Origin of the sequence: Halomonas sp. CSM-2 (assembly GCF_002119345.1) — a bacterium.
GTDB lineage: Bacteria > Pseudomonadota > Gammaproteobacteria > Pseudomonadales > Halomonadaceae > Vreelandella > Vreelandella janggokensis.
The window spans coordinates 1-55,990 of the sequence record NZ_NBYR01000018.1 but is presented as its reverse complement, the minus strand read 5'-3'; the positions used below and the strand labels follow the sequence as shown (position 1 = coordinate 55,990).

The 55,990-nt window shown below is 56.9% G+C and carries 53 protein-coding genes, 3 tRNA genes and 2 pseudogenes; 36 read left to right on the top strand and 22 right to left on the bottom strand.

Features of this window, described 5'->3' with window-relative positions; translation table 11 throughout:
- Positions 1-20 precede the first annotated feature (20 nt).
- Positions 21-449: a secondary thiamine-phosphate synthase enzyme YjbQ gene (locus B7L15_RS15475; RefSeq protein WP_085919831.1), complete on the top strand. Its 429-nt coding sequence runs from the start codon at positions 21-23 to the stop codon at positions 447-449.
- A gap of 173 nt (positions 450-622) precedes the next feature.
- On the opposite strand, the gene B7L15_RS15470 is transcribed toward B7L15_RS15475, so the two are convergent.
- Positions 623-1,561: an ABC transporter substrate-binding protein gene (locus tag B7L15_RS15470; protein WP_085919830.1), complete on the bottom strand. Its 939-nt coding sequence runs from the start codon at positions 1,559-1,561 to the stop codon at positions 623-625.
- 97 nt (positions 1,562-1,658) lie between these two features.
- Positions 1,659-2,831, bottom strand: a complete 1,173-nt coding sequence (locus B7L15_RS15465; RefSeq protein WP_254902959.1) for a TauD/TfdA family dioxygenase — start codon at positions 2,829-2,831, stop codon at positions 1,659-1,661.
- A gap of 115 nt (positions 2,832-2,946) precedes the next feature.
- On the opposite strand from B7L15_RS15465, the gene B7L15_RS15460 reads away from it, so the two are divergent.
- On the top strand, positions 2,947-3,810 hold the full coding sequence (locus tag B7L15_RS15460; RefSeq protein WP_085919829.1) for a LysR substrate-binding domain-containing protein: 864 nt from the start codon (positions 2,947-2,949) through the stop codon (positions 3,808-3,810).
- 15 nt (positions 3,811-3,825) lie between these two features.
- Positions 3,826-4,125 carry an MGMT family protein gene (locus B7L15_RS15455; protein ID WP_085919828.1) on the top strand — a complete coding sequence of 100 codons (300 nt, stop codon included), beginning with the start codon at positions 3,826-3,828 and terminating at the stop codon, positions 4,123-4,125.
- A gap of 148 nt (positions 4,126-4,273) precedes the next feature.
- Here the strand turns inward: B7L15_RS15455 and B7L15_RS15450 are convergent, their stop codons facing one another.
- The 3 genes from B7L15_RS15450 to B7L15_RS15440 all read right to left on the bottom strand — a co-directional run bounded on the left by B7L15_RS15450 (position 4,274) and on the right by B7L15_RS15440 (position 7,337).
- A complete protein-coding gene (locus B7L15_RS15450; RefSeq protein ID WP_085919827.1) occupies positions 4,274-5,842 on the bottom strand; it encodes a bifunctional GNAT family N-acetyltransferase/carbon-nitrogen hydrolase family protein in 1,569 nt (522 codons plus the stop codon).
- A 145-nt stretch (positions 5,843-5,987) separates the two neighbouring features.
- Positions 5,988-6,308 (bottom strand): hypothetical protein, encoded by a 321-nt coding sequence (locus tag B7L15_RS15445; protein WP_085919826.1) that lies wholly within the window; start codon positions 6,306-6,308, stop codon positions 5,988-5,990.
- A gap of 108 nt (positions 6,309-6,416) precedes the next feature.
- Positions 6,417-7,337 carry a DMT family transporter gene (locus B7L15_RS15440; RefSeq protein WP_085919825.1) on the bottom strand — a complete coding sequence of 307 codons (921 nt, stop codon included), beginning with the start codon at positions 7,335-7,337 and terminating at the stop codon, positions 6,417-6,419.
- A gap of 278 nt (positions 7,338-7,615) precedes the next feature.
- Between B7L15_RS15440 and B7L15_RS15435 the strand changes: the two genes are divergently transcribed.
- The 5 genes from B7L15_RS15435 to B7L15_RS15415 all read left to right on the top strand — a co-directional run bounded on the left by B7L15_RS15435 (position 7,616) and on the right by B7L15_RS15415 (position 15,882).
- On the top strand, positions 7,616-9,637 hold the full coding sequence (locus B7L15_RS15435; protein WP_085919824.1) for an NADPH-dependent 2,4-dienoyl-CoA reductase: 2,022 nt from the start codon (positions 7,616-7,618) through the stop codon (positions 9,635-9,637).
- Between the two features lie 140 nt (positions 9,638-9,777).
- Positions 9,778-10,821, top strand: coding sequence for a threonine aldolase family protein (locus B7L15_RS15430; protein ID WP_085919823.1), 1,044 nt, complete (start codon positions 9,778-9,780; stop codon positions 10,819-10,821).
- Positions 10,822-11,057: 236 nt separating this feature from the next.
- Complete coding sequence (locus tag B7L15_RS15425) at positions 11,058-12,980, top strand: PrkA family serine protein kinase (RefSeq protein WP_085919822.1); 1,923 nt, start codon at positions 11,058-11,060, stop codon at positions 12,978-12,980.
- 25 nt (positions 12,981-13,005) lie between these two features.
- Entirely contained in the window at positions 13,006-14,295 is a 1,290-nt protein-coding gene (locus B7L15_RS15420; protein WP_085919821.1) for a YeaH/YhbH family protein, read from the top strand.
- A gap of 21 nt (positions 14,296-14,316) precedes the next feature.
- Positions 14,317-15,882, top strand: coding sequence for a SpoVR family protein (locus B7L15_RS15415; protein ID WP_085919820.1), 1,566 nt, complete (start codon positions 14,317-14,319; stop codon positions 15,880-15,882).
- Positions 15,883-15,939: 57 nt separating this feature from the next.
- On the opposite strand, the gene B7L15_RS15410 is transcribed toward B7L15_RS15415, so the two are convergent.
- Positions 15,940-16,254, bottom strand: a complete 315-nt coding sequence (locus tag B7L15_RS15410) for a high-potential iron-sulfur protein (RefSeq protein ID WP_085919819.1) — start codon at positions 16,252-16,254, stop codon at positions 15,940-15,942.
- Between the two features lie 263 nt (positions 16,255-16,517).
- Between B7L15_RS15410 and B7L15_RS15405 the strand changes: the two genes are divergently transcribed.
- Together B7L15_RS15405 and B7L15_RS15400 are read left to right on the top strand one after the other, a co-directional pair.
- Positions 16,518-16,793, top strand: coding sequence for an Lrp/AsnC family transcriptional regulator (locus B7L15_RS15405; protein WP_027338179.1), 276 nt, complete (start codon positions 16,518-16,520; stop codon positions 16,791-16,793).
- Positions 16,794-16,860: 67 nt separating this feature from the next.
- Complete coding sequence (locus B7L15_RS15400; protein WP_085919857.1) at positions 16,861-17,706, top strand: DNA/RNA non-specific endonuclease; 846 nt, start codon at positions 16,861-16,863, stop codon at positions 17,704-17,706.
- A 40-nt stretch (positions 17,707-17,746) separates the two neighbouring features.
- Here the strand turns inward: B7L15_RS15400 and B7L15_RS15395 are convergent.
- From B7L15_RS15395 to B7L15_RS15385, 3 genes are all read right to left on the bottom strand, one after another.
- Positions 17,747-17,833 (bottom strand) — tRNA-Leu (locus B7L15_RS15395).
- Positions 17,834-17,866: 33 nt separating this feature from the next.
- Positions 17,867-17,953 (bottom strand) — tRNA-Leu (locus B7L15_RS15390).
- 57 nt (positions 17,954-18,010) lie between these two features.
- A tRNA-Leu gene (locus B7L15_RS15385) sits at positions 18,011-18,097 on the bottom strand.
- A 245-nt stretch (positions 18,098-18,342) separates the two neighbouring features.
- Between B7L15_RS15385 and rnr the strand changes: the two genes are divergently transcribed.
- The 9 genes from rnr (at position 18,343) to B7L15_RS15340 (ending at position 27,347) form a co-directional block, all read left to right on the top strand.
- Complete coding sequence (gene rnr, locus B7L15_RS15380; protein WP_085919818.1) at positions 18,343-20,760, top strand: ribonuclease R; 2,418 nt, start codon at positions 18,343-18,345, stop codon at positions 20,758-20,760.
- A gap of 2 nt (positions 20,761-20,762) precedes the next feature.
- Positions 20,763-21,548, top strand: coding sequence for a 23S rRNA (guanosine(2251)-2'-O)-methyltransferase RlmB (gene rlmB / locus B7L15_RS15375; protein WP_085919817.1), 786 nt, complete (start codon positions 20,763-20,765; stop codon positions 21,546-21,548).
- Between the two features lie 214 nt (positions 21,549-21,762).
- Entirely contained in the window at positions 21,763-22,152 is a 390-nt protein-coding gene (gene rpsF, locus B7L15_RS15370; protein WP_066321716.1) for a 30S ribosomal protein S6, read from the top strand.
- Between the two features lie 36 nt (positions 22,153-22,188).
- Entirely contained in the window at positions 22,189-22,416 is a 228-nt protein-coding gene (gene rpsR / locus B7L15_RS15365) for a 30S ribosomal protein S18 (RefSeq protein ID WP_085919816.1), read from the top strand.
- Between the two features lie 12 nt (positions 22,417-22,428).
- Entirely contained in the window at positions 22,429-23,280 is an 852-nt protein-coding gene (locus B7L15_RS15360; protein ID WP_085919815.1) for a hypothetical protein, read from the top strand.
- 15 nt (positions 23,281-23,295) lie between these two features.
- The gene (rplI, locus tag B7L15_RS15355) at positions 23,296-23,742 is read left to right on the top strand and encodes a 50S ribosomal protein L9 (RefSeq protein WP_085919814.1); all 447 of its coding nucleotides are present in this window, start codon (positions 23,296-23,298) and stop codon (positions 23,740-23,742) included.
- Between the two features lie 177 nt (positions 23,743-23,919).
- Positions 23,920-26,559: a replicative DNA helicase gene (locus B7L15_RS15350; protein ID WP_085919813.1), complete on the top strand. Its 2,640-nt coding sequence runs from the start codon at positions 23,920-23,922 to the stop codon at positions 26,557-26,559.
- Between the two features lie 64 nt (positions 26,560-26,623).
- The gene (locus B7L15_RS15345) at positions 26,624-26,917 is read left to right on the top strand and encodes a hypothetical protein (RefSeq protein WP_066321721.1); all 294 of its coding nucleotides are present in this window, start codon (positions 26,624-26,626) and stop codon (positions 26,915-26,917) included.
- Between the two features lie 127 nt (positions 26,918-27,044).
- Entirely contained in the window at positions 27,045-27,347 is a 303-nt protein-coding gene (locus B7L15_RS15340; protein WP_085919812.1) for a DUF6482 family protein, read from the top strand.
- Between the two features lie 16 nt (positions 27,348-27,363).
- Here the strand turns inward: B7L15_RS15340 and B7L15_RS15335 are convergent, their stop codons facing one another.
- Positions 27,364-27,765: a thiol-disulfide oxidoreductase DCC family protein gene (locus tag B7L15_RS15335; protein WP_085919811.1), complete on the bottom strand. Its 402-nt coding sequence runs from the start codon at positions 27,763-27,765 to the stop codon at positions 27,364-27,366.
- Positions 27,762-29,342: a cryptochrome/photolyase family protein gene (locus tag B7L15_RS15330; RefSeq protein WP_085919810.1), complete on the bottom strand. Its 1,581-nt coding sequence runs from the start codon at positions 29,340-29,342 to the stop codon at positions 27,762-27,764. The genes B7L15_RS15335 and B7L15_RS15330 overlap by 4 nt, the downstream gene beginning before the upstream one ends.
- Before the next feature lie 111 nt (positions 29,343-29,453).
- On the opposite strand from B7L15_RS15330, the gene hemH reads away from it, so the two are divergent.
- Positions 29,454-30,533, top strand: coding sequence for a ferrochelatase (gene hemH, locus B7L15_RS15325; RefSeq protein WP_085919809.1), 1,080 nt, complete (start codon positions 29,454-29,456; stop codon positions 30,531-30,533).
- A gap of 135 nt (positions 30,534-30,668) precedes the next feature.
- On the opposite strand, the gene nhaC is transcribed toward hemH, so the two are convergent.
- From nhaC to B7L15_RS15295, 6 genes are all read right to left on the bottom strand, one after another.
- Positions 30,669-32,111, bottom strand: coding sequence for a Na+/H+ antiporter NhaC (nhaC, locus tag B7L15_RS15320; RefSeq protein WP_085919808.1), 1,443 nt, complete (start codon positions 32,109-32,111; stop codon positions 30,669-30,671).
- 41 nt (positions 32,112-32,152) lie between these two features.
- The gene (locus tag B7L15_RS15315) at positions 32,153-33,451 is read right to left on the bottom strand and encodes an NAD(P)/FAD-dependent oxidoreductase (protein ID WP_085919807.1); all 1,299 of its coding nucleotides are present in this window, start codon (positions 33,449-33,451) and stop codon (positions 32,153-32,155) included.
- Positions 33,452-33,831: 380 nt separating this feature from the next.
- Positions 33,832-34,503 carry a GntR family transcriptional regulator gene (locus tag B7L15_RS15310; RefSeq protein ID WP_085919806.1) on the bottom strand — a complete coding sequence of 224 codons (672 nt, stop codon included), beginning with the start codon at positions 34,501-34,503 and terminating at the stop codon, positions 33,832-33,834.
- Between the two features lie 205 nt (positions 34,504-34,708).
- On the bottom strand, positions 34,709-36,286 hold the full coding sequence (locus B7L15_RS15305; protein ID WP_085919805.1) for an aldehyde dehydrogenase (NADP(+)): 1,578 nt from the start codon (positions 36,284-36,286) through the stop codon (positions 34,709-34,711).
- A gap of 43 nt (positions 36,287-36,329) precedes the next feature.
- Positions 36,330-37,277: a dihydrodipicolinate synthase family protein gene (locus B7L15_RS15300; protein ID WP_085919804.1), complete on the bottom strand. Its 948-nt coding sequence runs from the start codon at positions 37,275-37,277 to the stop codon at positions 36,330-36,332.
- 144 nt (positions 37,278-37,421) lie between these two features.
- Positions 37,422-38,354, bottom strand: a complete 933-nt coding sequence (locus B7L15_RS15295; RefSeq protein ID WP_085919803.1) for a 4-hydroxyproline epimerase — start codon at positions 38,352-38,354, stop codon at positions 37,422-37,424.
- Positions 38,355-38,511: 157 nt separating this feature from the next.
- On the opposite strand from B7L15_RS15295, the pseudogene B7L15_RS15290 reads away from it, so the two are divergent.
- The 6 genes and pseudogenes from B7L15_RS15290 to rloA3 all read left to right on the top strand — a co-directional run.
- Positions 38,512-38,724: pseudogene (locus B7L15_RS15290) on the top strand (ferrochelatase); the annotation flags it as partial.
- 180 nt (positions 38,725-38,904) lie between these two features.
- Positions 38,905-39,063, top strand: a complete 159-nt coding sequence (locus tag B7L15_RS20025) for a DUF2256 domain-containing protein (RefSeq protein WP_085919801.1) — start codon at positions 38,905-38,907, stop codon at positions 39,061-39,063.
- A 2-nt stretch (positions 39,064-39,065) separates the two neighbouring features.
- Positions 39,066-40,484 carry a DASH family cryptochrome gene (locus tag B7L15_RS15280; RefSeq protein WP_085919800.1) on the top strand — a complete coding sequence of 473 codons (1,419 nt, stop codon included), beginning with the start codon at positions 39,066-39,068 and terminating at the stop codon, positions 40,482-40,484.
- A gap of 30 nt (positions 40,485-40,514) precedes the next feature.
- On the top strand, positions 40,515-40,946 hold the full coding sequence (locus B7L15_RS15275; RefSeq protein WP_085919799.1) for a DUF3429 domain-containing protein: 432 nt from the start codon (positions 40,515-40,517) through the stop codon (positions 40,944-40,946).
- Between the two features lie 72 nt (positions 40,947-41,018).
- Positions 41,019-42,287: a lytic murein transglycosylase gene (locus tag B7L15_RS15270; protein ID WP_085919798.1), complete on the top strand. Its 1,269-nt coding sequence runs from the start codon at positions 41,019-41,021 to the stop codon at positions 42,285-42,287.
- 36 nt (positions 42,288-42,323) lie between these two features.
- Entirely contained in the window at positions 42,324-42,890 is a 567-nt protein-coding gene (gene rloA3, locus B7L15_RS15265; protein WP_085919797.1) for a retropepsin-like aspartic peptidase RloA3, read from the top strand.
- A gap of 3 nt (positions 42,891-42,893) precedes the next feature.
- Here the strand turns inward: rloA3 and B7L15_RS15260 are convergent, their stop codons facing one another.
- On the bottom strand, positions 42,894-43,607 hold the full coding sequence (locus B7L15_RS15260; RefSeq protein WP_085919796.1) for a 16S rRNA (uracil(1498)-N(3))-methyltransferase: 714 nt from the start codon (positions 43,605-43,607) through the stop codon (positions 42,894-42,896).
- A 169-nt stretch (positions 43,608-43,776) separates the two neighbouring features.
- On the opposite strand from B7L15_RS15260, the gene phaR reads away from it, so the two are divergent.
- From phaR to coq7, 6 genes are all read left to right on the top strand, one after another.
- Positions 43,777-44,301: a polyhydroxyalkanoate synthesis repressor PhaR gene (gene phaR, locus B7L15_RS15255; RefSeq protein WP_085919795.1), complete on the top strand. Its 525-nt coding sequence runs from the start codon at positions 43,777-43,779 to the stop codon at positions 44,299-44,301.
- A gap of 72 nt (positions 44,302-44,373) precedes the next feature.
- Positions 44,374-45,660: a phosphoribosylamine--glycine ligase gene (purD, locus tag B7L15_RS15250; protein WP_085919794.1), complete on the top strand. Its 1,287-nt coding sequence runs from the start codon at positions 44,374-44,376 to the stop codon at positions 45,658-45,660.
- A gap of 78 nt (positions 45,661-45,738) precedes the next feature.
- Positions 45,739-46,179, top strand: coding sequence for an acyl-CoA thioesterase (locus B7L15_RS15245; protein ID WP_085919793.1), 441 nt, complete (start codon positions 45,739-45,741; stop codon positions 46,177-46,179).
- Between the two features lie 3 nt (positions 46,180-46,182).
- Positions 46,183-47,055: a phosphoribulokinase gene (locus tag B7L15_RS15240; protein WP_085919792.1), complete on the top strand. Its 873-nt coding sequence runs from the start codon at positions 46,183-46,185 to the stop codon at positions 47,053-47,055.
- Between the two features lie 56 nt (positions 47,056-47,111).
- The gene (locus B7L15_RS15235) at positions 47,112-47,453 is read left to right on the top strand and encodes a histidine triad nucleotide-binding protein (protein ID WP_085919791.1); all 342 of its coding nucleotides are present in this window, start codon (positions 47,112-47,114) and stop codon (positions 47,451-47,453) included.
- A gap of 39 nt (positions 47,454-47,492) precedes the next feature.
- Positions 47,493-48,131: a 2-polyprenyl-3-methyl-6-methoxy-1,4-benzoquinone monooxygenase gene (gene coq7 / locus B7L15_RS15230; RefSeq protein ID WP_085919790.1), complete on the top strand. Its 639-nt coding sequence runs from the start codon at positions 47,493-47,495 to the stop codon at positions 48,129-48,131.
- Positions 48,132-48,329: 198 nt separating this feature from the next.
- On the opposite strand, the gene ettA is transcribed toward coq7, so the two are convergent.
- The 4 genes from ettA to B7L15_RS15210 all read right to left on the bottom strand — a co-directional run bounded on the left by ettA (position 48,330) and on the right by B7L15_RS15210 (position 52,420).
- Positions 48,330-49,991 carry an energy-dependent translational throttle protein EttA gene (ettA, locus tag B7L15_RS15225; RefSeq protein WP_085919789.1) on the bottom strand — a complete coding sequence of 554 codons (1,662 nt, stop codon included), beginning with the start codon at positions 49,989-49,991 and terminating at the stop codon, positions 48,330-48,332.
- Positions 49,992-50,169: 178 nt separating this feature from the next.
- Entirely contained in the window at positions 50,170-50,385 is a 216-nt protein-coding gene (locus tag B7L15_RS15220) for a PA3496 family putative envelope integrity protein (RefSeq protein WP_085919788.1), read from the bottom strand.
- A gap of 140 nt (positions 50,386-50,525) precedes the next feature.
- A complete protein-coding gene (locus B7L15_RS15215) occupies positions 50,526-50,972 on the bottom strand; it encodes a PAS domain S-box protein (protein WP_085919787.1) in 447 nt (148 codons plus the stop codon).
- A gap of 134 nt (positions 50,973-51,106) precedes the next feature.
- On the bottom strand, positions 51,107-52,420 hold the full coding sequence (locus B7L15_RS15210; RefSeq protein ID WP_085919786.1) for an MFS transporter: 1,314 nt from the start codon (positions 52,418-52,420) through the stop codon (positions 51,107-51,109).
- A 221-nt stretch (positions 52,421-52,641) separates the two neighbouring features.
- Here B7L15_RS15210 and B7L15_RS15205 point away from each other — a divergent pair, with 221 nt between their 5' ends.
- From B7L15_RS15205 to B7L15_RS15190, 4 genes and pseudogenes are all read left to right on the top strand, one after another.
- Positions 52,642-52,911: a SelT/SelW/SelH family protein gene (locus B7L15_RS15205; protein ID WP_085919785.1), complete on the top strand. Its 270-nt coding sequence runs from the start codon at positions 52,642-52,644 to the stop codon at positions 52,909-52,911.
- Positions 52,908-53,777, top strand: a complete 870-nt coding sequence (locus B7L15_RS15200; protein WP_085919784.1) for a DMT family transporter — start codon at positions 52,908-52,910, stop codon at positions 53,775-53,777. Before B7L15_RS15205 ends, B7L15_RS15200 begins: the two co-directional genes overlap by 4 nt.
- Positions 53,778-54,100: 323 nt before the next feature.
- The gene (locus tag B7L15_RS15195) at positions 54,101-55,420 is read left to right on the top strand and encodes an IS1380 family transposase (RefSeq protein ID WP_031218338.1); all 1,320 of its coding nucleotides are present in this window, start codon (positions 54,101-54,103) and stop codon (positions 55,418-55,420) included.
- Between the two features lie 225 nt (positions 55,421-55,645).
- A pseudogene (locus B7L15_RS15190) lies at positions 55,646-55,990 on the top strand (IS1380 family transposase); the annotation flags it as partial.

Here is a 55,990-nt window from a genome sequence, read left to right as displayed (position 1 = left end):
ATTATGTTAAGGCGATGGTTATGTGGCATCAGGATGAAATTCACCTAACCGAGCGGCCACGGGGCTTTCATCTTATCACCCACGAGCTGGTCGAGGCGCTACCCTGGCTGGCGGAATGTGAGATGGGCGTTTTGCACCTGCAGCTACTGCATACCTCGGCCTCGCTGACGCTCAATGAAAATAGCGACCCGGATGTTCGCCATGATATGGACGCCTTCATGCGTCGATTGGTGCCGGAGGGGTTGGATTATTTCCGTCATACGCTGGAAGGCCCGGATGACATGCCTGCCCATGTCATGGCAAGCCTGTTGGGAACTCAATTGACACTGGCGGTGCGTGATAGCCGCTTGGTGCTGGGCACATGGCAGGGGGTTTGGCTCGGCGAACATCGCGAGCAGGGTGGCCAGCGACGCGTCATGGCGACACTTACCGGGAAAGCTGACCCCTGATCAGTCGCCTTCTACAAAGACTCAATAAACGGGGTGCTGGGGCAGGTTGAAGCGAGGGGCTTTTTCCAGGGCCGGGAAATACTCCCGGCGATTCCGGCATCCCCGCCCTCCATGGCGGTCATATGGAAAACCAGATGGAAAAGTAGCTCCCTCGACAACGTTAACGGCGCTTGTTACTCGTTAAGCTGGCTCTCGATAACTGGCCAGGCGGGGTCGCCGTCGGTGGTGGTCACGTCGGCGAGCATGGCTTCCACCCGTTCGGCGTTTTCGTTGATCCACTGCTCGGCGACACCGTCCAGTTCACGCTCTTCCTGGCCGAACTGCTGGATCATCCAGCTCTGTTCTTCGGCGCTGAAGGTGAACTGTTCAAAGAACGTCACGACATTGGGGTTGGCGTCGGCGTAGCCGGAACGCATCAGCGTGAGCACTTCGCTTTCACCATTGTTCTCGCCGAACAGGTCTTTCTCGTCGTCGAGATAGCGCATCGGTAACTCAAGGTTCATCCAGTGCGGTGTCCAGCCAACCCATACGATGGGCTCTTCACGAGAGATCGAATCGCGGGCGGCGGAGAGCATCGCGACTTCGCTGGTGTCGACCAATTGCCAGTCGCCGAGTCCCCAGGTGTCGTTATCAATGGCGTTGTTGAGGATTTCGCTGGCCGCTGAACCGGCACCAAAGCCATGAATCTCGCCATTCAACTGGTCACGGTAATCATCCAGATCGGCAAAGCTTTGCAGGCCGTCTTCATAAAGGTATTCCGGCACGGCCAGGGTCATTTGCGCGCCATCGACGTTGTTGGCCACATCGACCAGTACGCCGGACTCCTTGCGCGGGTTGAACATCTCACGCTGAGCCGGCAGCCAGGCACCCAGAAAAGCATCGATATCGCCGCTTTCAATACCCTGGTAAATCACCTGCAGGCCGATTTCCTGGGTCGTGGTCTCGTAGCCTAGCGGGTTGAGCAGCTGCTCGGCGATGGCGGTCTTGACGGTAATGCCTGGCCAGGCAGGCACGCCAAAGTCGAGGGTCTGGTCATCGGCGTGGGCTGCTGAAGCAAACAGCGCTGCACTGGCAAAGGCAATGCCCGAGGCGAGAGGTTTCAGATGTGTCATACGATCTCCTTGCTTGGTTTATTGTCAATGCATGCTCGTCATGTGCTTCTCATGCATCTTTTCATGCGCTTTCTCACGCGCTATTTCATGAACTGTTTCATGCAGTACGCGCCAGAACACGAAGCTTGGAAGCGAGCATGTCACGGTCTAGATAGGTGCCCTGCAAGTGACGTGCGCCGCTGTTGGGGTCGAATTCGCGCCGTCCATGGAGGACACGGCGGTTATCGAACGCCACCATCTGGCCGGGTAGTAGGGTGAACTCGATCTGGTGCGCCTCGCTGTGAAACAACTGCCATAGAACGCGGTAGGCGCGGTACCAGGCGGCCATCTTGGGCGCCGGCAGGTGCAGCGTGTCGCGAATCCAGTTGTTGAGGCGCATTTCGATGAGGTTGCCGTCAGCGTCGAGCTTGATGACCGGCTCACGCACTGAAATGTCGTGCGTGTCGTCCTGAAAGCGAAAATCGATCGCGGTTTCGCTCAGAATCTTCAGGGCTTCCGGATCCTGTTGGCGTAATGCGTTGACCACCCGTGCGCCATCGGCAAACAGCGATTGACCGCCACTCGCCTCGTTCTGCAGGCAGTAGAGCAGTTGAATATCCGGCGGCTGACGCCAGTTGGGCAGGTCGATGTGCAGCGGCAGGCCGACGGCGGTGTAGGCGGCATTGTTGGGGTTGGGCTTTGAGCGGACATCAAAGCGCGAGCCAAAGTTGGTGGCACGCTGGGGGCCGATACGCTCCGCCAGGCGGCTGACTTCTTCCTCAACCAGCGGGCCTTCAGTGATCAGCGCCAGACCATCGCGCAACATGGCCGTCAGCCAGGCTTTTTCGCCGTCGGGCGTCAGGAAATCGGCATGGGGGATGCGCTCAGGGGTGAACTGATCCCGCCAGGGGGTCAGCGATGGAACGGCCGTGGGGATCTCGGCTTCCGGGCGGCGCTGGTAAAGCCATCCGCTGTGGAAGGCACTTTCGTGGCCATCCTGCCAGGTCAGGTAGAGATGTCCGCCCGCTAGTTCGATTGCTGGCGTTTCACTGATATCCTCAAGCGGCAGGTACAAGCGCTCGCGGGTTTGCGGGTGCCGACAGGCAGGGCAGGCGCAATGGTCGCGCAGCCACAGCAGCGGTAGCATGGTGTGCTGGCCATCCTGCCATGTAAGGCGGATGCCTTCATCGGTGGGCACTGCCTCAGTTAGTGATGGACCGTCCTGGTAGGGGGCTAATTCGCCCATTTGCGGCGCTTGGTATTGCTCTTCAGCGAAAACGGCACTGTTCATCACTTCCTCCCGGCATTGACTAAATAACGCCCATCTAGGATGCGCAGTCGCATTGGCAGTGACAAACGATTAATCTGACCCCTGAGACCCCGTTCAGCTTATAGGTTGCTTTCCCATGAGTGCATTGCCGCCGTTACTATGGCTACAGGCCTTTGAATCCGCCGCCCGAACGCTCAGCTTTACCGCTGCCGGTAACGAGCTGGGGGTGACCCAGGCGGCGATCAGTCAGCGCATTCGACTGCTGGAGGATCGTCTGGGGCAGAAGCTGTTCGTTAGGCATGCCCGAAGCCTGACCCTTACGCCCGCCGGGCAGGCCTGGCTGCCGAGTATTCACGATGCCTTCGCGCGGATCAGCGAGGGCACCTCGGAAGTGTTCGGCATGACCCTCGAGCAGCCGGTCACCCTGCGCGCCACACCGGTCATTCAGCAGGTGTGGCTGGCGCCGAGGCTGATTCAGCTGCATCACCGGCATCCCAAGCTATCGCTGCGTCTGGTCAGCGCCATCTGGCCCGATGATTTTGGCCCGGAGGGCGCCGATATCGAAATTCGCTATGGGCGAGGGGACTGGAGCGGCGTCGAGATGTACCCGCTCGGCGACGAGCAGCTATTGCCCGTCTGTACCCCCGCTATCGCTGCAACGCTCGGCGCGCCGAGCGACCTGGCCGGGCACACCCTGCTCCACGCAGTGGGCTTTGGGGTTGGCTGGCCTGGCTGGTTGCAGACGGCGGGGGTGTCACATGTGGAGGCACAGTGCCACGCGCTGACCTGCGATAATCAGGTCATGACGCTGGCGCTGGCAAGCCAGGGAGGCGGTGTTGCGCTGACGCATCGTCGCCTGCTTGAGCAGCGCGATGATCTCGTGGCACCGTTTTCGGTCAGCGTGCCAAGTGAGGAGCGTTTCTGGCTCGTAAGGCCCAGCCGTCGTATCGTGAGCGAAGACGCTGAAACGGTATGGCAGTGGTTGATAAAAGCGATTTAGCAGGAGAGTCAAACGATGCCCCGGCCCGAACTACTCGAACAGATCTATACCATTGTCGATCAGATACCGGCGGGGCGGGTCACGACCTACGGGCGGATTGCGGCAATGACCGAAGGGGCGACCCCACGCATGGTGGGGTCTGCCATGCGCCACTTGCCGGACGGTCACCAGTTGCCCTGGCACCGGGTCATTGCCGCATCGTTGAAACTGGCCGACCACGGCGGCGCGGCCCGCCAGCATCAAAAACTACGCGATGAAGGCGTCGCGTTTGATGCCAAGGGGCGCGTCCCTGCGCACCTTGTCTGGCCTGATTGATCAGGCAGTCGCCCGGATCGGAACAGCCCTCCGCGGGGGCGCTGTGAACCCATCCCTGGGCGCTACATTCGCCATCCGTGGGCGAATAACCCCCGCTTCGAGCTGATTCCGATCCTACGGAGTGCTTGAAGCTTAAGCTGACTTCAAATCAGTCATCGAGATTGGCGCCTGACTTCCAGGACCAGTCGCGCCAGCGCAGGTCGAAGAGATCCTTGCGGCGGTCTTTCAGGTTGGTCACCGAGCCTTCGGCGCGCACCACGGTCAGGCGAGTCAGGTCCAGGTCCGAGAAGAAGATCATCTCGGTATTGGGCGTGGTTTCCGCCAGCACCGCGTCGTGGGGGAAGGCAAAGTCGGACGGCGAGAACACCGCCGACTGTGCGTACTGGATGTCCAGGTTCTCGATCGACGGCAGGTTGCCGACGCTGCCGCACAGCACCACGTAGCACTCGTTTTCGATGGCGCGCGCCTGGGCGCAATGGCGCACCCGCAGGTAGCCGTTCTTGGTGTCGGTCCAGAAAGGCACAAACAGGATGTCCATATCCTGGTCGGCAAGCAGGCGGCCCAGTTCAGGGAACTCCACGTCGTAGCAGATCAGAATGCCTACACGGCCTGCGTCGGTATCGAACACCTGCAGATCGTCACCGCCTTCGATGACCCAGTCGCGTCGCTCCTGGGGCGTGATATGCAGTTTCGACTGCTTCTCGATGCTGCCATCGCGGTGAAGCAGGTAGGTGATGTTATACAGCCGGTCATCCTCGCCGGCCTCGATCATCGAGCCGCCGATAATATTGATGTTATAGGACACCGCCATCCGCGACAGCTCGGCGACAAAACGCTCGGTAAAGCCCGCCAGAAAGCGAATCGCGCCCATCTGGTCCTGCTGGGCTTCACGGTCCTGCAGCCCCATCAGCGGCGCGTTGAACAGCTCGGGGAAGACAGCAAAGTCACTTTGGTAATCCGACAGCGCGTCCACAAAGTACTCGATCTGCTGTAATGCGGCTTCCACGGAAGAGAACTCGCGCATCTGCCATTGCACTGCCCCCACACGCACTTGTGTCGGGCGGGTGTCCAGCACGCTTTCCGCGGGCTCGAAGAGAATATTGTTCCACTCAAGCAGCGTGGCGTAGCCCCGGGACTGCTCGTCTTCCGGCAGGTACTTGCGTAGCAGGCGCTTGACCTGGAAGTCGTTAGCCAACTGGAACGACAGAATCGGGTCGTAAATCTCTTTACGCGATACTTTGTCGATGTACTGGGCCGGGGACAACTCATCGGAATGCTGGTGGTATTCGGGAATTCGCCCACCCGCCAGAATGGCACGCAGGTTATGCGAACGGCACAGTTCCTTGCGCGCCTCGTAAAGGCGGCGGCCCAGGCGGTAGCCGCGATAGTCGGGATGAATCAGCACATCCAGGCCGTACATGGCATCGCCATCCTGATCATTGCGGATGATTTCACGATGGCCGATCAGGTCGTCGTACTTGTGCGGGTTGGAAAACTCGTCGTAATCCACCTGAACGGTCAGCGCCACGCCAACCAGGATTCCGTCGTCCTCGATAGCGATCTGGCCATCAGGAAACTCCTGGATCAGTTTATCGATCGTAAGCTTCGGCCAGGCACCCCCGATATCGTGATACACCGCATCCATCAATGACTTCAGCTGTTCATAGTCATCGCTCGTCAGGTTGCGGAGATTAAGGTGCAGTTCTTCTAGGGACATGCATTACCCTTTGTGTGAAAACCATCGTGTCATCATAACACTCTCGATCGATGAGCTGTGACAATGGCTCTACCTTTGTCGCTCGGCGCCAACAAAAAACCCCGGCTAGACGCCGGGGCTTTTACAAGGTGACAAGAGTGGCTGATCAATCTTCGGGGTCGTTTGCCGAGTCTACACCGTTGTCTTCAGCGACTTCACCGTCTTCCAACTGTCCCTCGGGCTCTGTCGTACCGTCATCCGGGTCGTTGGCACTCTCCGTGGTGTTCTCGTCTTCTACTACGGCGTCATCAGACATCATTGCATCTGGTTCGGACTGACCGTCAGAAGGATCATTGGCGGAATCGACGCTTGCTTCCGCTTCGTTCATTTCATGATCTTTCATGTCTTCATGATGTTCGGCGAATGCCATTCCTGACATCAAGCCAAATGTACCTACCAGCGCGACTGTCCTAATTACGTTTTTCATGGCAAATCCTTATGATCTGGTTGAGTGCTTTATCATCCAAAGATGTTGTTTCAATGAATGTACGTACAAGTTTAGTAGAGATATTTTTTTTTACAAGTATGAATTTCATTAGCTGCGTTTACGTATGGCAGCACCTTCTCTCTTAAAGCCTTGGGCCAAGGGCTGGGTCAACGTTTGCGCCATGATGACGCCCGCCAGTATCAGCAGGCCACCGATAAAGTGGAAGCCCGCCACCTGCTCGCCCAGAAACGCCATGGCGATGAGGGCGCTGAAAAGTGGCATCAGGTTGATGAAAATACTCGCCTGGCTGGCGCCTATTTGGCGGACGGCACGCATCCATAAAAAGGTGGTGATGATCGATGCGGGGATACCCGCGTAGAGGATGAGTCCAATGTTTTGGCTATCCACCGGCGTCATTGGCCCCATCAAGTAAGGTGGCAGCAGTAACAGCACGGCAAAGCACACCTGGGCGTAAAGCATGACCCAGGGTGGCAACTTCATCGACCAGCGCTTGAGCATGACGCCGTAAAGCGCATAGCAGGTGGCGGCTACCACCATCAGTGCGTCACCATAGACAACCTCCAGCTGTAGCAGCGAAAGCGGGTTGCCGCGACCCAGCAGGACAGTCACGCCGATAAACGCCAGGATCCCGCCTGCCACACCTCCACGGGTCGGCGGCTCGCGTAGAATCAATGCGCTCAACAGCACGGTCAGCAGTGGCACCATTGCCGCCAGTATGCCCATGTTGGTGGCGCTGGTGGTTTCCGCGGCGACATAGGCCAAGCCTTGCCATAGGCCCATGCCCAGGAGCCCCAACAAAGCCAGTTTTGGCCAGTGGCGGCGGATTTCCTCACGGTGGCGTATGGCAGCGGGCAGCACAAAAGGCGTCATCACCACCAGTGCCAGCAGCCAGCGCAAAAACGCGATGCTGCTCGGCGCAATGGCGCCCACGGTGAGCTGGTTGATGGTCATGTTGCCCGACCAGATCAGCACAGTGGTCAGCGGCGCTAAAAAATACATCAATGGCATAGCACATTCCCTTAAAACAGTCCCTTATCGTTAGCCGGGTAATGTGACGCCCTTTTGCTGAGTGGGCAAGGCCCTTTCACCTGAGCCTATCACCAGAACCTATCACCAGAACCTATCACCAGAACCTATCACCAGAACCTGTCATCAGAGTCTACCATCAGGCCTTGCCAGCAAGACTTGTTATCAGGGCTTGTTATCAGGACCGGGGGCTGTACGTGACGGGCAGGATGTCATACGCTTGTTTGAATAATCATCAAATAACCCTCTGGAGAACCGTGATGACTCGTGCGCCTGCCTATCCGCATCTTTTCCGTCCGATCAGACTGGGGCATTTAGCGCTGCCAAATCGGGTTTTGATGGGCTCCATGCACACCAACCTGGAAGAAGCGCCCAATGGCTTTGAGCGCTTGGCCGCGTTTTACGCCGAGCGTGCGCGTGCCGGGGTTGGCCTGATCGTGACCGGGGGCATTGCCCCCAATGCCGAGGGCGCGGTATTTCAGGGGGCGAATGCGCTGACCGAAACTTCGCAGTTGGCGGAGCACCGTCATGTCGTCGACGCCGTTCATGCGGAGGGAGGGCATCTCTGCATGCAGATTCTGCATGCCGGCCGCTATGCGTACTCCCCTGAACTGGTCGCGCCATCGGCGATCCAGGCCCCGATCAATCCCTTTACACCGCGCGCGCTGACCAGCGATGAGGTCGAGCAGCAAATTGCCGACTACGTGCGCTGTGCCAATCTCGCCCAGCAGGCGGGCTACGATGGCGTTGAGGTGATGGGCTCCGAGGGCTATCTGATCAACCAGTTTATCTGCCAGCGCACCAATCAGCGCGACGACGAATGGGGCGGTGACTTTGAGCGGCGGATCCGCTTTCCCATCGAAATCGTCAAACGCATCCGCGCCGCCGTGGGTGAGCGGTGCCTGGTGATTTTCCGCCTGTCGATGATTGACCTGGTGGAGGAGGGCAGCTCCTGGGAAGAAGTCGTTGCCCTGGGAAAAGCCATTGAAGCTGCCGGTGCCGACGTGATCAATACCGGCATTGGCTGGCACGAGGCCCGGGTGCCGACCATTGTCACCAGCGTTCCCCGGGCGGCGTTCAGCGAAGTGACCAGGCGAATGAAGGGGGCGCTTTCGATTCCGCTGATCACCACCAATCGCATCAACATGCCGGAGGTGGCAGAGCGGGTGCTCGCCGAAGGGCATGCGGACATGGTGTCGATGGCGCGGCCGTTTCTTGCCGACCCGGAATGGGTACGCAAGGCCGAAGCGGGGCTGGCCGACGAGATCAACACCTGTATCGCCTGCAATCAGGCCTGCCTGGATCACACATTTGCGGGCAAGCTGACCTCCTGCCTGGTGAATCCTCGCGCCTGCCATGAAACCGAACTGACGCTTGAGCCTGCCCGCACGGCGAAGCGGGTCGCGGTGGTCGGCGGCGGCCCGGCGGGCCTGGCGACAGCCGTGGAGGCGGCTCGCCGCGGCCATGCCGTCGTGCTGTTTGAACGTCGTGGCGAGCTCGGCGGGCAGTTCAATTACGCCCGCAAGATCCCCGGCAAAGAGGAGTTCAACGAAACGCTGCGTTACTACCGCGTGATGCTGGAAAAGCATGCCGTGGAGGTTCGCTTGAACACCAGCGCCACGGTCGACGCGTTAGCGGACTTCGATGACGTGGTGATTGCCACCGGCGTCATGCCCCGTGAACTGACGCTGCCCGGTGCCGACCATCCCAAGGTGCTGAGCTATGCTGAAGCGATTGAACGCCCTGAACGCGTTGGCTCAACCGTCGCGGTGATTGGGGCGGGCGGTATCGGCTTTGATGTGTCCGAGCTGTTGGCGCATCAGGCGCATCCGACGCTCGATCTGGCTGCATGGTGTGACGAATGGGGGGTGGATCTGGCGATGGACGCAAGGGGGGGCTTGAAAGCACCCGCGCCGCCCGCGTCGCCAAGAGAGATCGTCATGCTCCAGCGTAAAACTTCCAAGCCGGGCAAATACCTGGGCAAGACCACCGGTTGGGTGCATCGCGCGTCGCTTAAACAGCGCGGCGTCAAAACCCTCACCGGCTGTGAGTACCTCAAGATCGATGACGACGGTCTACACATCCGCCAAGAAGGGCAGAATCAGGTGCTCGACGTGGCTTCCATCGTGGTCTGTGCTGGTCAGGAATCGGTGCGCGATTTGATCGTGCCGCTGGAGCAGTCGGGGCACCGCGTGCACGTGATCGGCGGCGCCGATGAAGCCGCTGAGCTTGATGCCAAACGCGCTATTGATCAGGGCACCCGCCTGGCGGCTTCCTTATAACGTTGAAATGGCGATAGACTGTTTACCCCACCCGTTAGCCAACCTGGCGGGTGACGACGATGCAGGTGGCACCCAGCCTGCGTCGTTTGACTGTCAGATAAAAGGTCTATCCACAAGGACTCGCCACAAGGACTATCGCCATGACCTCGGAGTGTACCCCACGATTTTTGGCCAGTGATAATACCTCCGGTATTTGCCCGGAAGCCATGGAGTATCTGCTGGAAGCCAATCAAGCCGATGATCTAGCCTACGGCAACGACCGCTGGACAGCCCGCGCCGCCGATCGTTTTCGCGACATGTTCGACTTCGACTGTGACGTCTTTTTTGTCTTCAACGGTACCGCTGCCAATTCACTGGCCCTCTCCGCGATGGGGCGTAGCTACCACAGTGTGATCTGCCACGAGCTGGCCCACATTGAAACCGACGAATGCGGTGGCCCCGAGTTCTTTTCCAACGGTGCCAAGCTGCTGACGTCGCCGGGTGCCAACGGCAAGTTGACCCCGGAAGGCATTGAAGCGCTGGTCACCAAGCGCAGCGATATTCACTACCCAAAACCCAAGGTCATTTCGCTGACCCAGGCCACTGAAGTCGGCACGGTCTATTCCCGGGAGGAGCTTCTGGCCATTCGCGCCATGGCAGATAAGTACGACCTGCGCCTGCATATGGACGGCGCCCGCTTTGCCAACGCCTGCGCCAGTCTGGACGCCACCCCGGCCGAGCTGACCTGGCAGGTGGGTGTCGATGCGCTGTGTTTCTCGGGTACCAAAAACGGCTTAGCGTTCGGTGAGGCTATTTTGTTCTTCAACCGGGAGCTGGCCGAAGATTTTTCCTACCGCTGCAAACAGGCAGGCCAACTGGCGTCCAAAATGCGTTTTGTCTCCGCGCCCTGGCTGGGATTGCTGGAAAGCGGTGCCTGGTTGACCAATGCCCAGCACGCCAATGCCATGGCGCGCTACCTGTCTGACGGCCTGCAGGCGTTGCCCGGCGTGTCGCTGATGTTTCCGACGCAGGCCAACAGCGTCTTCGTTGAATTGCCGCCCCGTGCCATCGAAGCGTTGAAAGCCAGAGACTGGACCTTCTATACCTTCATTGGCGCCGGCGGGGCACGGTTTGTCTGCGCCTGGAACACCACCGTTGAATTACTCGACCAGTTGCTGAACGATATCCAGGAAGTGCTTGAATAGATCCATACCCGTTAACGGATTCCCTGGCGCCGCCTTTCTGGCGGCGCTGTGCGTTGGGCCTGTCAACGCAACTAATCTTCCCCTCTTATGCTCATAATATTAACGCCGCAGCGTTGAAGTTTGAGTCATCACATTTTGCTAATGCTGACTATGCTGATAAGCGACACCTCGTTCGGCATATCGCACCGATGTTGATTGGCTGGCGACTGCCTGGGGATGGGCTACAGGAGAGTTCCATGAGCATCTTTGATCACGTTCAAGACCGTTTTGCCCGCGTTCAGCAAGAAGACATGAGCCTTGAGGAGTACCTGGCGCTTTGTCGCCGCGACTCCAAGGCCTACGCCAGCGCGGCCGAGCGCCTGCTGGAAGCCATTGGTGAGCCTGAGGTCATCGACACCGCCAAGGACTCGCGTCTCTCGCGCATTTTTTCCAATAAAGTCATTCGGCGCTATCCCGCGTTCGCCGAGTTCCACGGTATGGAAGAAGCCATCGAACAGATCGTGGCTTACTTTCGACATGCGGCCCAGGGACTTGAAGAGCGTAAACAGATTCTCTACCTGCTGGGGCCGGTGGGCGGGGGTAAATCGTCGCTGGCGGAGCGCCTCAAACTGTTGATGGAACGGATTCCTTTTTATGCCATTAAAGGCTCGCCGGTGTACGAATCACCGCTTGGCCTGTTTTCGCCGGAAGAAGACGGCGAGCTGCTCGAAAAAGAGTACGGCATTCCTCAACGCTACCTTAAAAGCGTGATGTCGCCCTGGGCGGCCAAGCGTTTGAAAGAATATGGTGGCGATATTTCCCAGTTCCGGGTCGTGCGATTATACCCGTCACGGCTTAACCAGATCGCCATCTCCAAAACCGAACCCGGTGATGAGAACAACCAGGATATTTCGTCCCTGGTCGGCAAGGTCGACATTCGCCAGCTGGAGCTTTATTCCCAGGATGATCCGGATGCCTACAGCTTTTCCGGTGGCCTGTGCCGTGCCAACCAGGGGTTGATGGAATTCGTCGAGATGTTCAAGGCACCCATCAAGGTGCTGCACCCGCTGCTGACCGCCACCCAGGAAGGCAACTACAACCCCACCGAGGGCATGGGCGCGATCCCCTTCGACGGTGTGATCCTGGCCCACTCCAACGAATCCGAGTGGCAGGCATTCCGCAATAACCGCAACAACGAGGCGTTTCTTGACCGGGTGTATATCGTCAAGGTGCCTTACTGCCTGCGGGTAACCGAAGAAATCAAGATTTACCAGAAACTGCTCGAAGACTCGTCGCTTAACGCCGCGCCCTGCGCGCCTGATACGCTACGCATGCTGGCGCAATTCTCGGTGCTTTCGCGGTTGAAAGTGCCCGAAAACTCAAGCATCTACTCGAAGATGCGCGTCTACGATGGCGAAAATCTCAAGGATACCGACCCGCGAGCCAAGTCGATTCAGGAATATCGCGACGCCGCCGGGGTGGATGAAGGTATGCAGGGTCTATCAACCCGCTTTGCCTTCAAGATTCTCTCCAAGGTGTTCAACTTTGATGGCACGGAAACGGCGGCCAACCCCGTGCATTTGCTTTACGTGCTGGAACAGGCTCTCGAGCGCGAACAGCTGCCGTCGGAAGTATTCGAACGCTACATCGGCTTTATCAAGGAGTTTCTGGCCCCGCGCTACGTCGAGTTTATCGGCAAGGAAATCCAGACCGCTTACCTGGAGTCCTACAGCGAGTACGGGCAGAATATTTTTGACCGCTATGTCACCTATGCAGACTTCTGGATTCAGGATCAGGAATACCGCGACCCTGATACCGGTGAGCTGTTCGACCGTCAGGCGCTCAACGAAGACCTGGAAAAAATCGAGAAACCGGCGGGTATCTCCAATCCCAAGGACTTCCGCCATGAAGTGGTCAATTTCGTGCTGCGTGCCCGCGCGCAAAATAACGGCATGAACCCCAGCTGGCAGTCTTATGAAAAGCTCAAAGGCGTGATCGAACACAAGATGTTCGCCAACACCGAAGAACTGCTGCCGGTGATCTCCTTCAATGCCAAGGCGTCGAAGTCGGATCAGAAAAAGCACGAAGACTTTGTCGCGCGAATGGTGGATCGTGGCTACACCGAAAAACAGGTGCGGCTACTCTCCGAGTGGTACCTGCGCGTACGCAAGTCCCAGTAGCGGATGCGCTTAAAAAGGAGGTCATATGACCTACTTCATCGATCGCAGGCCCAATGCCAAGCACAAGAGCGCGGTCAATCGGCAACGCTTTCTGGAGCGCTATCGCAAGCATATTAAGCGCTCCGTGGAAGAAGCCGTCAACCGCCGCTCGATCACCGACATGGAGCGGGGCGAGAAGGTATCGATCCCCACCAAGGATATCTCCGAGCCGGTGTTTCAGCACGGACCGGGCGGGGCGCGTGAAATCGTCTCGCCTGGCAACAAGGAGTTTCTGGCGGGGGATAAAATCCACCGTCCGCCCGGACAGGGCGGCGGCAGCGGCTCCGGTGAAGGCAACGCTTCCAATCAGGGTGAAGGCACCGATGAATTTGCCTTCACCCTGAGTCGTGAAGAGTTTCTGGAATTTGTCTTTGATGGGCTGGAACTGCCTCACCTTCAACGAAAGCCGCTCAAGTCGCTGCAGGAAATCAAGATGGTGCGCGCAGGCCTGGCGAGGGACGGGGTGCCTTCGCGCATCAGTATTACCCGCTCGATGCGTGAAGCCTATGCCCGGCGTATCGCCATGCGCGCGCCTATCAAGCGCGCCCTGCGAGAAGCTCAGCAGGCACTCGAGGCCGAGGAGCGTAAAGACCCGGTGCTGCGTAACCCCGCTCGCATCACTGAATTGAAAGCCGAGATCGAGCGCCTGGAAAAACGCATCGAAGCGGTGCCGTTCATCGACACCTACGACCTGCGCTATCACCAGCTGGCCGCTCAGCCACAGCCCTCAAGCCAGGCGGTGATGTTCTGTGTCATGGATGTTTCGGGTTCGATGACCCAGAACCACAAGGACATCGCCAAGCGGTTTTTCCTGCTGCTGTATCTGTTTCTGGAAAAACACTATGAGAAAGTCGAGCTTGTGTTTGTCCGCCACCATACCGCCGCCCGGGAAGTCAGCGAAGAGGAGTTCTTCTACTCGAGGGAAACCGGCGGCACCATCGTGTCCAGTGCGCTTACTCTGGTCAAGAAGATCATCGACAAGCGGTACCCGGCAGAGCAGTGGAATCTGTATGTCGCCCAAGCCTCCGACGGCGACAACTGGGATGATGATTCAAACGTGTGCCGCGACTTGCTGGTCAAGCAGCTGATGCCGCAGCTCCAGTACTATGCCTATGTGGAAATCACCCCCCACGACCATCAGTCGCTCTGGCAGGAATATGAGGCCGTAGCCGCTCGTTTCCCCGAACAATTTGCCATGCGCCAGATAGTCGAGGCTGGGGATATTTACCCCGTCTTCCGTGAACTGTTCAAGCGTCGCTTGAGTCAGCAGCACTGACTGACCGTTGAGGAGTGAGCCATGAATGCCACCCGCAAGCCGATTGCGACCGGTTCTGACTGGAACTTCAACGTGCTCGAGCGTTTTGACGCCGAGCTTGCCCGGCTCGCCGACGAATACCGGCTGGATACCTATCCCAACCAGATTGAAGTGATCACCACCGAGCAGATGATGGATGCCTATGCCAGCGTCGGCATGCCGGTAGGCTATCACCACTGGTCGTTCGGCAAGCAGTTTCTGGCCGTCGAACAGGCCTACAAGCGCGGCCAGATGGGGCTTGCCTATGAGCTGGTCATCAACTCCAACCCCTGCATCGCCTACCTGATGGAAGAAAATACCCTGATGATGCAGGTGCTGGTCATGGCGCATGCCTGCTACGGGCATAACTCCTTCTTCAAGGGCAACTACCTGTTTCGCACCTGGACCGATGCGGAGTCCATCGTCGATTATCTGGTGTTTGCCCGTCAGTACATCGCCCGGTGCGAGGAGCGCCATGGTGTTCAGGCGGTCGAGCAGTTGTTGGATGCCTGCCATGCGCTGCAAAACTATGGAGTGGACCGTTACAAGCGCCCGTCGCCGATTTCGGCGGAAGAAGAAGCCAAGCGTCAGGACGAACGCGAGGCCTACCTGCAAACCCAGGTGAACCTGCTGTGGCGCACGATCCCCGACAGTCCGGAAGGCGTCGAGCCGCTGCCCGGCAGTTTATCGCCTGAAGAAGACGACCCGCTTGGGCTGCATAGCGGCGGCCGTTATCCCTCCGAACCCCAGGAAAACCTGCTCTACTTTGTCGAGAAGAACGCACCACTGCTGGCCCCATGGCAGCGCGAAATCGTGCGTATTGTGCGTAAACTGGCGCAGTATTTTTATCCCCAGCGGCAAACCCAGGTAATGAACGAGGGCTGGGCGTGCTTCTGGCACTATACCCTGATGAATCGCCTTTACGACGATGGCAATGTCGATGAAGGGGTGATGCTCGAGTTTTTACAGTCCCATGCGGCGGTGATCAACCAGCCCGGGTTTGATAGCCCTTACTACAGCGGCATCAACCCCTATGCCCTGGGCTTCGCCATTTTTATGGATATCAAGCGCATCTGCGAAGCGCCCACTGACGAGGATCGTCGGTGGTTTCCGGATATGGCGGGCTCGCCCTGGCGTGAAACGGTTGAATTTGCGATGCGTAACTTCAAGGATGAATCATTTATCCAGCAGTTTTTGTCGCCCAAGGTGATGCGCGATCACAAGCTGTTTCTGGTGGTCGACGATGATCAGGAGGAAATGCTGGAGGTGGCGGCCATTCACAACGAACAGGGCTACCGGCGAGTGCGTGATGCGCTGGCGACGCAATATGCGCTATCGGTGCGCGAGCCCAATATTCAGGTCGTGGAAGCGGCCATTCGGGGTGACCGTTCACTCACACTGCACCACGTGCAAGACAGCCGTCGCCCGTTGGCACGCAGCGTATATCCGGTGATTCGGCATTTGCAGAAGCTATGGGGGTTCCCCGTCCACTTGATCTCCATGGAAGAGGGGCGCGTCACGCGTCGTTACCGCTGGCCGGTGGAAGAAAGCGCTCAAAGCGAAGAGTGACGTCAAGCCAGCATGACTGGATGGCAGAGGCGCATGGCGTCTCTGCCATTTTGGTTGTTAGCCCTGTGCAACCCAGGACTGGCACCAGCCCCCTGGCTCGACGCTGTTTTCCGGGAAAAGTTGGCAGCCCTGATTATCGGCGGAGTAGAACATGCAGTTGTCGCACCGCTGGCCATCTTCGTAGGCCGGGTGATCGCTGGCATCCGCTGCATCCTCCACGTAGCTCAATGCCTGGGCATTGCTTGCCGAAGGGTCCAGGCGTGGCAATGTTTGTGCAAAGGCGGTTTTGGACAGGATACCCGCGCCCAGCGGCAGGGCAGCAAGGCTGAGTATGCTGGATCGCATGAAGGCACGTCGGCTTTGGTTAGCCATGGTTGCTCCTAGTCGTCATTGACTGACGTATTGTCACGGTGTCTGTTATTGACGGTGCTTTTTTTATAAAGCGCTGAATATAATCAGCGCCTATCTGGATGCTAGCGGAACTCGTCGTGGAGTGCGAATCACCTGAACAAGGCAGCGACAATCGGTCACGCTGAGGAACGACTATTTCTAGCACCACTACGCCCACTGCCAGGGCCCTGTTATACTCGTCTCCTATCAGACCATATCCAACACCCACAGTTCATGAGGGCGCGATGCAAAACGCAGTCATCCTAATCAATACCGAGAAAGGTCAGGTCAAGGCCGTCGCTGAGCGCCTGGCGGACGTCGACGGTATCAGCGAAGTGTATTCGACCTGCGGTCGCTACGATCTGGTGGCTATCGCACGGACTCGCGACTTCGAGAGCCTGGCTGACCTGGTTACCGAACGACTCAATGCCGTAGAAGGCATCAGCGACACGGAAACGCTCAACGCCATGCAGGTACACTCGCGTCACGATCTGGAAACCATGTTTTCACTGGGTTGGTAACGCGCCCTGTTTGATCAGGGGCTGAATCTAGCGGGTCAGGGGAGTTGTGGGATTGGGTAAGTTACGCTTGGGTTGGCGTCGGCAGGCCAGACGAATAGGGATTCTCGTGCTGTTTGTGGTGCTGGGCGGCGTGCTCTGGCAATACCAGGAGCGCCAGCATCAAGATATGTACACTTGGCAGGGCGTACCAACCTGGGAGGCGCTGAGTCTGACTTCATTCCACCGGGTGCTGCGTAACGACGGATACCTGGTCGGCTGGTCGGACGTTCGCGTCAACCCGCTCTGGGTCAGTTATCAGGTCGCCGCCGTGGACGATACGCGTATAGGATCGCGCCCGGACTTCCGTCCCGACTGGCGGACATTATGGCCGGTGGGTACTGACAGCTATTCCGGCAGCGGCTACGACCGCGGCCATCTGGCTCCCAACTATGCAATTGCCGCCGTTCACGGCCGTAGCGCACAGCTCGATACCTTCTACATGAGCAACATGACCCCCCAACGGCCCAATCTGAACCGCCGATTATGGCAGCGTTTGGAAGAAGCGGTCATGGATCATTTCGCGCCGCGTTTTGATCGATTGCAAATCATTACCGGCCCCGTTTTTCCTGACAAGTTAATGGATAATGTCTTCAATCGTGTGGGTCTGGTCGAAGTGCCCGAGGCGTTCTACAAGATCATTGTAGCGCCCCACGATGAAGCACCGCTGGCGCTTGCCTTCATCATGCCCCAGGACGTGCGCGGCAACGAGCCGCTGGACGACTACCTGGTCAGCATCGATGACATCGAAGCGCGTACCGGCCTGGATTTTTTCCATGAGCTGAATGATAACGTCGAGAGTGTTCTGGAAAGCGAAATCCGTACCGATGGCTGGGCACTGGAAGAAGTGGCGAAAAAGCCGGGGCGTTATCAATAAGGGGTAATTTTGGCGTTCAAATGATGCGAGGACTATTAAATGGTGCCCAGGAGAGGACTTGAACCTCCACGACCATACGGTCACTAGCACCTGAAGCTAGCGCGTCTACCAATTCCGCCACCTGGGCGCATCATATTGTCACTTGCGGGCTGTGTTCGATTGGTGCCCAGGAGAGGACTTGAACCTCCACGACCATACGGTCACTAGCACCTGAAGCTAGCGCGTCTACCAATTCCGCCACCTGGGCGAACACAACGTTTCAACACCAATCAGCCTTGTGGAAAGGGGATAACACAAGTTTGATTGGTGCCCAGAAGAGGACTTGAACCTCCACGACCATACGGTCACTAGCACCTGAAGCTAGCGCGTCTACCAATTCCGCCATCTGGGCAAGTGGCGCGTATGATACCCGTGTATTGGCTAAATGCAAGCATTAGACAGGGGTTTTTGACGTCTAAATACGAGAATCGTTGCCAAGGTGGTTGGGTGATGGGCGTCACAGCGCTATAATGCGCCTATGACCAAACAAAATATGAAATTTTTCAGCCGAGTGAACGCTGAAAGCCCTCATCCGCGGCATGCAATGCACGCGCTTTTTTTACGCCTCCCGCCAACGCAAGCAAGGATGTTGATCGCATGAAGTACTGGACATTGAATGATGATCCGCACGCCGAGCGCGAGGCGCATAAGTACGATAATCCCGCGCCGAGCCGTGAGTATCTACTGGCGGCGCTGGAACAGCACGGTAAACCGGTTACCCACGAAGACATGAGCCAACTGCTGGGGCTGGAAGACGAAGACCACCATGAGGCAGTGCGCCGTCGGCTGGCTGCCATGGAACGCGACGGCCAGGTGCTGCGCGACCGTCGAGGGGCCTATGCGCTGATCAACAAGCTCGACCTTATCAAGGGCAAGGTGCTTGGCCATCGTGACGGCTTCGGTTTTCTATTGCGCGACGACGGCAAGAAGCCGGACCTGGTATTGCCGCCGCGCCAGATGCGTCGTGTGTTCCACGGTGACCATGTACTGGTGAGAATCAGTGGCCGTGACCGCCGTGGTCGCGACGAAGCCACCATTGCCGATGTCATCTCCCGCAATACGCAGACCATTGTGGGTGTTTACCGCAGCAATACCCCGGAATTCGGCATATTGATTCCCGAAAATCCGCGCATTACCCAGGAAGTGATTATCCCCCACAGCGCCTGCAGCGGTGCTAAAGACGGACAGGTCATTTCAGCCAAGATCGTCAAGCAGCCTGAAACCCGGGTACAGCCAGTGGGCGAGGTGATTGAAGTACTCGGCGAGCGTATGGACCCGGGGATGGAAATCGATATCGCCATTCGCAGCTATGAGATTCCTGCCGAATTCCCGCCGGAAGTGCTGGATCAGACAAGCGGGATATCGGCAGAGGTGCTTGAAGACGATAAGCAGAACCGGGTCGACCTGCGTGATACGCCACTGGTCACCATCGATGATGAATCTGCCAAGGATTTCGACGATGCGGTCTGTGCCTGGAAGACCAAGTCGGGCAGTTGGAAGCTGCTGGTGGCCATTGCCGACGTCTCGCACTATGTTCGCCCCGGCGCGCCGCTTGACGACGAAGCTCGCAAGCGGGGCAACTCGGTTTACTTCCCGGGTCAGGTGGTTCCCATGCTGCCTGAGCTGCTTTCCAATGGTCTGTGCTCGCTAAATCCGCACGTTGATCGTCTGGTGATGGTTTGCGAGATGAATATCTCGAAAACCGGCGCCATCAGCCGTTACCGTTTTTACGAAGCGGTTATGAACTCGCATGCACGCCTTACCTATAACAAGGTGGCCGCGATACTGGACAAGGAAAGCGAAGAGGGCAAGGCGCTGCGCGATGAGTACTCGAAACTCGTCAAACCGCTGGAAAACCTGCATGAGCTCTACCAGCTGCTGCGCGAAGCCCGTGAAGAACGCGGCGCGATTGACTTTGATACCACCGAAACGGCGATCATCTTCAACGACGAGCGCAAGATCGAGAAAATCGTCCCGCGCAGCCGTAACGATGCACACAAGATGATCGAAGAGTGCATGCTGGCGGCCAACGTCGCCACGGCGCGCTTCCTGGATAAGCATGACTTGCCCGCGCTGTACCGTATTCATGAGCGCCCGACGCCGGAAAGGCTCGATAAGCTACGCCTCTTCCTGAACGAGCTGGGGCTCTCCCTGGGCGGTGGCGATATGCCAACGCCACAGGACTACCAGGCGTTGCGTGAGACGATTACCGGCCGTTCCGACTTCGATATCATTCAGACGGTCATGCTGCGCTCGATGAATCAGGCGGTGTATTCGCCGCAGAACGAAGGGCACTTCGGCTTGGCCTACCAGGCCTATGCGCACTTTACTTCGCCGATTCGCCGCTATCCCGACCTGCTGGTCCATCGGGCGATTCGGTCGGTAATTCGCGGGCCGCGCCAGACCAATACCGTGCTGCGGGTCGAAGGCGCCCCGGTCGAGCCGCCGAGCAAGTGGTGCCCATACACCTTCGAGCAGATGCTCGAGCTGGGTGAACACTGCTCCATGACCGAGCGCCGCGCCGACGACGCCACCCGCGACGTGGAAAGCTGGCTCAAGTGCGAGTTCATGTCCGACAAGCTGGGCGAAACCTTCGACGGTACCATTGCCTCGGTCACCCAGTTCGGCCTGTTCGTCCGCCTCGATGCGTTCTATGTGGAAGGGTTGGTGCACGTCACCTCGCTGCCATCGGACTACTATCACTACGAAGCGGAAAAACACCGTCTGAAAGGTGAGCGCACCGGCACGACCTATCGCCTGGGCGATGGTTTGAGCGTTCAGGTGGCCCGCGTGGACATGGATGACCGCAAGATCGATTTTGCTCTGGCCGACGAGAAGCCGCGCCCGCGCCGCCAGCCGCGTAAAAAGCCGTCCACCGAAGGGGGCAAAGCGACTGGCAAGGGCGACAATGAAAAGTCGGGCAAGGATAAGCCTGGCAAGGATAAACCCGATACGCGTCGTGGACCTCGACGCACGCGCAAAGGCCCTCGCAAGCCATCACCGAACAAGGGTTGAGCATGAAATCGCCAGCCTCACAGAAGCGCCCGAACACGCCGAATGGCCTCGACCAGGTGTACGGCGTTCACGCCTTGCAGAGCCTGCTCGAGCGCGGTGAAGCGCCGAGGGAAATCTGGGTACAGCAAGGCGCTGGCAACCGGCTAAGTGAACTGCTGAGTCAGGCGGGCGGCCAGGGGGCTCGTATTATCGAGCACCCTCGAACGGTGCTGGACCAGCTGACCCAGGGGGCTTCGCATCAAGGCGTGGTGGCCTTTTGTCCGCCGCTGACACCCGAAAGTGAAGAATCACTGTGGCTCAAGCTGCGCGCATGGCCGTCGAGCGCGCCGCCTTTGCTACTGGTGCTGGATGGTGTGACCGATGTTCATAACTTCGGTGCTTGTCTGCGCAGTGCTGATGCTGCCGGGGCGCACGGCGTGATCGTTGCGAAAGACAAGGCTGCACCCTTGAACGCGACCGTGCGTAAAGTCGCCTGCGGCGCCGCCGAGGTCGTGCCGGTTTATCAGGTCACCAACCTGGCCCGGACGATGGCGAAGCTCAAGGATTCAGGTGTGTGGATTACCGGCACCGCCGGTGAAGCCGACGCCAGCGTTTACGACATCGACATGTCGGGCCCGACTGCACTGGTCATGGGGGCAGAAGGCAAGGGTATGCGCCGTTTGACCCGTGAGGCGTGCGATAACCTTGCCAAGCTGCCCATGGCCGGCCAGGTGTCGAGTCTGAACGTGTCCGTTGCCGCCGGTATCTGTTTATTTGAAGCGGTACGCCAGCGTCAGCTTGCAAGTTAACCCGCTCACCACTAAAATGCATGCGCCCGTTTGTCTGGCAAACGGGCGCTCGTTCTTATGAACGTTTGCTACGTACGGTTATTAAATCGTTGTTCTGCTTGATGCCAATGCCATTGATTCATCAATGGACGTGGCACTTCAGTTAACTCCTTGCTTCTATGTCGCGTTGCCTAGTGCTTGCGCATAAGAAGCTGCCAAACCGCAAGGAGATCCCATGCGTCATTACGAAATCGTGTTTATGGTCCACCCGGATCAAAGCGAGCAGGTCCCCGCCATGGTCGAGCGCTACACCAGCCTCGTTACCGAAAGCGGCGGCACTGTGCATCGCCTTGAAGATTGGGGCCGTCGTCACCTGGCTTACCCGATCAACAAGATCCACAAAGCCCATTACGTGCTGATGAACGTTGAATGCACCGGTGAGACGCTCGACGAAATCGAGAATATCTTCCGCTTCAACGATGCCATCATTCGCAGCCTGGTTGTGCGCTGTAAAGAAGCCGTGACCGAAGCATCGCCGATGATGAAGCCGGCAGAAGAGAAGCGTCCGCGTCGCGAAGAAAAACCGCGCGCTGAAGCTGAAGAATCTGAATCCGAATCTGCCTGATAGCATTCACTCCACGTAACCTAAGGAGCTTATTCCATGGCACGTTTTTTCCGTCGCCGTAAGTTTTGCCGCTTCACTGCCGAAGGCGTCAAGCAGATCGACTATAAAGATCTCGACACGCTGAAGGCTTACGTCACCGAAACCGGTAAAATTGTTCCAAGCCGCATTACCGGCACCAAGGCCCGCTACCAGCGTCAGCTGGCAACGGCTATCAAGCGTTCGCGCTACCTGGCGCTGCTGCCCTATTCCGACAGCCACCAGTAAGCGCTTAACGTGATGCTAGCACTGGCGCGATGGCTAATGCGTGGTACGCCCTACGCCGCAGGCGGGGCAGCGTTGGCCACCTTCGTGCCCTGGCTGTTTTGGCTGGGTGCTGCTATCAGCGCACTGGTAACGCTTCGCCGCGGTTTCGCGCAAGCCTTGCCTGTCACCATCGCGGCGGCACTGCCAGCCGGGATGTGGTGGGTGCAGGGCGATGTGATACCGCTGGCCAGTATCTTGCTGGTGACGTTGATGGCCGTTGTTCTGCGCGAGCGGATGCGCTGGAGTGAAGCCCTTATTCTCGGCGCGATTGCCGCCGCCGTGATGGTTCAATTGGGGATCTTCAGCCCGCCGGCGGGTACCGAGCAAATGCTCGAGCAGTTACGCCAAAGCTCGCAGGAAGTTGATCGGATGCTCAACGAGTTTGCCGATCAGGGCTATGATACCCAGCAGCTAGCCGGGCTCGTCGTCGGTGGTGTCACCGGGTTTGTGGTGTTGCTTGCCGCGATTGCCTGTCTGGCACTGGCGCGTAGCTGGCAAGCAGGGCTTTATAACCCGGGTGGTTTCCGTGAAGAGTTTCATGGGCTGCGTTTAGCACCCAAGGAACTGATCGTGCTGATTGCCTTGAGCGTTATCAGCATGGTGCTGGGCATCTCCGCGTTGGCGATGCTGGCCTGGATACCGCTGCTAGTGGCTGGCATTGCATTAGTGCATGGTATTGTTGGATTAAAGGGGATGAACGGGCTGTGGCTGGTAGCGTTCTATGTGCTGCTGATCACGACCTGGCCCACGATTCTCATTGTGCTGCTGTTGGGGCTGATAGATACATTCGCGAACATTCGCGCACGCCTTGCCCGCAGCAATTGACTAGAGGTTTACGAGATGGAAGTCATTCTGCTCGACAAAATTGGTAAGCTGGGCGGCCTAGGTGACAAAGTCACCGTAAAGCCTGGTTATGGTCGTAACTACCTGGTGCCTTACGGCCTGGCAGTACCGGCAACAAAAGATAACGTTGAGGCGTTCGAAGCCCAGCGTGCTGAGCTCGAAGCCCAAGCGGCCGAGCGCAAGGCAGAAGCTGAAGCACGCGCTGAACAGCTCAACGACATCGAACTGTCGTTGGTCTCTAAAGCGGGTGAAGAAGGCAAGCTGTTCGGCTCAATTGGTCCTCGTGACCTGGCAGACGCCATTTCGTCTGCAGGCATCGAAGTTTCCAAAAGCGAAGTACGTATGCCGCTGGGTCCGATTCGCCAGACCGGCGAATACGACATCGCGCTTCACTTGCACGCTGAAGTGGATGCCGCAGTACGCGTCGTCGTCGTCGCAGAGTAAGTACTGCAAGACGAGCAACGTCTTAAAGGGCGCGGGGATTTCCCCGCGCCCTTTATTATTGGTAGACAGTCAGTATTTGTAGACAGTCGAGCGTGACGCTAACGGTAGTGATTGCGATCATCGGCGGCTAAGATATAGCGTTTATTGACGACGCCGTCGTGTTTAAAGGAGCTCGTTATGCAGGACCAGCCACCCGCTGACAAGGAAACGGCAGCCCTCAAGCTACCACCCCACTCGCTAGAGGCAGAGCAGTCAGTACTGGGCGGGCTGATGCTGGATAATCAGGCCTGGGATGGTATTTCCGACCGCCTGGTGGCCGACGATTTCTATCGCTACGAGCATCGCCTGGTGTTCAACGTGATGATCCATCTGGCTGAGTCCGGTCAGCCGATGGACGTCGTGACGCTCTCCGAAGCACTTGAAGACCGCGATCAACTGGATACCGTGGGCGGGCTGGCCTTTCTGGCGGAGCTGGCCAGAAACACCCCCTCGGCAAGCAACATCCGCGCCTATTCAGATATCGTCCGCGAGCGGGCCACGCTGCGCAAGCTGATCCGAGCGGCCAACCAGATCGCTGAAGGTGCCTTTGCCCCCCAGGGGCGTCCGGCCGATGAGTTGCTTAACGAAGCCGAGCGGCTGGTCTTCCAGATTGCCGAAGAGCGCCCCAAAACCGGCGGCCCGATTGGCATGAGCGACCTGTTGACCAAAGCGGTTGACCGCATCGACGAGCTGTTCAATCTCAAAGGCCAGATGACCGGCTTATCGTCCGGCTTTCGCGATCTCGATGACATGACATCCGGGCTGCAACCGTCCGACCTGGTGATCATCGCCGGAAGGCCCTCGATGGGCAAAACGACCTTCGCTATGAATTTGGTCGAGCACGCCGTCATTTCCAGCGATAAACCGGTGATGGTGTTTTCCATGGAGATGCCAGCGGAATCGCTGATGCTGCGGATGTTGTCTTCACTGGGGCGCATCGATCAGACCCGCGTGCGTACCGGGCAACTGGAAGACGAAGATTGGCCGCGACTGACCTCAGCGGTAAACCTGCTGAAAGACAAGCAGCTGTTTATCGATGATACGGCGGCGCTATCGCCCAATGAAATGCGTTCGCGAATTCGCCGTGTCGTGCGCGAGCACGGCAACATGGCGATGATCATGATCGACTATCTGCAGTTGATGCAGATCAGTGGTTTCTCCGAAAACCGCACCGGCGAGATTTCGGAAATTTCGCGTTCACTGAAGGGGTTGGCAAAAGAGTTCAACTGTCCAGTCGTTGCCCTTTCGCAGTTGAACCGTTCCCTCGAGCAGCGCCCCAACAAGCGTCCGGTCATGTCGGATCTGAGGGAATGTGTGACAGGTGACACCTTAGTGACCCTGGAGACGGGTGAACGGGCACCCATTCGCGAGCTTGTAGGCCAAACGCCAAACGTTATCTCGATGGCGGAAAGTGGAAAACTCCAGCCAGCGAAAACGGACTTGATATGGTCAGTTGGTGTCAAGCCTGTCTTTGAAGTAACGCTTGCGAGCGGTCGGAGAGTCCGTTGCACCGGCGAGCATCGCCTTAAGGCGCTGTGGGGCTGGAAAACGGTTGCCAGCCTGGAAACCGGGGATCGGCTTGCTATTTCACGTCAACTAGCTGAACCAGATAGTCCCAGTGTCTGGGATGAGCATGCCATCATCTTAATGGCACACCTGCTCGGTGATGGTAGTTATGTGAAAGGCCAGCCACTGCGTTATACAACGGCCAGTGAAGCGAACAGCGAAGCAGTAACCCAGGCCGCAACACAATTTGGCTCAACGGTAACGCGCCACACTGGCAGGGGGAATTGGCATCAATTAGTGATCGCCGGCAATGGAAACCGCTGGCATGCGAGTGGCGTTGGGGCGTGGTTGAAGTCACTGGGGGTATTTGGTCAGCGCTCTGCTGATAAACATATTCCCCGGGAGCTTTTTAAGCTTTCCAACGACCAGATTGCCCTTTTTCTGCGGCACCTTTGGGCAACAGACGGCAGTATTGCGACCGATGCCAATCAGCGAACACGCATATACTTTTCCACTGTTAGCCGCCGACTGATTGACGATGTTGCCGCCTTGCTGCTGCGTTTTGGCATTGTGGCCCGCATTAGGCGCGTCGTGTCTGGTGAAGGCGGTGGATGGTACACCGCCGACATCTCAAGCGTTGAGCAGCAACGTCGCTATGCTGAATATATCGGGGCGTTTGGCCATCAGAAAGACGCCATGGACAATTGGCTTGCCTCTGCCGTGGCTAATAGCAATACCAACATTGATACACTTCCTCAGGAAGTATTTGAGTACGTTAAACAAGCAATGGGCGCTAAAGGTATCAGTCAGCGCAAAATGGCATCGATGCGAAATACCGCACATGGAGGAAGCGCTCACTTCAGCTATTCTCCCTCTCGTAAGACGCTTAGCCACTATGCTGACCTTTTAGAGAACCAGGCGCTGAAACAAATCGCGACCAGTGATTTATATTGGGACAAGGTCGTCGAGGTTCGTGCTTGTGGAGAAGAAGAGGTCTTTGATCTGACGGTACCGGGTAATGCTTGTTGGTTAGCCAATGATATTGTTAGCCATAACTCGGGCGCTATCGAACAGGATGCCGACGTTATCGCCTTTGTTTACCGCGATGAGGTCTATAATCCAGACAATCCGGATAATCAGGGTATCGCCGAGCTGATTATCGGTAAGCAGCGTAACGGTCCCATCGGCACCGTGCACATGGCCTTTATCGGCCGCTATACACGCTTTGAAGATTTGGCGCCGGATAGCTACGGGGAAGCTTTCGGTGATTAACTTGAGACCGGGAGTCAGGTTCGTATAATGCCCGGCCAATCAGCAAACAGAACGGGAGCACAGCATGGCAGGTGGTTTTCGGCGCGGTAATCGTCAGCGTCTACCCAAGTTAGAAGCGCGCGGGGAGTTGCAGTCGCTTGAACGCGAAGGGCCGTTCAAGGAGTGGCTGGGCATGCCTGACCTTTACCGCTACTACATCGAGGTCGACGGCGAAAAATACAGCTACCAGACGGAAGACTCGGAGTTGCCGGTAAAAGTGGGCGATAAAGTGGTGTTTCGTTACAAGCAGACCAAGGCGGGCAACTGGATCGATCGCAATTCGCTGGGCAAGGCCATCGACCCTTCCGAATACCAATAGCAAAGGCGGATGGTCAGGAACTCTCCTGGGGCTTCATCGTCTTAGCTAGAACGTGACACTGCAACAAAAATGCCATTATGTTTCGGCATGCTGTGCCACTGAAACGCTAATAACCCAGGAGGGAACCATGGAAATGACGTCACTCAAGGCGTTCGTTGCCCAACATGACAATTTTGAAATACGCGTCATCAGCCACGCGGGCAGCCGCTTTTATCAAGTGGAGCTGGAAGACGTTGAAGGTGAGCGCCACATGCTGACCCAGCGGGGCAAGCCGATGATGTTTCGGGCGCTGGACGATATCTACCTGGAGCTGAAACGCGCCGATATTCACCGCGCCTATCTGGTTCAGCACGTCGCCCACGACGAAATGATTGGACGTGATGCCCACTACAGCGCCCCGTTAAGCTCGCGTGTGCCGCTGGTTTTTTAAACCTTGTGCATGAGCATTATGAGGATCCGTTAGACCGTTTTTCCCACCATTGGCCCAGTCGCACCCGGCGGCGGGCAAACCACCGATAGCCCCAGTTGAGGGCGCCTTTCAATCCCGGCAGGCACGATAGCCAAACCAGCCGCCGGTATCCCAGAACGGCATACAGGGCGCGGCTTGCTTCCATGCCGATGTACCAGTTGCCCTGGCTGTCTTTTACGTGAAGCAACCCCATCATGGCGTCGAACTCACCCCGATCGTGGGTGGCGTTGAATGCATCGCTCTGAATGTCCACCAGCCGAATGCGGTCCTGGTGTTGGTGACGGGAAAGCCAGTTGACCTCCACGCGGCAAAAAGGGCAGTGACCATCGTGGTAAAGCGTCGCAGGCGCACTGGCGTCAAGCGGGCTGAATCGACTCATGAGGTGGTCTCCTTTGTATAGCCAGCGGTATGGTGGGGCTGCCCGTAACCCGTCGAGGTTTCAAGCTGATCGAGAAATTGCTGTGCCTGTTGATGAATGGCTGATCGCTTGTCAGGTGCCATGCGATCAAGCGAGCCATAAATCAATTTCATGCGCGGATTCTGCTGTAACGAGCCGCGGTGTTGCTCGAGGAAATGCCAGTACAGACTATTGAAGGGGCAGGCCTTCTCACCCGTGACCTGGTTGGGTGAGTAACGGCAGTGTTGGCAATGGTCTGACATCTTGTTGATGTATTTGCCTGACGCGCAGTAGGGCTTCGACCCCATCTGGCCGCCGTCGGCGTGCAGCACCATGCCCAGCGTATTGGGCAGCTCCACCCATTCGCAGGCATCGATGTATACCGCCAGATACCAGTCGCACAATGCCTCCGGCTTGACCCCGCATAGCAGAGCGAAATTGCCGGTCACCATCAGACGCTGGATATGGTGCGCATAGCCGTTATCCATGGTCATTTCCACTGCTCGCTTCAAGCAGTGCATATCGGTCTTGGCGTCCCAATAGAAGGCTGGCAGATCACGCTCGAAACCTAACGAATTACGGCGCTTGTAGTCGGGCATCTGCGTCCAGTAAAGCCCCCGTACATACTCGCGCCAGCCAAGTATCTGGCGAATAAAGCCCTCAACGGCGTTGATAGGTGCTTGCTCATCGAGATAACGCTGCTCTGCCGCCTGGCAGACCTCCTGGGGGGAGAGCAGGCCGATATTGAGCGCGGCCGACAGGCGCGAGTGAAACAGGAAGTTGGAGCTTTCACTGATCGCATCCTGATAGCGGCCAAAATCACTCAGGCAGTGGTCAAGGAAATGGCGCAAATCCACGAGCGCCTGGCGGCGTGTTACCGGCCAGTTGAACGTCGCCAGATCGCCCATATGGTCGGGGAAATGGCGCTTGACCGCATCGAAGGCGGCCTGGGTCATCTTTTCGTAGTGATGCCTGGGTGGCGTCGGAAACGCCAAGTCGCCCTTGATTGGCTCGCGGTTATCATGATCAAAATTCCACTGACCGCCCATCGGCTCATTGTCTTCCATCAACAGCCCCGTGCGTTTGCGCTGCTCACGATAGAAGTACTCCAGACGAAGCTGCTTGCGCCCCTCAGCCCACTGGCTGAAGTCATCGGGTGTCGTGAAAAAACGATCATCCTCGTGAAGCCGCCAAGGCAATTCTGCGGTTTGACGGTTCAGCATGGCTTCATAAAGCCGCCATTCGCCGGGGCGCGTCACGCGTATCTCATCGCAGCCGTAAAGCTGGGCCAGGCGCTCCGCTTCCCCGATCAACGAGTGGCAGTTGTCAGCATCATCCAGATTGCTGTAGTGGACCTCGAAGCCCTGTTGGCGCAGCTGGTAGGCGAAGTGGCGCATGGCGGCGAAGAACAGACCAAGCTTATGGCTGTGATGGGGAACGTAGCTCGCTTCGTCGGCCACTTCGCAAAGGGCGACGACGGCATTATCAGGCGCCTGACGCAGCGTCACCAGAGAAGACGACAGCTGGTCGCCAAGCACGAGGAGTAAAGGCTTAGACATAAATTGACCTAACTATGTACAAATAATGCTAATAGTATAACTTTATGCCGCCGGTTTGCAGAAAAGTGGTAGGATTTATTTTTCAAGGTGCTGTCAGCAGGAGTGAATATCATGACCGAGCAAGTCGCAAAGGATCAGCCGGGCGAAGGTCGCCTAATGCATGCCCCCAGCGACCATCCCCCTGTGCCCCGCGCGAAGGTGGGCGTGGTATTGGCAAACCTGGGTACGCCGGATGCCACCGACTACTGGTCGATGCGTCGTTACCTGAGCGAGTTCCTGTCTGATAAGCGGGTGGTCGATTACGCCAACTGGAAGTGGCAGCCGTTGCTACAGCTGATCATCCTGACCAAGCGGCCGTTTTCATCCGGCAACGCCTATAAAAGCATCTGGAACAACGAGCTGAACGAAAGCCCGCTATTGACCACCACCCGGGCGCAAACGCAGAAAATGACCGAACGTTTGAAGGCGCTCTACGGCGACGATGTGGAAGTCGATTTCTGCATGCGCTACGGCAACCCTTCGACCGAAAGCGTGCTGAATCGACTGAAGGAAAAAGGCTGCGAAAAAATCGTCTTCTTCCCGCTTTACCCCCAGTACGGCTCGCCCACCACGGCGACGGCCAACGATCAGGCGTTTCGCACCCTGATGAAAATGAAATGGCAGCCGTCCATCCGCACCGTACCCGCTTATTTCGATCATCCGGCCTATACGGATGCGCTGGCTAACTCGGTGCGGGAAGCCTACGAAGGGTTGACGTCCCGGCCGACCAAGCTGGTCGCCAGTTATCATGGTGTGCCCGAGCGTTATCTACTCGAAGGCGACCCCTACCATTGCCAATGCCAGAAAACCACGCGCCTGCTGCGCGAAAAGCTGGGGTTCAGCAAGGAAGAAGTCGACACCGCCTTCCAGTCGCAGTTCGGCCCCGAAAAGTGGGTGGGCCCCCAGACCGTTGATCACGTAGCAGAATTGGCCAAACAGGGACACAAGCACATCGCCATCCTGTCGCCTGCGTTTTCGTCGGACTGCGTCGAGACCCTGGAGGAAATCAAGGAAGAGATTCACGACAGCTTCATGGAAGCGGGGGGAGAGACCTTCAGTTATATTCCCTGCCTGAACGACCGGGATGACCACATCGATGCGCTAGTGGCAGTGGTCAACAATGAATTGTCGGGGTGGTTGCCGCGTACTTAATTGACTATAACCATTTAGCTATGTGGTTATCTTAAACATAGGTAAATGAAATTCTAGAATGTCGTCATAAAAAGGCCTGCGTTATCGATTGGATAACTCAGGCCTTGTTTTGGGAGGAGCGAATTTATCGATCGCCTATGAGGTTTGCATTGAAGGTGTTGTGCCTGCCGATGGCGCGTCGTCGGTTATAGGTTGGGTTCGCCAAATGGCGATATTAGCGAAACCATAGAAAATGGCGATGGCAATTACCAGCATGTGGAACCACAGAAATGGCAGGTAAGTTAGCGTCGAAACACCCAGCGTTGCGGCCATGAAAACCCCGCCGTCTGTCCAAGGGACCATGGGGGTGGTGATAGTGCCACCGGCTTCGGTATTACGTGAAAGAACGCGCCGATCAATTCCCTGCTTATCGTAGTTCTTTTCGGTGATCGTGCTCGCGGTGATTAATGAAACGTAAGCTGCGCCCCCGAAGAAGTTCCCAAAGAAGCCGCCGAGCATTGTCGAGATAGTGAGTCGGCCGGGGTTGTTGGCCCAACGCAGGAATCCGTTGCTGATTGACTGAAGAATACCAACTCGCTCCATTAGGCCACCAAGCCCAAGCGCAAACAAGATGAGGGCAATAACGCCGAGCATCGACTCAATGCCGCCTCGATTCAGCAGTGTGTTCAGAAATTCCACGTCGGATTCAATGGCGTTACCCACATAAGCAATTCTAATTGCATCAATGGGCGCGACTCCCTGAGCCCACCAAGCGCAAATGCTTCCTAAAACCGCACCGAAGGTGATGACAGGAATGGAGGGGAAACGACGCGTCAGCAACAAAATGACAATGGCAGCGGGCAATAGAAGCCAGGGGCTGACGGTAAAGTGGGATTCAAGTGCCTGCATGGCCATCGTGGCCCGAGATGTGTCGGCACTATCGTCTACGTAGAAAAAGCCGACCACTAAGAATAACACGGAAGCAATTAGAATGGCGGGGACGCTTACCCACATCATGGACCGGATATGGTCGATCAGACCCACCTTGCATAATGAGGCCGTCATGACGGTTGTATCGGAAAGCGGTGACATCTTGTCACCCACATAGGCACCAGAAATAACCGCACCGGCCACAAGGGGAAGCGGGATGCCAAAGCTATGACCTATGCCCATCATCGCGACACCTGCTGTTCCCACGGTCCCGAATGACGTACCAGTGGCAAGTGAAGTTAAAGCACAAATAATAAAGGCGGCAAACAGGAAAATCTGCGGATTCATGACTGATAAGCCATAGTAGATAATGCTAGGGACGATCCCCCCGGCAATCCAGGTGCCAATCAGTGCCCCAACCGTGGTCAGAACCAAAACAGCTTCCATACCGTTATGTATGCCATCAATTAGCCCCTTCTGCATGTTCTCGTAAGAAAGCTTGAGTTTTAAACCCAGAGCCATAACTAAAAACCAAGAGGCAAAAAGAGCCAACTGAATGGGTAATTGCAACACGTTGATACTGACAAACATGATGGCAATAAAGCCGACCATGACGGCCAGCACTTCCACCATGCTAGGGAGCCTTGTTTGCGTTACAGATGAAGACATAGTGTTTCCTCTACGATTGTTTTGGGCTTGTGTATCGAGGGTTAAGAAGTGAACCGACTCAGTCGGTAAGGGAATACATCAGGCAATGGGTTGGGTGTGTTGGCTGTTGTTTCTCCTTGTCTTGCTAGGTTGGCAATAATTTCCGCGGTCACAGCGGCTTGCGTGAGGCCAAGATGGTGATGCCCGAAGGCCAGCATTACTTTGCCGTCGTTCACGCAGTCTATGATGGGTAAAGAGTCAGGCAGGGAAGGTCGAAACCCCATCCAGGGGCTCGCCTCGGAGATATCAAGGTCCGAGCAGAAGAGTCCTCGGCTCAACTGATGGAGTTTCCATGCGCGTTCCATGTTGGGAGGTCGCTCTAGCCCGGCAAACTCGACGGTGCCTGCTAAACGCAATCCTTCCTCCATCGGTGTCATGATAAAACGGCGTTCCAGAGAGGTAATGGCGACGGGGAGGCGTGCTTTTTCATTGGGAAGCATCAGGTGGTAGCCCCTTTCTGTATCGAGCGGCACCTTGCTACCGGTTAGCGAAGCCGTGAGTTTGCGCGAATGGGCACCACAAGCGATCAGTACTTTGTCGGCATGTATTGCCTCGGTTTGGGCCGTTCGTAACGTTACACCTTGGCTATTTGTTGATCCTGAAAGGACTTCTTCTTGTATGAACCGCACGCCATTCCGCTGAGCATTCATTACTAGCGCATTGGACACTTGCCACGGGTCTACTACATGGGCGGTGTCGGGGAAGAAGAGCCCACCTTGTATTGAGGTGGAAAGTTGCGGGGCGAACTTCCTAATAGCGTCACCCTGCCAGTGATCCGCCGCAACGTTTTGGGCGTTCATTCGTGACTGCAGCGCTTTTATCTCCGGAACGGATGCTTCGTTCTCGTAGATCAGAAAAGAGCCGTCCTCTTTCAACAATGCCCTACCATCGATCGAATCGAGTAGTCGGTGCCATGCGGATAAGCTGGATTGATTGAGCGCCCGAATCCCAGCAGTACTGGCTTGGTAAGGAGTTTGGCGAAGGTTTAAAAGTAGCTTGGTAAACCACGGAAGGGCTTTGGGTAGATATTGCCAGTCAAGACGTAGCGGCCCCATTGGGTCTAGCAGCATGGAGGGAATTCGCCTCAAAATTGATGTGTCGGCAATAGGGAATACCTGTTCGGTTGCCATGTGTCCTGCATTACCGAAAGAGGTTCCCAGACCTGGAAGCTGTTTATCGATAACAAGCACCTGCCAGCCTTGCTGACTGAGTGCCAAGGCGCAGGCTATCCCGATAATGCCAGCGCCGACCACAACGATCTCGGCGTCAACATTGTGCGGAGGCGAAGAGGTATGTGCCATAAAGCTGCGTCCCTTTTTAATTTTGTCGATTGTATAAAATATAATGTATGTATTTTTTGAGTGCAATATGTATAGGGCGAAAAGTAGGTGAGGGGATAGATATCAGGGGGGTCTTCGGAAGGCTTCAAGGCGGACGGCTAAGGTAATACGGAACAATGAATTCCGGAGTCCTCTGTCACCAGGCTTGCTAACGCTTGTCGGGTACGATGGCTAGCTGAGGATGGAAAGGTATCATCCTGCCAGTGGGGGAAACGCTGTTAGGGCAAATTAACGAAGCTGATAACGCCACCCGCATGGCTCAGAGGTAAGCAGCAAGCGGCGATTTCTATGAGGTGAGTTGCAGTGATTTCGTGGTAGGAGCGAAATGCATGAGGCTTTAGCTAGGTACCTTCTGTATTGAGCGTGCGTTCTTTTAGCAGGCTGACAATCGCCTCGCAGGCTTCCCGAATATGATTCTTTAATAGTTCGCAGGCTTCATCGATACTGCCCTTACGTGCCAACGCTAATAAGGCATGGTGCTCCTCTTCAGCTTTCTCTATTTCTTGGGTATAGAGGAGTTGCATACGGATATAGCGATCAGATTTGGTGTTTAGTTGGTTAATTAACGCCAGTGTTTCGGGAAGCTCGGATGGCGCATATAAGGTGAGGTGAAAAGCGTAGTTGTACTCGCTCCAATTATTGATTTCCCCGCCTGTATTTAATGCTTCATCGTATTTGCGCAGTATATTGTCGGCTTTTTGGAGGTCGTCTTCTGTCAGCTTGGGTATAGAATGCCTAAAAACATAGGTCTCAAGCAGGATACGAAGCTCAAACAGCTCTTGTATTTTGGCAACGGAGAGCTCAGTAGTGAAGGCCCCACGATGGGCATAAAATTCGACCAAACCTTCCGATTCAAGGGTTAACAAGGCTTCGCGCACGGGGATACGACTAACGTCGTAGTCTCTGGCCAGTGCGTCCTGACGTAACTGCGTGCCGCCCTTGAATTCGCCGCCCAAAATGCGACTGCGCAAATCGTCGGCGACAAATTGTGCGCGTGTTTTATACGTAGCCATAGCCCCAACATTTACCAAAACAATGTTTGCACATTTTATACAAAATGCGCCGAGTGTCTATGTCTGCAGAGTGGCTTGCTTGAAATATCACTAATTAGATATGACGTACTTAAGGCATAGCTGGATATGGTGAGTCGCTAGTGGTGGAAGCGACGTCGATAGCAGCCGCTCTCCGGGTAGCTGAGAAGAGCGGCTTAATCATTGTTTATTTTATGGGGCGCTGCCCATCGACCAGACGGTCGAGCGCAAGGGGATTATCGTCGGCGAGCTCCTCGGGCAACAATTCGGCAGGTAAGTCTTGATAACAGATGGGGCGAAGGAATCTGAAAATGGCTGCGGTACCCACTGAGGTGGTACGTGCATCTGATGTGGCTGGGAAGGGGCCCCCATGAACCATTGCATCACATACCTCTACGCCGGTCGGCCATCCGTTGACCAGTATTCGTCCGGCTTTTCGTTCGAGTACCGGTAACAGGGCACGCGCGGCTTCAGTATCATCGTCTTCCATGTGCAGAGTTGCTGTTAATTGGCCCTCGAGGTGTTCGGCCACATGGCGACGTTCGGTTTCGTTTTGGCAGACCACAATAACTGATGTTGCGCCAAACACTTCGGCTTGTAGTGTTTCATCGGCTAAAAAGTCAGTTGCGGAGGTCATAAACAGGCCTGGCCGACACTGGTTGGGGCCTTGCTCGTTCTGCCCACGCGCCACTTCCTTGGCTTTACTAGTGGAAAGCGATTTTAAGCTAGCATCATAGGCTTCATGAATACCTGGCGTGAGCATTGTCTGTGCTTCGCTGCCTTCCAGCGCGCGCTTCGCGGCGCTGATGAACGTATCTAGTTCTGGACCCTGGACCGCGATCACTAATCCTGGGTTGGTGCAAAATTGACCCGCACCCATGTTCATGGAGCCGATAAATGCTTCACCTAGTGTAGCTCCCCTCGATTTAAGTGCCTCCGGCAGTAGAAAAACCGGGTTGATTGAGCTCATTTCTGCATAGAACGGAATGGGTTCGGCGCGCGACTTGGCCGCTCGCCATAACGCTAGTCCTCCGCTCTGCGACCCTGTGAAACCAGCGGCTTTAATATTCGGATGGGTGACCAGGGCATGGCCAACTTCGCGACCGGAGCCAAAGATAAGTGAAAAGACCCCCTCAGGTAGGCCGTTTTGAGCAATGGCTGATTGTATCGCCCGCCCAACCAGTTCACTGGTGCCAGGGTGAGCAGAATGGGCTTTCACAATCACTGGGCACCCGGCCGCAAGCGCCGAGGCGGTGTCTCCCCCCGCTACAGAGAAAGCCAGTGGAAAGTTGCTAGCTCCAAAAACGACCACGGGGCCAAGGGCAATATGGTGTTGACGAAGGTCGGCGCGAGGTAAAGGGCGTCGTTCGGGAATCGCGTTATCAATACGTACATCAAGCCACTCACCGGCGCGGACGGTTTTGGCAAACAGACGCAGTTGCTGGCAGGTGCGCCCGCGCTCGCCTTGAATTCGGGCGTGGGGTAACCCTGTTTCTTCTACGGCACGATCAATCAGCTCTTCGCCAAGTGATTCGATATTATCGGCGATGGTTTCAAGAAAATTGGCCCGATCGGTCAAGCGAGTTTTACGGTAGATATCGAAGGCATCCCAGGCGAGTTGGCACGCGCTATCAACGTCTTCTTGCGTCCCGCCGGGGTAGCCCGGTTCAAGACGGTGGTTCGTGGCTGGGTTGGTGGCGAAAATTGCATCACGCTGGCCACGAATGGCTTGTTGGCCGATTAACATCTTGCCTTCAAGGGTCATGGTCGTCTCCTTAGTGGGTGTCGAGAGCGTATTCAGCATCGTTTTATTTATTGTTCAGGGATTCGCACCACTGTGAGTACCAGCGACGGAATAAATCATACTGAGCTTCTACATAGTGACGTTGGGCATCGCTTAGCTGGTCGGTTTCATTAAAGTGCAATGCGTATTCAGTATCACCGTTAAGTACCATCAGGTGTTTGTAGTACAGGACGAGGTCTGCCCCTTCATCAAAAGAGGAAAGTACGCTTAGCGCATCCTCAAGCTCTTTGGCTTGACGGCGAGCCTCAACGTCACCTTGGGCGGCTTTTTTACTCAGTGATACAAGATGCAGGACTTCGCGCGGAAGGGCGTTGCCAATGCCTGTGATAGCACCTGTTGCGCCGCAATTTACGAAGCCATGAAAAACAGTGGTATCGACACCCACCATAAGCGTTACTTTATCGTCCTGAGAGGTGATGTTTTCAGCCGCGTAGCGTAGGTCATCGGCACCGCCGAACTCTTTAAAGCCGATTAAGTTGGGGTGCTGGTCACGTAGCTCGAAGAATAGGTCGGCGCGGGTGGCAAAACCGTAATAGGGGCTGTTGTAAATAACCGCAGGCAGGTCCGGTGCAGCTTGCAGTATTGCCGAGAAGTGGGCTTTTTGTGCGGCGACCGACGTACCGCGTGACAGTACCCGTGGAATTACCATTAGTCCTTGGGCGCCTACTTTGGCGGCATGGTCAGCATGGGAGATGGCTTCTTTGCTATTGACGGCACCTGTCCCGACGATAGTGGGAATACCAGCTTTAACAAGGCGTTCGACGCCTTCTTGGCGTTGTGCTTCACTTAATAGTGGCCAGTCGCCCATCGAACCGCAATACACAACACCACTCATGCCGGTTTCGATTAACGCGCGCCCTTTGGCGACCAGGGCGTCAAAATCAGGTTGCCGGTCGGCGTTGCAGGGAGTCATCAGCGCGGGTATGCATCCGGTGAAAATTTGGTCGTTCATTGTCGTGCTTTCCTTTTCGGATAGGTGATTGATAGTTGTTGCATGCTACTGAGTCAGCGCCTTGTTTGAGCTTGGCGTGTTGGCGCTGGGTGTTTAAAGCGGTGGTGACGACGCCCCGAGTCGTTTGGTCAGGTTAAGGGCGTCTCATGAGGTAATCCCCCATGCGAAGGGATCCTGTTCATCAATAAGCAAGGTGGCGTCTGCACTGAGGTAAGCGTGCCCTTTGATATAAGGGCGAATTTGCTCTCCTTCCCACTCGTAATAAGCTTCGAACTGGCTTCCGCAAATGCTTGCTTGCCGCCAGGTGGTATGGGGTGGCAGCTTGCTGTCTGCGGCTAGACAGGCGAGCTTTGCGCTTGTACCGGTGCCGCAAGGCGAGCGGTCATAAGCTTTGCCCGGGCAGAGAACAAAATTGCGGCTATCCGCCTCTGGGTCATCCGCAAATAGTTCGATATGGTCGATCAAGCCTTGATTCGCGCCGGTAATGCATGCTGCTTCAAGGCCTTGACGTACTGCCCAGGTGAAAGCGGTTAATGCTTCTACATTGTCGAGCCGTAACGACTGCCCATGGTCACTGATAAGGAAAAACCAGTTGCCTCCCCATGCGATATCTCCGTGGACGACTCCATAGCCCGGTACATCGACGGAGACTTCACGACGGTACCGGTAGGCAGGCACGTTGCGTACGGTTACGGCGCCATCTTCATGAAGCGTTGCGCTCACAGGCCCCACTGTGGTGTCAATGTAATGCTCACCTGGGGTGATAACCCCCAAGTGGTACAACGACGCCACCAGGCCAATGGTGCCGTGACCGCACATGCCTAAGTAGCCGGTATTGTTGAAAAAGATTACCCCGCAGGTGGCGCCAGGTGATACCGGTTCACAATATAGAGCGCCTACCAACACATCATGCCCTCGGGGTTCCAGCATGCTGACGCGCCGCCATTGATCGTGATGCTGCCTAAGGTCATCGCATTTTTCCGCGATGGTTTTGCCTTCCAGAAGTGGAAAGCCTTCCATGACGAGTCGGGTAGGTTCACCTGCCGTATGGGAGTCGATGACACGGATTTTCTTCATGGAGCACCTTGTTTGTCGTTTTGCGATAGCCAGGTTTTCAGTGACAGGATATTCGTCGATTGTCTTTTTTATATTTTATACAATTTTAAAACACGTTTGTGAAGCCACGATGGCAATGATTTGATGTCAGTGGGCTTAAAAGCTGGGAGAGAAACGTGCCAAACAGGGACACAAGCACATCGCCATCCTGTCGCCTGCGTTTTCGTCGGACTGCGTCGAGACCCTGGAGGAAATCAAGGAAGAGATTCACGACAGCTTCATGGAAGCGGGGGGAGAGACCTTCAGTTATATTCCCTGCCTGAACGACCGGGATGACCACATCGATGCGCTAGTGGCAGTGGTCAACAATGAATTGTCGGGGTGGTTGTAAGCGAACACGTGATCTCTGCTATTTGTTTCTTTTTGTCATAGGCCACCTTCGGGTGGCTTTTTTATGTCTGTAGTCACCAACGGATGCCGTATAGAGGTGGAAAATATATGTACAATAGTTGTACTGTATAAGATATGATGTTTACGTTTAGAGTACGCCTTCTACCAGGCGAACATCGAGATGACACATCAACACCATTTACCGGAAAAAGTCTGCGTTCACTGCCAGCGCCCATTTACTTGGAGAAAGAAATGGGCGCGATGCTGGGATGAGGTCCGCTATTGCAGCAAACGCTGTCAGCGCGAAGCCCGGATAGCAAAACGCGCTGAGGAGAACTGAGCATGAACAGCACGATCGATATCGTCTGGCTGCACGACGACCTCAGAGTGACAGATAACCCACTGCTGCGCCTGGACGATCTGCCGGATCATCTCGTCTGCCTTTATGTGCTTGATGAAGCGTGGCTGACGCCCTTGTTTGATGACGCCGATGTACTGCGAATTGGTCCGGCGAGGCTACGCTTCCTATGGCAGTGCCTGATGGAACTACGCGGCGAGCTCTTGCAGCGGGGCAGCGATCTTCTGGTGCGAATCGGCGATCCTGTCGAGGAGGTTGTAACGCTGGCTGAACAGCTCCAGGCGCGTAAAGTCAGAGTTGCCGAGCACGTTGGCGTAGAAGAGCTGCAGCACATCCAGGCGGTCAGCGATCGGCTTTCGCCGACAATCGTGGTTGAGCGTCATGAGTCGGGTCGGTTGATCGACGAACAGGCCCTGCCGTTCGATCTATCTCAACTGCCTGAGAGTTTCTCCGCCTTTCGGCGCCAGGTCGAGAAGCACTGTGTCATTCCCCCCAGCCTGGCGGCACCGGTTACCTTGCCTGCCTGGCCTGACGCGCCGCGTGGCTTTCCGCCGCTGAGCAAAGTCTGTGCCGTCAGTGCGGGTTGGCAACCGGATGAACGCCAAGGGCTCGATTTTGTGGGAGGAGAGGCGGCTGGCCGCGCACGCCTGCACCAGTATATCTGGCAGCAACATGGTCCGGCGACCTATAAGAAAACCCGCAACGGGCTTTTGGGGGCTAATTTTTCTACGCGTTTTTCACCCTGGCTGGCCCATGGTTGCATATCGCCGCGCCAGGTGCAGGATGAGGTCAAAGCCTGGGAATCACTGCACGGGAGTAATGAATCCAGCTACTGGATTGGTTTCGAGCTGCTGTGGCGAGAATATTTTTTACGCGCGGCGCAACTGGAAGGCGAGTCGCTATTCGGTCAGGCGCAGTTGCCTGCCACCAACGCAGACTTCGATGCCTGGCGCAATGCCACGACAGGGGTGCCGTTTATCGATGCCGCGATGCTGGAACTGAGGAGCACGGGGTGGATTTCCAATCGTGTTCGCCAGAACGTGGCCAGCTTCCTGGTCAAGGATCTGGGCGTGGATTGGCGACTGGGTGCCGCCTGGTTTGAGCACTGCCTGCTGGACTACGATGTGGCAAGCAATTGGGGGAACTGGCGCTATATTGCCGGGGTGGGTCGCGACCCGCGTCAGGATCGTTACTTCAACGTATTGAAGCAGGCAGGCCACTATGACCCTAAAGGGTTTTATGTGGCGCACTGGTTGCCTGAACTGGAGAATTTGCCCAATGGTCTGGCTCGGCATCAGCCATGGCGGGCCGCCGCTGAACGTTTCCCGGCACCTCGCGTGGCCCCCGAGGCCTGGCAACGCTGGTTGATCGATGAAGGTCAACTGGAAGCAACGGACGAGTAATGGTTGGACGAGTAACTGATGAGAGTATCCATGGAAGATCGCCGTACCGCCTGGTTGTTGGGGCTGGCAGGCTTGTTGCCGTTCCTTTTGACGCTCTGGTTGGCAGGGTGGGGGCCAGTCGCCTGGCAAGAAACCGCAGTTCGAGCGTTCTTGTATTACAGCGCGGTGATCCTGTCGTTTCTGGGTGGCACGCACTGGGGAGCGGCGCTGCAAAACCCGCAACCGGGTCATAACCATCGGCTGCTGATCGCCATGGCGCCGAGCCTGATTGCCTGGCCTGCGTTACTGTTCAGTCCACTGTGGGGGCTGGTCGTGCTGGGTGTCGGCTTTATGTTTGTTTGGGGGTATGATCTCAGCCGCAATGGGCGCTTTGGTTGGCCAAGCTGGTACTGGCAGCTGCGCACGCTATTAACCGTGGTCGTCGTACTTGCCCACGTCGTCTTGTTGACTCGCCTGTGGTGATCAGGCTCTAGTAACCTAAAGCGTTCTGCGCCATCATCGGAGGCTGCCAAGGACTGCCTTAAGGAAGCCATGATGTTGTATAAAATGACGTTGTATAAAAAGCTGACAATTGCCTCGGTCAGCGCCACGTTCGGGATGACGGCCGTATTGCTTTTGAGCCCTCCGTCACTTGCGAACCAGCAACTGATGACCGAGGTGGATGCCCAGGTTGCGGAAGACATACAGCACGAGAGCTTTAGCCAATGGCGCGACGCCTTCCGTCGCTACGCCAAGGATCAGGGCATCAGCGAAGCGACGCTACGTGAGGCTTTCGATCAGGTCCGCTACCGCGAACGGATCATAGAGCTGGATCGCTACCAACCCGAATTCGTGCGCCCCATCTGGGAATACCTTGATACGGCGGTTTCCAGCACCCGCATCAACAACGGGCAGGATCGGCTTGCAGAACATCGGCGTACGGCAGAGCAAATGGAACAACGCTACGGTGTTCCCGCCGAAATTATTGTCGCCATCTGGGGTATCGAAAGTAATTACGGTAGCAACTTCGGTGATTTCTCCACCCTCGAAGCATTGGCGACGCTGGCCTTTGATGGCCGTCGCCAGCAATTCGCCCGCGAGGAGCTGTTGGCTGCCTTACGGATAATCCAGCAAGGCGATATCGCCGCTGAGCAAATGCGTGGCTCCTGGGCGGGTGCCATGGGACATACTCAGTTCATCCCCACCAGTTTTGAAGCCTATGCCGTCGACGGTGACGGCGATAACCGCCGCGACATCTGGCAGAGTATTCCTGACGTCATGGCCTCAACGGCCAACTACCTGGACCGCGCGGGCTGGCAGCCTGGCCAGCCCTGGGGCGTTGAGGTCAATCTGCCGGCTGACTACGACTACGCCCAGACTGGCCGTCGTGACAGTCAGGCCTGGGCAGAGCAGGGTGTGGAAGCCGTGAGCGGCGAACTCCCGCGTTTTGATAGTGCCGACGTCATTGTGCCTGCCGGGGCCGACGGTCCGGCGTTTTTAGTAGGGCCCAATTTCCGCGCCATTCTGCGTTACAACAATGCCACCAGCTACGCGCTGGCGGTGGCAACGCTGAGCGATGCCATTGCCGGGCGTGATGGCATTCAGCAAGGCTGGCCGCGTGAAGAGGCACCTTTGACAAGGGATGATGTCCAAGCGCTTCAGCGCTACCTCAACCAGGCCGGTTACGACGTTGGCGGCGCCGATGGCATTATGGGACCCAACACCCGCCAGGGCCTGCGTGCCTTTCAGCGGGCTGAGGGATTGACCCCGGATGGCTTTGCGACACAATCATTGCTCGAGCGGCTGCGCCAGCGGGTTGAGTAGCTCTTCTTCCAAAGGATATCAGGACAGGAAATGATGATGCCCAAGGCAGTAACGACATTGTTGAGTAGTTTCGCCATTGTCACGGCACTGGCTAGCAGTCAGGCAGTGGCCGATGACGACAAGGTATTTGGCTGGGTGGAAAAGGCAACGCTGCAGCCCTGGGGAACCGAAGTCAAAGCTAAACTCGACAGTGGTGCATTGACCTCGTCGCTGGACGCTCGTGACATCGAGATGTTTGAAAAGGACGATGAAGACTGGGTGCGTTTTCGTCTCAAGCTCGAAGACCAGGAAAGTGGTGAGGTATTTAGCGACGAGTTAGAGCGCCCACTCTATCGCGAGTTGAGAGTCCGCGGTGCTGGTGGCGTAGACGAGCGCCCCGTGGTACTGCTCAACGTGTGCATGGGCGACACCGTCTACGAAGAGCAGTTCAGCCTGCGTAACCGGGAAGACATGAATTACCCGCTATTACTGGGGCGGCGCACCATCAGCCACCTCGGTTTGCTCGATGTGCGTGAAACCTTCATGCAAGAGCCCGACTGCGGCGATGATGCAGAGGTAGTGGCCCATGATCCCGACGAAGATGACGCCAGCGACGAAACCTGATCCCTAAAAAAGCCGTGACAACAAAGCCGTCACGGCGGTCTCCACTCGCAGAATACGCGGGCCAAGATGCATGCCTTCGCAGCCCGCGTTCACCAGTTGCTCCACTTCCCAGTCGATAAAGCCGCCTTCGGGCCCGATAAACAGCACCGTTTCCCTGTTGATGCCCCTTGGGCAGGGGAGCGCCATGCCGGGGTGGGCGACCAGGCCATGTCCTTCGCTGAGCAGCGTGGGCAAGTGGTCACTGAGAAAAGCCCGAAAGCCTTTGACCAGCGTCACGCTGGGCATCACGGTATCGCGCGCCTGCTCAAGGCCGAGTACCAGATGCTGGTGTATCTTCTCGGGGCGCAGTTCGGGGGATTGCCAATAGCTTTTTTCGACCCGTTTGGTGTGCAGCAGCGTCAAGCGCTTTACCCCAAGCGCTGTCACGTGCTCCAGGGTGCGTGCCAGCATGCGCGGACGCGGTAACGCCAGCACCAGGTGCACGGGCAGGGCGGGCGGTGGCGCCTCGTCAAGGTGCTCCCAGCGCAATGTCGCCTGATCGGGCCCCATCGCGGTCAACTCGGCCTTGCCGATCAGCCCGTTCGAGCAGCCAACGGTGAGTGTATCCCCTGGCTTGGCGCGGTGTACTTCGCGCAGGTGTGTCAAGCGGCGTTGGTCGCGTAGCAGGGCTTCGCCGTTCTGGGCCACATCGTGAGGTTCGAGTAAAATCAGGTTCATGGCAGTGGTCGATTGTTGAGTGCTTGGAAAGGTAGAGAAAGGCCCGTCTGTGACATCCTGGCCGACGCTACGCCTATTGAATATCGCTACATGGCTTGCATGGCCGCCAAGTGCAGGCACAATAACAGCAACGGGAAGCAAAGCCCTATCGCGTTTAAGGAGAATCGCCGTGCGCGTCATTCGTAAATATGCCAATCGCAGATTGTATGATACCCAACAAAGCCGTTACGTGACGCTGGAGGATCTGCGCCGTCTGATTCTCGAGGAGGAGCCGTTTCGGGTCGAGGATGCCAAAAGCGGTGAAGACCTTACGCGGACGATCCTGCTGTCGATTATCATCGAGCAGGAAAGTGCCGACAGTGATGCCGAGGTGTTCTCCAACGACCTGCTGGCGCAGTTGATTCGTGTCTATGACATGTCCTCACCGCTACCGCTGGCGCGTTATCTGGAGCAGGGCACCCAGATCATGATGGAGCAGCAAAAACGCATGCAAAGCCAGTGGCAGCAGGCCATTCGCCATACGCCCATGGAATTCATGCGTGAGCTGGCCGAGGAAAACATGCGCTTCTGGCAGAAGACCATGAACCAGGCGCCGCCCACCGGCAAAAATGACAGCGACGATATGGGCCGGAACGACAACGCGCATGACGATAAAGCTCATGATAAAAAGAGCAACGACGACAAGTCATCGTAAGCGCCAGCGACGCGCGGGCAAGCTGTGGCATAATACCGCTATTAATCTGCTCTTCCGCAAAGAAGGATATCCATGAAGGTTTTGATGATAGGCGGCGGTGGTCGTGAACACGCGTTGGCATGGAAACTGGCCCAATCGCCGCGCGTCTCGCAGGTGTTTGTTGCCCCGGGTAATGCAGGCACCGCCGGTGAGGAAAAACTGACCAACGTCGCCATCGAAGCAAGCGATATTTCCGCACTGGTGGCGTTTGCACGCCAGGAAGACGTGGCGTTGACGGTGGTGGGGCCGGAAGCACCGCTAGTCGAAGGCGTGGTGGATCGCTTTCAGGCGGCGGATCTGACCATCTTTGGCCCCACCCAGGCAGCCGCCCAGTTGGAAGGCTCGAAGTCGTTCACCAAAGACTTCCTGGCGCGTCATGCGATTCCCTCGGCCGACTATCAAACCTTCACGGCCGTTGAGCCAGCGCTTGAATACCTGACCAAGGTGGGCGCGCCCATTGTCATCAAGGCCGACGGCCTGGCAGCTGGTAAAGGCGTTATCGTCGCCATGACCCATGCGGAAGCCGAAGCCGCGATTCGTGACATGCTGGAAGCCAATGCTTTTGGTGATGCGGGTGCACGGGTAGTGATCGAAGAGTTTCTGGACGGTGAAGAAGCCAGCTTCATCGTCATGGTCGATGGAGAAAACGTGGTGCCCATGGCGACCAGCCAGGACCACAAACGCGCCTGCGACGGTGATAGCGGACCCAATACCGGCGGCATGGGTGCCTACTCACCGGCGCCCGTGGTCACGCCGGATGTCGATGAGCGCATCATGCAGCAGGTGATTCTGCCGACCGTCAAGGGAATGGCCGCCGAAGGTCATGCCTACAACGGCTTTCTCTACGCCGGCCTGATGATCGACGCCCAGGGTAACCCCAAGGTGATCGAATACAATTGCCGCTTTGGCGACCCGGAAACCCAGCCCATCATGCTGCGCTTGACCTCGGACTTTGCCGCGCTGTGCCTTGCCGGTGCACAAGGCAAGCTGGCCGGTCAGCGCTGCGAGTGGGACGCGCGTGCGGCGGTGGGGGTCGTACTGGCCGCCGGCGGTTACCCGGGCAGCTATCGCAAGGGCGATGTGATTCACGGTATTGCCAATGCCGAGCGCCATGGCTGCAAGGTGTTTCATGCGGGGACTCAACACAACGACCAGGGTGATGTTCTGACGGCAGGTGGCCGCGTACTGTGCGTTACCGCCCTTGGGGATAGCGTCTCCCAGGCGCAACAGAAGGCGTATCAAGGCGTGGACGAGATTCATTGGGAAGGCGTCATCTGCCGCCGTGATATCGCGCACCGTGCGATATCACGGGAAAGTTGACGCTTCGCCCGAAGGTTGACGCTTCTATAGTCGCAGGGGCATTCTGCCTCGCTTGCCGATCACAACAAGGATAACTGGATGGAACGGGTTCAGCTCGATTTTCCCGACGCAGCGATCATTCATCGCCATTCACTCAGCGTCCGTGTCACGGATATGAACTACGGTCGTCACCTTGGTCACGATGCGCTTGTATCGCTGCTCCATGAGGCGCGCATCCAGGCGTTTGCCGCCCTCGACCTGCCAGAATGGGACATGCAAGGCTACCCCAGTGTGGTTGCCGATCTGGCGGTGCAATACCAAAGCGAAGCGCGCTGGCCGGACGCCCTGGTGGTTGAAACCGCTGTACCACCCCCCGAGGGCAAGGCATTAACGGTCTATCAGCGTATCGCCCACGCCGAGAGTGGCAAGACAGTGGCGACTGCGCGTATCAATCAACTGCTGATTGACATGGCGTCGGGTCGCCCGGTGACGATCCCTGACGCGGTTGTGCAAGCATTAGCGCAAGCAAGAGGCACCTGATCGATGTCCCGTGAATACCCCATTATTGCCATCACCGGCTCGTCCGGTGCCGGCACCACCACCGTGCGGCGTAGCTTTGAGCGCATGTTCCTGCGTGAAGACGTGCACGCTGCCATGGTGGACGGTGACGCCTTCCATCGCTACACCCGCGATGAACTGCATCGCATGTTCCGCGAAGAGCCCGAGCGCAAGAATGAGCTTTCGCATTTTGCCGTCGAAGCCAACCTGCTGGATCGCCTCGAAGGCATGTTTATCGAATACGGCGAGCATGGCACGGGGACCTTCAGGCACTATATCCACGCCGAGGATAAACAAAAGATCGAGGCGGGCCATAAGGTAGGCACCTTCACAGAGTGGCAGTCGCTACCCTGCGGAACCGATCTGCTGTTTTACGAAGGTCTGCACGGTGGCCTGGTCACGGAAGAATACGATATCGCACGCCACGTTGACCTGCTGGTGGGCGTGGCCCCCACGATGAACCTGGAATGGATCCAGAAAATTGATCGTGACACCAAGATGCGTGGCTATTCCCAGGAAGCGGTTATCGACACCATTCTGGGCCGTATGGATGACTACGTGCGCTATATCCAGCCCCAGCTGTCGCGCACCCATATCAATTTTCAGCGCGTGCCCACGGTGGATACATCAAACCCCTTTGAGGTGCAGGATATACCGACGGATGCGGAATCCTTTGTGGTCATCCGTTTCCGCGACCCTTCCACGGTGGACTTTCCCTGGCTGCTGGCGATGATCAAGGATTCCTTCATGACCCGGCCCCACACCCTGGTGGTGCCCGGCGCCAGAATGTCGCTGGCTATGGAGCTTATCCTGGCACCGTTGGTGCGCCACTTGTTGTCACAGCGGCGTTTTCGTTAGGCTCGCAGGTAGTCGTTCTGCCTGCGTCGCCAGCTTACGCTCATTGAGGAGTTTTTATGGACTGTCTGTTTTGCAAGATCATCAACCGTGAAATCCCTGCGGATATTGTCTATGAAGACGAGCACGTGCTGGCGTTCAACGACATCAATCCCCAGGCACCCACGCACCAGTTGATTATTCCCAAGAAGCACATTGCCACGCTCAATGATATTCATGCCGATGACCTGGCGACTGTCGGTCGGTTGCAATATACCGCGGCGAAACTCGCCCAGGAGCAGGGCTTTGCCGACGATGGCTACCGCGTCGTCATGAACTGTAACGAAATGGGTGGCCAAACGGTCTATCATATCCACATGCACCTGCTCGGCGGGCGTCAGTTTACCTGGCCCGCCGGGTAAGTTGCTGTACTTTTACGACCCACGGCCAAGGAGCGAGCCATGAGGCGTCGATGCCCCCGTTCTGACCAATGGATCTATCAGTTTGATCGTGCGCTGCGCACGCTAGCGCCGCCCACGGCGCGCACAGAATCACCTGTGCCGGTATCATCTGGCGATAAGACCCTGACAGCCTTCGAGGCACACCACGTGGCAGGCATGATGCGCGTCAATCACAGTGGAGAGGTATGCCTGCAAGGGCTTTACCAGGGACAGCGGTTGTTTACGCAACGGCCGGATGCCAGTGCGCAAATGCAGCAATCAGCGACCAATGATCTTGGCCATCTGGCCCTGTTTAGCCAGCGCCTTCGGCAACTGGATAGCCGTACAAGCCTGCTGGCCCCGTGTTTCTATATAGCCTCGCTCAGTATTGGCGCGACCACGGGTGTACTGAGTGAGCGCCTTGGCCTGGGGCTGCTGGCCGCCAGCGAAACGCAAGCCGCTAGGCGGTTCAGTGATCAGCCGTCACGCCTGCCGGAGGCTGATCAGACGTCACGTACCCTGCTTCGCAAAGTGGCCGTGGAGAAAAACCACCATGCCCAACTGGCGCTAGAAGCGGGCGGTGTCAACCTGCCTGCGCCGGTGCAGTGGCTGATGCGCGGCGCCTTCAAGGCGGTCAGTAAAACGACGTATCACGGCTAATAGCCTGCAGATATCCATAAACAGCCACGCATAAAAAAAGCCCCGCCAAGGCGGGGCTCAATTTACTAAAAAAGACTCAACTTATCTTGCGCAAGGTCCGAATCAACCCGTAGCGGGGGTTATTCGCCATGGATGGCGAATGTAGCGCCCATGGAGGGGTTTACAGCGCCCCCGCCAAGGGTTGTTCGGACCAGGCTATTAAGCATCGATGCGCTTGTACTTCATCCGCTTGGGCGTGTCGTTGCCCACACGTTTCTTGTGATCTTCTTCGTAGTCGGTGTAGTTGCCGTCAAAGAAGACCACTTCCGAATCGCCCTCAAACGCCAGAATATGCGTCGCAATCCGGTCGAGGAACCAGCGATCGTGCGAGATCACCATGGCACAACCCGGGAAGGCCAGTAGTGCTTCCTCCAGCGCGCGCAATGTCTCGATATCCAGATCGTTGGAGGGTTCGTCGAGCAGCAGCACGTTGGCACCCTGCTTGAGCGTTTGCGCGAGCTGCAAACGACCCCGCTCACCACCGGATAACTCATCCAGACGTTTCTGCTGGTCGTTGCCCTTGAAGTTGAAGCGACCCACGTACGCCCGTGAAGCGACCTCGTAACCATTGATGTTGAGGATATCCTGGCCATCGGAGACGGCCTGCCAGACGGTCTGCTTGTCGTCCAGGGCATCGCGGAGCTGCTCGACATAAGCGATATCCACGGTCTCGCCAAGCACCACCTCGCCGGCATCGGGCTGTTCCTGGCCGGTAATCAGCTTGAATAGGGTCGACTTACCGGCGCCGTTACCGCCCACAATGCCGACGATGGCACCGGGGGGAACCGAGAACGAAAGATTCTGATAAAGCAGCTTGTCGTCGAAGCGTTTTGCCACATCATGAAACTCGATGACCTTATCCCCCAGGCGCGGGCCGGGTGGAATATAGATCTCATTGGTTTCATTACGCTTCTGGAAATCACCGGACTGCATTTCCTCGAAGCGGTTAAGACGTGCCTTGCTTTTCGCCTGGCGGCCCTTCGAGTTCGAGCGTACCCACTCAAGCTCCTGCTTGATGGCTTTCTGGCGAGAAGCCTCCTGCTTGGCTTCCTGACCCAGGCGCTGTTCTTTCTGCTCAAGCCACTGCGAGTAGTTGCCCTCGAACGGAATACCCTGGCCGCGGTCCAGCTCAAGAATCCAGCCCGCCACGTTGTCGAGGAAGTAGCGGTCGTGGGTAATGGCGACCACGGTGCCGTTGTAGTCGTGCAGAAAACGTTCCAGCCAGGCGACTGATTCGGCATCCAGGTGGTTGGTCGGTTCGTCGAGCAGCAGCATGTCGGGGCTTGAGAGCAGCAGACGACACAGTGCCACACGGCGGCGCTCACCGCCGGACAGGTTGCCGACCTGAGCTTCCCAGGGGGGGAGGCGCAGTGCTTCAGCGGCGACGTCTAGCTTGCGCTCGATGTTATGGGCGTCGGCCGCTTCGATAATGTTTTCCAGGCGTGCCTGCTCGCTCGCCAGGGCATCAAAGTCGGCGTCAGGCTCAGCGTAGGCAGCGTAAACGCCATCGAGTTTTTCCTGGGCTTCCTTGATAGCGCCCAGGGCTTCTTCGACGGTCTCGCGGACATTCTTGCTGTCGTCGAGTTCCGGCTCCTGAGGCAGATAACCGACGTTGATTCCCGGCATCGGACGGGCTTCACCTTCAAACTCATTATCGACACCGGCCATGATGCGCAGCAGTGTGGATTTACCCGCGCCATTCAAGCCCAGTACGCCAATCTTGGCGCCCGGGAAAAACGACAGCGAAATATCTTTAAGAATTTGCTTTTTGGGCGGCACGATCTTGCCGACCCGGTTCATGGTGAAAACGTATTGCGCCATGGAAATCCGTATAGTTGATGAAAAAAATGCCAGCGTCACCGCTGAGCGATAGGCAGATGATAGAGCCCCACGTGACGAAAGGCCAGCCAAGGAGGGCTGACCGTCCAGGTGCGGTCAGGTTGGTACCTGATGCCGCAGGGGGGAAGACATCAGGAATGTTCCTGATGACTCTGTATCATTACTCTTCTTCGTCCCAGCCGTCATCGATCGCACGTTTGAGGCGGCGTTCTTCAAGCCAGGCCTCAACCTGGCGTCTGGCGCGCAGGCTATCGGCTTTGTTGCTTGGCCGAGAACGGCTGTAGTGTTCGTCATTGACGGCGTCAGAGGAATCGAACTCATCCGCTTCACCGTCTTCAGGAGAGAAAGTTTCACGACTCAAGGGATTACGGCTCATGACTGGCCCTCCAACCCAAGCCGGCGTGCCGGCGTCATTATGGCTTTCTGGTTGGCAGAGCAACAGAAAGCGCCAAGCGCTTCAGCAAGCGCCTTGCCGCTATATAACGCCGGATACGTTGAAGATCAAGCCTTGTCGTTTTATTTTTCTGTTTTTGTGTCTGCCTGCTTGGCCTGGAGTGCGGCGAGTGCCTGTTGCGCTTCCACCCGTTCGGTCACATCTTTCTGTACGCCGATGTAGTACATCAGGTTATCGGCTTCGTCGAAAACCGGCGTGATCGACAGCTCATTCCAGAACATGGTGCCGTCTTTACGATAGTTGCGCAGCACCTCCCGCGAAGGCTTGCCTGCATTCAGCGCTTCACGAATCGCGTTGAGAGGATCTTGATCGCGATCCTCATTCTGCAAAAAACGGCAGTCCCGATATAAAATTTCATCGGCGCTGTAACCGGTGAGGCGCTCAAAGCCTTTGTTGACATAAATCAGGATGTTTTCGTCACCTTCCTGTTCAGCAACCACAATGCCGTCTTCGGAGGCGTCAACCATGCGTTCGAGCAACGCGGGGCTGATCATGGGAGATCGTTTCATCAAGGGGTCCTGTTGCAGCTCCAAACCTATCGTGGCGTATTGTCACGTAATTTTTATGATAGCAAAAGGCCGCATAACGGCTGCCACCGACTTACCATCATGGCGAGCGTTGCCCTGCTTTGCAATCCTGAACGTCACTCAACCTGCGGTAATCGCAGGGCACTGAACATCGCCGCCAGGGCGGTGGCGGACAAAACGAGCAGCAAGGCGCTACTGCCCAGCCACTGTGCCAACAGGCCGACCACCCCGCCCACCAGCAGCATCAGTACCCCCGTCAGGGTGTTCGAGAGTGCCACATAAAGGGCGCGGTTATCCTGGCTTGCCATGTCGACCAGGTAGGTTTTGCGACCCAAACGCACCCCATGATGAACAATCACCAGCGCCGCATAGACCAGTGCGTAGGGCCATATACGCTCGGATACGACAGTCGGCAGCCACGTAATGCCCGCGCCCAGCAAACAGCATAAGGTTGTCCCGATCGCGGCATCTCGCATGACGCCTCGACTGGAGTGGTCGGCCCGCTTGCCCCACACGGGGCTTGCCACCATGGCGGCCAGGCCGGATACCACAACCAGAAGCCCCAGGCTGCTTAGCTCGCTGCCGCTTTGTTGTTGACCCAGCAGCGCCAGATAGGGAAGGGCAAGGGCACTGGAAAGCAGCAACGCCCGGCACAGGTTGAAGTGTAAAAACGTGCGGTCTTGCTTGAGTAACGTAAGTCCCTGTTTGATGCTATCCCAGGCATTTTCGCCACCTTCAACAGCGCCCGGCGTTTCCTCGATACGGGCGGCGCAGATCCCGTTGACGGCCCAGCCAAAAGCCGCAATGCCTAGCAGCGCCGCAAGTGTCACCTTGCCCAGGGAGTCATCCAGAAGCATCAATACGCCCCCGGCTGCCAGAGTGGCTGCCCCGGCAACACTGCCACTCCAGCCCATCAGGGTGCCACGGCGGCGTTTGGCAATGGTCTTGCCCATGACATCCTTGGTGGCGATGGACGAAAGGCCCCGGGCCAGCGACAGCATGACCAGTGCCATCAAGACCAGGCTGCCTCCCAGGCTGCCATTGCTCCACAACGCCAACGCTGCCAGCACGACTGCCGCCAGCGCCTGCAAGGCAGCACCGGCCACCCACACCCATTTGCGTTGCGGCTTGAGGCGAATGAAACCGGCCACAAAAATCTGCGGCAACAGTGCCCCGGACTCACGAATAGGCACCAATAGCCCGACCATCCATACCGGCGCACCGATGATGCCCATTAGCCAAGGCAATACCAGTCGTGCACTGGATAGCTCATCCGCCAGCTTATTGCCGAGTGATGCCCATAAATGCAGCATGAAGTTACGCGGTTGCTCATGGCAGGCGCTATCGGGAATGTCATCGCACATCCGGCTGTCCTCGTCGCCGGTCAGCCACTCGTAAATGCGCGATTCTGAGAGGTCATGTCTACCCATCTAGGCTCCTTGGCAGTCGTCGTCCCGGGCGGCTCGTTTTGACGAGCCGTGTTATTCAGTACACTCTTGCTGGGCAATACCCCTGTCTAGTACAGGTGCTCACTATACGCGGTGGTTAACGCCTGCAGATTAGTTAATGCCCGCAGATTATTACGCAGTTTATTACGCAGTTTATTAACAGTACTCATGGATAATGGCGAGTGTCGCCAAGGAGCTCAAGGATGTCGCGTATTCAAATCCGCTATTGCACGCAATGCCAATGGCTGCTACGCAGCGGGTGGTATGCGCAGGAGCTGCTTTCCACCTTTGGCGAAACGTTGCAAGAAGTAGCGCTGTGCCCCAGTCACGGCGGCACCTTCGAAATATGGTGCGACGGCGTACTGCTGTGGGAGCGCAAACGTGATGACGGTTTCCCGGATATCAAAACCCTCAAGCAGCGGGTGCGAGACCACGTCGAACCCGCCCGTGACCTGGGCCATACCGACCGATGAATCAGGACCGCCAAGCAATTCTCTATGGGTTGGGGGCAGTTGCCCTCTGGTCCACCGTCGCCACCGCCTTCAAGGTTGCCTTAGCCTGGATGTCGCCCCTGGAACTGATGTGGCTGGCGGCGCTGGTTTCCTGGCTGCTGATGGGCGTACTGGTGGTGTACCAGGGTAACGCCAGAATAGCGCTCAACACCGGTTGGAAAACCGCTGCCTGGGCCGGGTTGATGAACCCGGTCGCTTATTACCTGGTGCTGTTTGCCGCTTATGATCGACTGCCCGGCCAGGAAGCCATGGCGCTCAATTACACCTGGGCGTTGGCCATGGCGTTTCTGGCGGTACCGCTGTTGGGGCACCGCCTGACCGTCAAGGATGTCACCGCCGGACTGGTCGCCTACGCAGGCGTCTGGGTGATCGCCACCCGTGGCAATGTGTTCGATGTCCACTTTGCCGACCCGCTTGGCGTCGCCTTTGCGCTAGCATCCACGCTGCTGTGGGCGCTTTACTGGCTGCTCAATGCCCGCGATAAACGCCAGCCGTTGGTGGGGCAGTGGCAAAACTTCACCGTCGGGTTGCCGGTATTGACGCTATTGCTGGTATGGGGACCTGGGTTTCAGTGGCATGGCGGTTCGGCGTTGGTGGCCGGTATTTATGTCGGTCTGTTTGAGATGGGTATCGCATTTATTTTGTGGCAGCTTGCGGTTCACAAGGTGTCACGCACCGCCAAGGTCTCAAACCTGATATTTCTTTCCCCGCCTGTCTCGCTTTTGTTACTGTTTGTAGTCGTTGGTGAGTCGATTTATCCTTCAACCTTGGTGGGCCTGGTGCTTATTCTGGCAGGGTTAGGCTGGCAACAAACGCGTAGATCATAGGGTTAAGCCTTTTTTATCAGTCTTGTAAACCAATGCTTTGGCTTTTGGTTTACATATTCCTGTCTACTTAATAAGAAATTTATTGCATTAGGTTTTGTAAGTAATGTAATTTTGTTTTACGATAATTTACATTAATATTTCTGACGTAACCTATGTGTTATAAGCTATAAAGAGCAAATACATCATCAGGGTGCTTAAGCTCTTATGACGAGTAACGTGGACACGCAAGGCTCTAGCCTGGATATTGCATAAGACATGAAAAAGGCGGCTGAAAATCGGTTATAATTCAAGCTCCTACACAAGAACCAACCGCCTCAGCCGCCATGACAAAATGTACCACGCCGTCCGCTTCCTTTCCACGCTGCAAAGGCCGTCAGGTCATCGCCCGTTTCGATGGCGGTGATCTCACTTCCGACGGCGGTATCCTGCTGCTGCGGCAGCTCGATCGCGAGATGGGCCTGACCCGCGCCGTCGCTCGCCGGCTCAGCGACGAGCGCGACGCTCAGCGCTGCCTGCATCGCACCGAAACCCTGGTCCGGCAGCGCGTGTTCGGCCTGGCGCTGGGCTATGAGGATCTCAATGACCACCAGGCCCTGCGTCACGATATCGCCCTGCAGACCGCCGTCGATACCGATGGCGTGCTGGCCAGTCAGTCCACCTTGTGCCGCTTCGAGCAGCAAGCCGACCGGGACTGGGCGATCACCATCCACGAAGAGATGATCGAGCAGTTCATCCGCTCGTTCCGGCGGCCACCCAAGAAACCGCTCTACCTCGACTTCGATGCCACCGACGATCGGGTGCATGGCCAGCAGCTCGGGCGGCACTTCAACGGCTACTACAACCACTACATCTTCCTGCCGCTGTTCGTATTCTGTGGCGACCAGCTGCTGGTCAGCTATCTGCGTCCGGCCTCGCTGGATGCCGCTCACCACGCCGGTGCCATCCTCGCCCTGTTGGTCCGGCGGCTGCGCCAGGCGTGGCCTGAGGTGAAGATCGTCTTCCGAGGCGACAGCGGCTTCTGCCGTCCACTGATCCTCAACTGGTGTGACCGCCACGGCGTCGATTACATCATCGGCCTCGCCGGCAACAAGCGCTTGGCCAAGCTGGCTCTGAACATCGACTACGCGTCGGCCATCCGCTTCGAGAAGACCTGGGAGAAGGAGCGTGTCTTCGGCTTCATCGAGTACGCTGCCAAGAGCTGGAAGGAGCGTCGACGAAAGGTCATCGTCAAGTCCGAGACCAGCCGGCGTGGCTTCAACACCCGCTATGTGGTCACCAGCCTGCGCGGCTGCAGCGCCGAGTGGCTCTATGACCACCGCTACTGTGCTCGGGGCGAGATGGAGAACCGTATCAAGGAGCAGCAGTTCCTGTTCTCCGACCGCACCAGCTGCCACGAATGGTGGCCCAACCAGTACCGACTGCTGCTGTCGGGGTTGGCCTACCTGCTGCTGGAGCGGCTGCGCCGGGTCTACCTCAAGCGCACCGCCTTCGCCCAGGCCCAGGTCAACACCCTCCGCCTGAAGCTGCTGAAGATCGGCGCTGTCATCACCCGCAACACGCGCACGATTCGGCTGATGTTGAGCAGCCAGTACCCGGAGCAGGACCTCTTCCTGAAGCTGGCCAGCAAGCTGGTGCCGGGATAGCGCCGCGGCGTGCTGTCCCCGGCACAGAAAACACATGGGGGTAGGGGGAAATGCGCCTTGAGCTCAGGAAATTGATCAATATATAGCCAACTTCCAGCTCTGGGCGGCATCATCGCCACCAAACCTGGCATTTGGGTGCTGCTGACCAACCCGATGCAACATCCGGGCTAACCCACTGACCTGCATGGCAATATAGCCATTATCGCCATTCACCCAGACAGTGCCATGCCCAACATAAAGTTCCGCGCCAGTCGCCGCACCCTCACCAGCCACGCCGGGCTGTCCATCATCGGGCAATGCTTCGAGATCGCTGGCGTCGACAGCATCGACAGCCGCTTCCCCACCACGCTGGGCATGCGCACCAGTGACGTGATCAAGAGCTACCTGGGCCTGCTGTGTCTGGGCATGAGCGACTATGACGCTGTCGAGAACTTCCGCCGCGACAAGCCCTTCCAACAACTGCTGACCCTGCAGAAGGTGCCGAGCGCGGCGACGCTGCGACAGCGGCTGGARAAACTTGCCGCCAACGACCTGCAGGCGCGCACCGCCACCTGGTCCACGACCCTGCTG

What these genes read in the sequence shown, in the direction of transcription:
- B7L15_RS15475 (WP_085919831.1), top strand. Translation starts at nt 21, where the DNA reads ATGTGGCATCAGGATGAAATTCACCTAACCGAGCGGCCACGGGGCTTT.
- B7L15_RS15470 (WP_085919830.1), bottom strand. Translation starts at nt 1,561, where the DNA reads ATGACACATCTGAAACCTCTCGCCTCGGGCATTGCCTTTGCCAGTGCA.
- B7L15_RS15465 (WP_254902959.1), bottom strand. Translation starts at nt 2,831, where the DNA reads ATGAACAGTGCCGTTTTCGCTGAAGAGCAATACCAAGCGCCGCAAATG.
- B7L15_RS15460 (WP_085919829.1), top strand. Translation starts at nt 2,947, where the DNA reads ATGAGTGCATTGCCGCCGTTACTATGGCTACAGGCCTTTGAATCCGCC.
- B7L15_RS15455 (WP_085919828.1), top strand. Translation starts at nt 3,826, where the DNA reads ATGCCCCGGCCCGAACTACTCGAACAGATCTATACCATTGTCGATCAG.
- B7L15_RS15450 (WP_085919827.1), bottom strand. Translation starts at nt 5,842, where the DNA reads ATGTCCCTAGAAGAACTGCACCTTAATCTCCGCAACCTGACGAGCGAT.
- B7L15_RS15445 (WP_085919826.1), bottom strand. Translation starts at nt 6,308, where the DNA reads ATGAAAAACGTAATTAGGACAGTCGCGCTGGTAGGTACATTTGGCTTG.
- B7L15_RS15440 (WP_085919825.1), bottom strand. Translation starts at nt 7,337, where the DNA reads ATGCCATTGATGTATTTTTTAGCGCCGCTGACCACTGTGCTGATCTGG.
- B7L15_RS15435 (WP_085919824.1), top strand. Translation starts at nt 7,616, where the DNA reads ATGACTCGTGCGCCTGCCTATCCGCATCTTTTCCGTCCGATCAGACTG.
- B7L15_RS15430 (WP_085919823.1), top strand. Translation starts at nt 9,778, where the DNA reads ATGACCTCGGAGTGTACCCCACGATTTTTGGCCAGTGATAATACCTCC.
- B7L15_RS15425 (WP_085919822.1), top strand. Translation starts at nt 11,058, where the DNA reads ATGAGCATCTTTGATCACGTTCAAGACCGTTTTGCCCGCGTTCAGCAA.
- B7L15_RS15420 (WP_085919821.1), top strand. Translation starts at nt 13,006, where the DNA reads ATGACCTACTTCATCGATCGCAGGCCCAATGCCAAGCACAAGAGCGCG.
- B7L15_RS15415 (WP_085919820.1), top strand. Translation starts at nt 14,317, where the DNA reads ATGAATGCCACCCGCAAGCCGATTGCGACCGGTTCTGACTGGAACTTC.
- B7L15_RS15410 (WP_085919819.1), bottom strand. Translation starts at nt 16,254, where the DNA reads ATGGCTAACCAAAGCCGACGTGCCTTCATGCGATCCAGCATACTCAGC.
- B7L15_RS15405 (WP_027338179.1), top strand. Translation starts at nt 16,518, where the DNA reads ATGCAAAACGCAGTCATCCTAATCAATACCGAGAAAGGTCAGGTCAAG.
- rnr (WP_085919818.1), top strand. Translation starts at nt 18,343, where the DNA reads ATGAAGTACTGGACATTGAATGATGATCCGCACGCCGAGCGCGAGGCG.
- rlmB (WP_085919817.1), top strand. Translation starts at nt 20,763, where the DNA reads ATGAAATCGCCAGCCTCACAGAAGCGCCCGAACACGCCGAATGGCCTC.
- rpsF (WP_066321716.1), top strand. Translation starts at nt 21,763, where the DNA reads ATGCGTCATTACGAAATCGTGTTTATGGTCCACCCGGATCAAAGCGAG.
- rpsR (WP_085919816.1), top strand. Translation starts at nt 22,189, where the DNA reads ATGGCACGTTTTTTCCGTCGCCGTAAGTTTTGCCGCTTCACTGCCGAA.
- B7L15_RS15360 (WP_085919815.1), top strand. Translation starts at nt 22,429, where the DNA reads ATGCTAGCACTGGCGCGATGGCTAATGCGTGGTACGCCCTACGCCGCA.
- rplI (WP_085919814.1), top strand. Translation starts at nt 23,296, where the DNA reads ATGGAAGTCATTCTGCTCGACAAAATTGGTAAGCTGGGCGGCCTAGGT.
- B7L15_RS15350 (WP_085919813.1), top strand. Translation starts at nt 23,920, where the DNA reads ATGCAGGACCAGCCACCCGCTGACAAGGAAACGGCAGCCCTCAAGCTA.
- B7L15_RS15345 (WP_066321721.1), top strand. Translation starts at nt 26,624, where the DNA reads ATGGCAGGTGGTTTTCGGCGCGGTAATCGTCAGCGTCTACCCAAGTTA.
- B7L15_RS15340 (WP_085919812.1), top strand. Translation starts at nt 27,045, where the DNA reads ATGGAAATGACGTCACTCAAGGCGTTCGTTGCCCAACATGACAATTTT.
- B7L15_RS15335 (WP_085919811.1), bottom strand. Translation starts at nt 27,765, where the DNA reads ATGAGTCGATTCAGCCCGCTTGACGCCAGTGCGCCTGCGACGCTTTAC.
- B7L15_RS15330 (WP_085919810.1), bottom strand. Translation starts at nt 29,342, where the DNA reads ATGTCTAAGCCTTTACTCCTCGTGCTTGGCGACCAGCTGTCGTCTTCT.
- hemH (WP_085919809.1), top strand. Translation starts at nt 29,454, where the DNA reads ATGACCGAGCAAGTCGCAAAGGATCAGCCGGGCGAAGGTCGCCTAATG.
- nhaC (WP_085919808.1), bottom strand. Translation starts at nt 32,111, where the DNA reads ATGTCTTCATCTGTAACGCAAACAAGGCTCCCTAGCATGGTGGAAGTG.
- B7L15_RS15315 (WP_085919807.1), bottom strand. Translation starts at nt 33,451, where the DNA reads ATGGCACATACCTCTTCGCCTCCGCACAATGTTGACGCCGAGATCGTT.
- B7L15_RS15310 (WP_085919806.1), bottom strand. Translation starts at nt 34,503, where the DNA reads ATGGCTACGTATAAAACACGCGCACAATTTGTCGCCGACGATTTGCGC.
- B7L15_RS15305 (WP_085919805.1), bottom strand. Translation starts at nt 36,286, where the DNA reads ATGACCCTTGAAGGCAAGATGTTAATCGGCCAACAAGCCATTCGTGGC.
- B7L15_RS15300 (WP_085919804.1), bottom strand. Translation starts at nt 37,277, where the DNA reads ATGAACGACCAAATTTTCACCGGATGCATACCCGCGCTGATGACTCCC.
- B7L15_RS15295 (WP_085919803.1), bottom strand. Translation starts at nt 38,354, where the DNA reads ATGAAGAAAATCCGTGTCATCGACTCCCATACGGCAGGTGAACCTACC.
- B7L15_RS20025 (WP_085919801.1), top strand. Translation starts at nt 38,905, where the DNA reads ATGACACATCAACACCATTTACCGGAAAAAGTCTGCGTTCACTGCCAG.
- B7L15_RS15280 (WP_085919800.1), top strand. Translation starts at nt 39,066, where the DNA reads ATGAACAGCACGATCGATATCGTCTGGCTGCACGACGACCTCAGAGTG.
- B7L15_RS15275 (WP_085919799.1), top strand. Translation starts at nt 40,515, where the DNA reads ATGGAAGATCGCCGTACCGCCTGGTTGTTGGGGCTGGCAGGCTTGTTG.
- B7L15_RS15270 (WP_085919798.1), top strand. Translation starts at nt 41,019, where the DNA reads ATGTTGTATAAAATGACGTTGTATAAAAAGCTGACAATTGCCTCGGTC.
- rloA3 (WP_085919797.1), top strand. Translation starts at nt 42,324, where the DNA reads ATGCCCAAGGCAGTAACGACATTGTTGAGTAGTTTCGCCATTGTCACG.
- B7L15_RS15260 (WP_085919796.1), bottom strand. Translation starts at nt 43,607, where the DNA reads ATGAACCTGATTTTACTCGAACCTCACGATGTGGCCCAGAACGGCGAA.
- purD (WP_085919794.1), top strand. Translation starts at nt 44,374, where the DNA reads ATGAAGGTTTTGATGATAGGCGGCGGTGGTCGTGAACACGCGTTGGCA.
- B7L15_RS15245 (WP_085919793.1), top strand. Translation starts at nt 45,739, where the DNA reads ATGGAACGGGTTCAGCTCGATTTTCCCGACGCAGCGATCATTCATCGC.
- B7L15_RS15240 (WP_085919792.1), top strand. Translation starts at nt 46,183, where the DNA reads ATGTCCCGTGAATACCCCATTATTGCCATCACCGGCTCGTCCGGTGCC.
- B7L15_RS15235 (WP_085919791.1), top strand. Translation starts at nt 47,112, where the DNA reads ATGGACTGTCTGTTTTGCAAGATCATCAACCGTGAAATCCCTGCGGAT.
- coq7 (WP_085919790.1), top strand. Translation starts at nt 47,493, where the DNA reads ATGAGGCGTCGATGCCCCCGTTCTGACCAATGGATCTATCAGTTTGAT.
- ettA (WP_085919789.1), bottom strand. Translation starts at nt 49,991, where the DNA reads ATGGCGCAATACGTTTTCACCATGAACCGGGTCGGCAAGATCGTGCCG.
- B7L15_RS15220 (WP_085919788.1), bottom strand. Translation starts at nt 50,385, where the DNA reads ATGAGCCGTAATCCCTTGAGTCGTGAAACTTTCTCTCCTGAAGACGGT.
- B7L15_RS15215 (WP_085919787.1), bottom strand. Translation starts at nt 50,972, where the DNA reads ATGAAACGATCTCCCATGATCAGCCCCGCGTTGCTCGAACGCATGGTT.
- B7L15_RS15210 (WP_085919786.1), bottom strand. Translation starts at nt 52,420, where the DNA reads ATGGGTAGACATGACCTCTCAGAATCGCGCATTTACGAGTGGCTGACC.
- B7L15_RS15205 (WP_085919785.1), top strand. Translation starts at nt 52,642, where the DNA reads ATGTCGCGTATTCAAATCCGCTATTGCACGCAATGCCAATGGCTGCTA.
- B7L15_RS15200 (WP_085919784.1), top strand. Translation starts at nt 52,908, where the DNA reads ATGAATCAGGACCGCCAAGCAATTCTCTATGGGTTGGGGGCAGTTGCC.
- B7L15_RS15195 (WP_031218338.1), top strand. Translation starts at nt 54,101, where the DNA reads ATGACAAAATGTACCACGCCGTCCGCTTCCTTTCCACGCTGCAAAGGC.